This is a genomic window from Rhodococcoides navarretei (assembly GCF_038069675.1).
GTDB classification, from domain to species: domain Bacteria; phylum Actinomycetota; class Actinomycetes; order Mycobacteriales; family Mycobacteriaceae; genus Rhodococcoides; species Rhodococcoides navarretei.
The window spans coordinates 5,165,066-5,221,091 of sequence record NZ_JBBPCN010000001.1; the positions used below are offsets into that span (position 1 = coordinate 5,165,066).

Sequence of the window (56,026 nt, forward strand, 5' to 3'; positions counted from 1 at the left end):
CCACGCCTGCAACCAACCAGAACATCGGCCGGACCGGTTGCCGTTCGCGGACGACAGCGACGACGGCGGTGGCCGCCGGGAGCAATGCGATGACGACGGCGCTGTGTCCCGCCGATGCGGTGGTGAGGGCGTACGAGGTGAGCACCGGAAAACCGATGACGACACCGGCTGCGATCACCGCCAGTCGAATCCATTGCCGCCCTCGGGGAAGCCGTTGCGCCGTCGCGGCCAGCGCAACCGCAGCCAATGCCGCCGCGACCACAGCGCGTCCGGAGCCGACGAAGAGCGGGGACAGGCCCCCGGTGACGGCGACGCGGGTCAGCGGCACCGTGAACGAGAACGCCGTGACGCCGGCGAGGCCCCAGAGCAGACCGGCGCGGGATAGCAGACCCGTTCCAGTTCGAGTAGCGCTACTATGCTGTGTCATGTCCGACGATAGCAGCTCCCGGATCGTGTCTGCACTGAGAAGTTGGATTGCGACTGCGCCTCCGGAAGCCCGGCTGCCGTCCACCCGCGCCCTGGTGGCCGAGCATTCGGCGAGCCCGGTCACGGTGCAGAAAGCCCTGCGCACCCTCATCTCGCAGGGCGTCATCGAAAGCCGTCCTGGCGTCGGCACATTCGTCAGAACGGTGCGCACGGCCCGCCCCAACGACTATGGATGGCAGACCGCAGCGCTGGGGGCACCGGACAACCGTCTGCAATTGCCTGCGGCTCTGCAGTCGACATCCAGTGATGTGATCGCATTGCATTCGGGCTATCCGGCCCGGGAGTTGTTGCCGGAGCGGCTCGTTCACGCTGCCTTCACCCGCGCCTCCCGCACCGACTCGGTGATCGCCCGACCACCCACCGCCGGTCTGCCGGAACTGCGGGCCTGGTTCGCCGCCGAGTTGGGGGCGTCGACCCCGTTGGGTATCACGCCACCGTCGGCCAGTGACGTGGTCATCATCCCCGGCAGCCAGACCGGACTCAGCACTGCCTTTCGAGCGCTGGTCGGTGCCGGCAGGCCGTTGCTCATGGAGTCGCCGACGTATTGGGGTGCGATCCTTGCCGCTACGCAGGCCGGCGTCCGCGTCGTACCGATACCCAGCGGCGTCGACGGTCCGGACCCCGACGCGCTCGCTCGGGCATTCGCGCACACCGGTGCTCGGGCGTTCTATGCCCAACCGACATTCGCCAGCCCCACCGGAGCACAGTGGTCGCCCTCATTGTCCGAGCAGGTTCTCGACACTGTTCGACGCCACGGCGCGTTCCTGATCGAGGACGACTCGGCCCATGATTTCGGCATCACCTCGGAGCCGAATCCGCTGGCCGCACGAGACGACGCCGGGCATGTCGTCTACCTTCGCTCCCTCACCAAGACGGTGTCACCGTCGGTTCGCTTGGCGGGCTTGATCGCTCGCGGACCGGCCCACGAACGCATCCTCGCCGATACGGGAGCCGAATCGATGTACGTCAGCGGGATTCTGCAAGCCGTCGCACTCGATGTGGTGACGCAGCCGGCCTGGCGTACCCACCTGCGGCGGTTGCGCGCGCAGTTGGCCTCGCGTCGAGACTTGTTGGCGAACAGCCTCATCGAATTCGCTCCGCGTGGCCATCTCGACGCAGTGCCGCGTGGTGGGCTCAATCTCTGGATGCGCCTGCGCGACGACTCCGATCTGGAACGTATTGTGCAGGAGTGTAAGTCGGCGGGTGTGATCGTCGGGGCCGGAGACGACTACTTTCCCGCCGAGCCCACCGGAAAGTACCTTCGCCTCAACTACGCCGGCCCCAACCCCGGTGAGTTCGCCGACGCGGCGCGCACGATCGGGTCGATCATCTGAGGCCGTTGGAGGCATCGACGGCGAACGTCGACTTCCGACCCCACACGAACCAGACCAGCGGACCGAGGAACGGGAACGCGAGTACGACGAAGATCCACACTGCCCGGCCGGCGACTGTGTAGTTGGGCGAGCGGATGATGCTGACCAGCGCCGCAACGAACAGTACGACCGCGCCGAGCACCGCCACCAGAACGATGGTTCCCACACCCCAGCCCAGCACCTGCTCGGTGGTGGACGGTTGCTGAGACAGAAGTGTTGCGGCGTGCATGATGGTTCCTCCGATATCGCTGTGTCGTTGACCTGAACAACGTTACGAATCAACATGCCTCGCCACATCGGTCTGCGTGAGTATCTCGTCGTACATCTCGAGATGTACGTGCAGTCGGGGTCAGGGCCGCACATCAGTCGAGTGAACGACACAAACTTCTGGGGCACAGGGTATTTGACGCTGAAGGATCATCCGAACAAGGGATACTCGACGCACGATCGCTGTGTCACCATCGCTGAGACGGACAGCCCGTCGGTGACTTTCGGTGGAGGAATTGTGTCGAGCAAGAGTGGAATTCGCAAGAACCTGATTCGTCGTTCGGTGGCAGTTGCCGTGGCAACCGCGGCATGTGCACTGGCCGTGCCCGCGACAGCCATGGCCCAGCCCGAGATCGGACCGATCATCGACAGTGGCAGCGCCATCATCGACAGCGGGAGCGCGATTCTCGACGGCGGCAACATCATCGACAACGGTGCCCGCATTCTCGGCAGCGGGAGCGCAATCGCCGGAGGCATTCTCGGCATCGACACCGGATCCGCGAACGGAGGCATCGCTACTCAACAGTGCAATGCCTCCACGCTGTCGGGTGAAGAGGGCGTGACGGAGACCCTGCACGACCTGGGTCGAACCGGACCGACGTCGTTCGTTCTCAGTTACGACACCGTCGATGTTCCCGACCAGATCGAGGTGTTCTACCAGGGTGCCCCCATCCACAACACCGGGTACGTGGGTGGCAGCACCGGCGTCGGATCCGTGGTGGTCTCGGTACCTGCGGGAACCGCAACCGCTGTGCTGGTCCGCGTCACCGGTCCGTCGGGAACCGTCTGGACCTATACCGTCAGCTGCCCGAGCTGACGGACTGTTCCCGCCCGGCCCCACCAGCTACGTTGATCCCGTGCAGAAGGTCAAGAACGACTACGCCGCGTGGATCGAGCTGGGGCCGGGCGGTCTCCCCGCCAACATCGGCGGCTGGCTGATCACCACTGCCCTGAGGCCACTCTCCCGACGCGACACGATGAGAGTCGACGGCGCGGCGAGCCCCGGACTGCACTGGCAGATCGAACACCGACCCGGCCCCAGGCCGACAATCGCGCCGTACCCGATACCCCACCGGCAGCTCACCCATCTTGCCACCAGCGCTTTGATCGATCGACTCACTGCCTCAGTGACCGCCGAGGCTCGATCGAACGGGCCGTTCCATCTGGCGCGCAGTCGATTCGAGCGCAGAGGCGATGCGCTCTACGTCTCGGACATCGGAGCTGCCGCGCCGTGGATCTCGCGAACGAAGGGTGAGGTTCTGCACGTGCACGAGAGCGAGGGCTCACTGCACGTGGTGATGCAGCCGGACGATGCCCAGTCCGTCATCTCCGCCGGATGGGGCGAACTGCACCCATTGGCCGGACGCCCCGTCCTCGGACTACCCGAGACGTACGTGTTTCTGTACGCGCCGAGAGACGCCGACGACGCCGACAGAATCGAGCAGATCATCCGACGCGCGATAGCTACCGCAACGACCTGAGCACTGCGTGGGCTGGCCCTGTGACAGGAGCTTCCGACCGTGTGACGATCGATGCATGACACTCGACGACATCGTGAATTTGGTCGGCAGCTTCGACGGCACCGTGGCGCAGCGTCCTCGGGAAGGTGATGACACGCCAGAGCTCGCGTGGGGTGATGTGTTCTTCTACTACTCACCCGACGGGACAATCCCGACGACTCAGCCGTTTGCGACCGTCGTGACCAAGAACTACCCGGGTGACGAGCTGTCCCAGCTGCACAGGCCGGACGCATTTCGCGTCAATGTCGTTGCAGCAAAACAGGAATTCGAGAAGTTCCTGGGGGTGGTGCCTCGCGACGCGGCGCACGCACCCCAGGCCGACACCGACGACGTCATCGCCGCCCACCCTCAGTACGGCACCGCCGGATGGCTGTCGGTGGTCAACCCGTCTTCGCGGACCGAGACACAGATTCGGGCACTGCTCGAGTCCGCGTACGACGTTGCCAAGAGCAGGTACGAGCGCCGCCAGAGCTGATCACCCGAAGAACTCGGTCATCGATCGGGACAGCCCTTCGATGTCCAGCCCATTGACCCGATCGTGTTGGGCCACAGTGCCGTACTTTCGACGCTCTCCTGGTTCGACCCCGACTCCCGACACTCGATGCCGCACATCGGCCAGGGCTCTGTTCACCTGCAGCACCGACGTTCCCGCGAGGTACGGCTCGACGATCATGACGTCGGGCGCGGTCAACGTCGCCCGCAGCGTACGGCTGTCGAACGGCCTGATCGTCGACGCATGCAGCACCGTCACGTCGCGCCCTTCGGCTGCGGCCAGTACCCGGTCCGTCATCGGACCGACGGAGATCACCGTTCCCGAATTGCCCTGCTGCAGAATGGTGAACCTCCCATCGGAGTGCCCGTACGGGCGATGGTTGTTGATGCCGTCGAGCCTGATGTAGACGCGGTCCTCCGATGCCACCGCGCTGCGCAGCATCCAGTCGATGTCGTCGACATGCCCGGGCACGTGAACAGTCCACCCATCCAGGGTGTCGAGCAGTGCGACGTCTCGCTGACCGAAGTGGGTCTCGCCGCCCTGCGGCCATCCGTAGGAACCGCCGGAGCTCACCAGAATGGCACCGACGCCCTGATGTCCCAGGTCGAGCTTCACCTGCTCGAAGGGCCGCTCTATCAGAAACGGCGGGAAAGTGTGCACGATCGGACGCAGGCCTGCGAGCGCCAGACCTCCCGCCACACCGATCATCGCCTGCTCTCGAATCCCGACGTTGACCACCCTCGATCGAATATCGGCGGTCAGGTGCGGTTCGAGATAGCCGACTCCGATCTCCGCCAGCACCAACGCTGTTCGCTCGTCCTGCGCCAACAGGTGGGGGACCAGACGGTAGAAGTACTCACGTTGGTCCAGCGTTGCGCTCATCAGCCCTCCTTCTTTTCGACGTGAGCGACCACCACGTGCGGGCGGTCTGTGTGATCGGTGCGGAACGCCTGGCGGAGAGCACTGTGGTCTCGACCGTCGACGTCGGACGTGTGCCAGCCTTCGACCGCGAAACGCGACGCAATGCCGCCCGGCCAACCCAGACCGGCAGAATCGTTGTCGATCACCACGGCCGTCAAATTGCCCAACTGCGATCGCCCGGCAAATTGAATGGCTTCCATGTTGCTGCCTTCGTCGAGTTCGGCGTCGCCGATCAATACGAAGACGCGGGCACTGCTCTTCCGAATCCGCAGCGCCACAGCAGTTCCGGCGGCCAACGCCAGTCCATGTCCGAGCGATCCCGATCCGATGTCCACACCGCGTACCAACGTTCGATCCGGGTGACTGCCCAGCGGAGAGTCGTAGCCGCCGAAGGACGCGAGTTCTTCCGGCGACAGGAATCCCCGCGCCGCGAGCACTGCGTAGTACGCCATCGGCCCGTGCCCCTTGGACAGGTAGAACCGATCACGTTCGGGGTCATCAGGATTCGCTGGGTCGAGCCGAAGAGTGTCGGAGTACAGCACCCACAGAACGTCCAGTGTCGAAGTGGCACTGGTGCTGTGCTTTTCGTCGCCCGTCATCAACGTCATGAGTTGCGGCAAGTCGTCGTACGTCATCTGCATGACCTCACCATGCAACCTCGAGTGCACTCGAGGTCAAGAGCGCTGCGAGGGAGGTGATGTGAGTGTCCAAGATTCCCACGCGGGAGGGCGATTTCCGCCTCTCGAGCCAAATTGTGGACACTGACAGCACCAACGACCGTAGTCTCCAGACATGCCGCGAAACCACCTCGCTATAGCGGGGACGTCCATCGACTGCGCCGATCCGGTGCAACTCGCACACTTCTATCTGGCGCTTCTCGGCGGCGAGTTGTTGTGGGAGAACTCCGAGAGCGTGGGGATCAGGACGCAGTCGGGCCTGAACATCGTTGCGCAGAAAACTGCGAACTACATTCCGCCTCAATGGCCGTCGACATCCATCGTGCACTTCGACCTGGACGCTGGAGGCGACCTGGCCGATTCTGTCGCCTACGCAGTCGAATGCGGTGCCAGGGAGGCAACAGAACAGCCCGACCCCCGATGGCGAGTTCTACTCGACCCAGCCGGGCATCCCTTCTGCATCACCACAGAGGTGTATGACGGTTGAGGCGATTCTGACTCCGGCCGTCGGGGGAACGAGGTACAGCGTGCTCATGATTCGACTCGATACCGAATTGCGACGCTGAGCCGTTGCCCATATCGGGGTGCGGTGACAGCATGAAAGGCATGAAGGCCGATGAACGCCCCTGGAAGCGGTACGGGCTTGCCGCGTTGTTGGCCGCGCTCGCGTTCCTGACGATCAGCGACCTCGTGTCCGACCCTTCTCTCTGGAACTGGTCGAAGCTGCTAGTGCTTGCAGTAGCCGCCCCAGCGCTCTGGTACCGAGGAGGGCGCCACTCGCCCGCTCCCGAAAAGATCGGTCCCGATGCCGTACCCGCCGAGGATGTCGACGCGGTGGTCGCAGAATCCGGCAGAACTGTCCACGCCATCAAAGCGCTGCGCGAGATGCATCCCGGTCTAGGTCTGCTCGATGCGAAGAATCTCGTTCAACCGGATCACTGACGAAGGAGAAAACGGTGACTTCAGTCAGCGGTACACGTGCCGTCCAGGATCCTGCCGAATTCACCGAGGCAGCAACTCTGTTGATCGATTTCAATCGGGAGTACGACTACCCGGTGCCCGAGATAGACTGGCTTGCAGCACATCTCGACACGTTGGTGAAGTCCGGCGACACCAGCGTCCTGACATTCGGGACTCCCGCCATCGGTGTTGCCGTTCTGCGATTTCGGATCGGTACGCTGAGCGCAGACCCCGAGGCCTACCTCGCCGAGTTCTACGTCCAGCCTGAGCTACGCGGGAAGGGCTACGGCACAACCTTTCTCGACGACGTCATCGAGCACGCGCGCGGCAGGGGTGCCACCTACATGGACCTCAACACCTCCGAGGACGACGAGGCGGCGCGACACGTGTACGAAAAGCGTGGCTTCGACTGCCACGAAGGCCGCGGCGAGGGTCCGAAGGCTCTCTACTACGAACTCGAACTGAACTGATTCAGGCAATGTAACCTGGCCATATGGTTAGCCGAGATAACAGCTCGACGTCGTTCGGGTCCGTCGCCGACATGTACGAATCTGCTCGCCCCGAATACCCGTCGACCGCGGTCGAATGGCTGCTGGAAGCCGTGCTCGAGTCCGACGCGCGTCCCCTTGTCGCCGACGTCGGAGCCGGTACCGGCAAGCTCACCCGCATCATCGTGGCCGCCGGGTGCGACGCCGTAGCCGTCGACCCTGATCCCGCCATGCTCGACGCCCTGCGCGACGCAGTCCCCGGCGTTCCCACCCACGTCGGCACTGCCGAGTCCTTGCCGCTGGAGGACGGGAGCGTCGATGCCGTCCTGCTCGGGCAGGCCTGGCACTGGGTCGAGCCAGTGGCCGCGTCACGCGAGATCGGGCGGGTTCTCCGCCCGGGCGGCACCCTGGGACTGATCTGGAACATTCGTGACGAAACGGAGCCGTGGGTTCGTCGACTGAACTCGGTGGTCTCGCGTGGTGGAGCCCTGAACATGTTCGACGGCGGCCCACCGCCGATCGCAGATCCGTTCCGTCAGCTCGACGAAGAGCGGTGGACGTGGTCACGCACGGTGACTCGGTCCCAGCTGATCGACCTGGTCAAGTCGCGCAGCTTTTACATCACCGCAACCGCCGATGAGCGCAACCGCATCGATCAGGATCTCACCGCACTGTTCGACGAGTTGGGCCTGACAGCATCGGCCACGGTCGAACTTCCTTACGTGACAAAAGCTTTCCGCACCACATACCCGACCCGATGACGCTCGACGACCCCGGGAGTCGCCACAGCCGAACAAAACGAATACGATTCCCAATAAGTGGGTACAGGTTCGACTTCGAGGAGCTACAACATGGCGTTTCCGATCATTGTCGCGAAGGCAGTATCGACGGTCGTGACAGGCGCAGTCGGCGTCGCCGCGTACAACGGTGCCAAGAAACTGTACGAGAAGGCTCCCGTCCGTAAGGCTGCGGTATCGGCAACCGAACTCGGCCTTCGCGCCGCACGGAAGGCTGAGATCCAGGCCGAATCAGCGCGTTTGGCAGTCTCCGATGTGGTCGCGGAGGCACGCGACCGTCTCGGCGAAGAGGTGCCGCCACCCTCGGCCACCGAAGTCGGCCACGGCCACTCGCACTGATCACGGCAGTCGGTCGACTATGACGATGCTCGTCGAACACTCCCTCGATGCGGCTCCCGATCGCGCGGGTGGCATCGAGATCCTGTCCGATGCCGCCGGCCGCATGCGGCTTCGGGTCGATTGGCTGCGGTCGAGTCCGGGTCGCGCAGTCGCCGTCGAAGATCACGTCGACAAAATTCGCGGCGTGCGGGCCGTCCACGCGTACCCCCGTACCGCATCGGTGGTGGTCTGGTATTCCCGCTCGCGAATCGACCGGACCGAGCTGTTCGACGCGGTGAACGCGGGTCGTACGACCGACTGGGCTTTGGTACCCGCCCGTAGCCCACGGTCTGGGGATGTCACCAGCGGAGACGTCCTGCGCATGACCATCGGCGGGGCGGCCTTGGTTCTACTCGGATTCCGTCGCTACGCCTTCCGACGACCACCCATTCTCGGCCCCACCAGCCGTCTCGTTGCGACCGGCGCAACGATCTTCACCGGCTACCCGTTCCTCAAAGGAGCGGTGCGCTCACTGGCCGGCAACAGGACGGCGGGAACCGACGCGCTCGTCAGCGCCGCAACCGTGGCCAGCCTCGTACTGCGCGAGAACGTCGTCGCCCTCACCGTGCTGTGGCTCCTGAACATCGGCGAATACCTGCAGGAGCTGACGCTCAAGCGCACTCGTCGAGCAATCTCCGACCTCCTGACCGGCACACAGGACACCGCATGGATCCGACTTCCCGACGGTTCCGAGATCTCCGTCGACGTCGATCGACTGGAGATCGGCGACGACGTCGTCGTGCACGATCACGTCGGCGTGCCGGTTGACGGCATCGTCGTCGATGGTGATGCAGTGGTGGACCAGTCGGCGATCACCGGTGAGACGTTGCCGGTGTCGATCGTTGCAGGCGACCGGATCCACGCCGGATCCGTTGTGGTCCGTGGACGCATCGTCATCCGCGCGTCTGCGGTCGGCCGCGACACGACGATCGGCCGCATCATCTCCCGCGTCGAGGAGGCACAGGAAGATCGCGCTCCGATTCAGACTGTGGGAGAGAACTTCTCACGACGCTTCGTGCCCGCATCGTTCATCCTGTCGGCGCTCACACTTATTGCCACCCGCGATGTCCGGCGAGCGATGACCATGCTGTTGGTCGCGTGCCCGTGTGCGGTGGGACTGTCTACTCCGACGGCCATCAGCGCTGCCATCGGAAACGGTGCTCGCCGAGGGATTCTCATCAAGGGCGGGTCGCATCTGGAACAGGCAGGCAGGGTCGACGCCTTCGTGTTCGACAAGACCGGCACCCTCACCGTCGGACGCCCGGTCGTCACCAATGTCGTGTCTTTCCAGGATGACTGGGAGCCGGAGCAGGTGCTGGCGTATGCCGCCAGTTCCGAGATCCACTCTCGACACCCGTTGGCCGAGGCCGTGATTCGCAGCACCGAGGAACGCCACATCGTGATTCCTCCGCACGAGGAGTGCGAAGTGCTCGTCGGGCTCGGCATGCGCACCGTCGCGGATGGACGGACTCTGCTGCTCGGCAGTCCTTCGCTCTTGCGCAGCGAGAACGTCGCCGTGTCCGACCATGCAGCCGACTGGGTTTCGCGCCTTCAGCGTCAGGCCGAGACACCGTTGCTGCTCGCAGTCGACGGAGTCTTGGTCGGGTTGATCAGCCTGCGCGACGAGGTACGGGCGAATGCTCTGGAAGTGTTGAATGCGCTCCGCGCCGACGGTGTGGAACGCATCGTCATGCTCACCGGAGATCACCCCGAGACCGCAGCGGCCGTAGCCGCCGAACTGGGCATCGCCGAGTGGCGGGCCGAGGTGATGCCCGATGACAAACTCGAAGCCGTCCGCAAGCTCCAAGAAGAGGGGTACGTCGTCGCGATGGTCGGTGACGGCACCAACGACGCTCCCGCACTAGCCGTCGCGGATATCGGAATCGCAATGGGGTTGGCGGGCACCGATGTTGCCGTCGAAACGGCCGATGTAGCTCTGGCCAGCGACGACCTTTCACGGCTGCTCGACGTCCGTGATCTCGGTCGACATTCGGTGTCCGTCATCCGCCAGAACTACGGAATGTCCATTGCCGTGAATGCACTGGGCCTCGTGGTCAGCGCCGGTGGAGCACTGTCTCCGGTGCTCGCCGCGATTCTGCACAACGCGTCTTCGGTCGCGGTGGTCGGCAACAGCTCGCGACTGATCCGGTACAAAATTTGATCGGTAGCCGCTACTTCGCGTCGCGGAAGTACGGTTCGACAGTGCCCTTGAGCTTGACGAGCATGGGATTGCCGTAGCGGTCCTTCGCGGTCGGGACTTCGACGCGCACCCATCCCTCGGTCACGTTGTATTCGCGAACGCTCGTCTTCTCGACGCCGTTGAAGCGAATGCCGACGTCCCGGCGAAGAACCTCTTCGTTGTAGAAGGGGCTCCGCGGATCGATCGCGAGGTGATTCGGTGGAACGTCTGTGTTCTGATCCTCTGGCATGAATTTCTTTCGTCGAATGCTGCGTCAGGTGCTCGGTTGATTCTCCGAGAGAATACGCGACCCAGCGCTGTCGGCCCTAGCCCCGCGCCATGTCCACGAATCTGGACAGGTGACGTTGACTCGAGAAAGTCGGGCGGTAAGCCTTGCACGTCGCCGACGTGGCAAGTTGAACTGCACCCCTGTGCCCGGTGCTCCTGCGTCTTCACTGCTTGACTATGTCGGCCCCGGCATGGTGTCCTGAACTTGCTAGCTGAGCCGGCCGCATGGCCGAGGTAGGTTAGCCGTCAAGGGGCCTCCGCGAGGAGGCCCCTCTTCATTTCGGCGGAAACAAGTAGATTCCGTCGCCTCGCTGCGAAACCTTGTTGACATGAATCGGCGCAAGTAGGTCCCACATCTCGTCATTGCAGATCTTCGCCGTTCGCCCGTTGCGGGGGAGAACTTTCACGGAAGCAGCGTAGGCAACAAGGTCCGCAAGCTGTATGAAGTAGGACTGCTGCGAATCTCTGGGTACAGAATCCTCGACAATGTGGCGCGCATTGACCCGGTCGCCTACTGCGGACCAAGTAATACGCCGAAACCGGCGAACCAGCTTTCGCACCTCGTCGTTCTGACCGATGTCGTGGACGATCACGATCGGAACGCCGCTCGCATCACTGCGCTTACGCAGTCGTTCCAATAGATACGTCCACGATCTATCGAAGACGTCGAGATCACGCTTCTGCACGAGGTCCTTGCGAATTGATATTGCGAAGACTCCGGATGACACGGTGACCAGGGATTTCAGATGTCGCTGGTACAGGTCGCGCATTTGCCCATCGCCCAGGCCGAGATCGCGGTAGACCTTCTTCACTCCGACAATATGGTTCGCCTTCGCTTCCTGTCTCATCGGAATTCGGTACAGATCGCGCACAGCCCGTCGCATGTCGATGATGTGGTCCAGCCTTGTCGTTTAATGGGTAAGTCCCGTGGGGTGGTGGACATTCGGTGAGGCGGCGTAGCCGCAGCTCGGGCGTGTCGTACCCGTGTTGTGGGTGGGCCATCGCGTAGTGATGAACGAGTTACCTCTCACAGTGACTCGACCAAAGGACCACGCGATGACCCACGACCATTCTGCCCTGATCACCCAGCTCGATGCACTCAAGGGTGCAGACCCGGCGTCGGTGTTCGCCGAGCTGATCCGCGCCGGCCTGCAGGCGCTGATCGACGCCGAAGCGACCGAGGTCCTCGGTGCCGGCCGCTACGAGCGGACGGCCGAGCGCACGAACTACCGGAACGGCACCCGCTCGAAGACGGTGTCGACGACCAGCGGAGACGTCGAGATCCAGATCCCGAAGCTGCGCACAGGGTCGTTCTTCCCCAGCCTGCTCGAGCGTCGCCGACGCATCGATCAGGCGTTGTACGCGGTGATCATGGAGGCCTACGTGCACGGAGTGTCGACCCGCAACGTCGACGACCTCGTCGCAGCGTTGGGTGTTGACTCGGGCGTCTCGAAGTCGACTGTGTCGAGAATTTGCCAAGGGCTCGATACGGAGATCGCGCGGTTTCGTGAGCGAACGTTGACCCACACCACGTTTCCGTACGTCTTCCTCGACGCGACGTATTGCAAGGTGCGGATCGGGGCGCATGTGGTCTCGCATGCGCTCGTCGTCGCGACCGGGGTGTCGATCGACGGCACCCGTGAAGTGTTGGGCACCGCGGTCGGGGACAGTGAGTCGTTCGATTTCTGGCGGGAGTTCCTGATCGGGCTCAAGGCGCGGGGGCTGTCGGGGGTGCATCTGGTGATCTCCGATGCGCATGCCGGTTTGAAAGCTGCTGTGGCGCAGCAGTTCACCGGGGCGTCGTGGCAGCGTTGCCGGGTGCATTTCATGCGGAACGTCACTTCCGCGGTGTCGTCGAAGCAGGTGCCTCCGGTGATGGCGGCGATCAAGACGATCTTCGCGCACACCGAGCCGGATGCTGTTGCAGCGCAGTGGGATCAGGTCGCGCAGACGCTCGCCGGGTCGTTTCCGAAGGTGTCGGCGATGATGGACGGTGCGAAGGAAGATGTGCTCGCGTTCCGTGCGTTCCCGAAGTCGCATTGGCAGAAAATCTGGTCGAACAATCCGATCGAACGACTCAACAAGGAGATCAAACGCCGCGCCGATGTCGTGGAGATCTTCCCCAACCCGGCGGCGTTCCTGCGCCTGGCGACCGCGGTGGTGATCGAAGCGCACGACGAGTGGCAAGTGACCCGCCGCTACGTCTCCGACGTGTCGATGGACGAGCTGAGGGTCGTCATCGCCAGGAAGGAACGCGCTGCAGTATCAACCGACACGACCGCTGAGTCGTTGACACCTCAGCTCGAAAGCGCCTAACATACAACACAACTCGTTGATCATGAACCGGATGGTTCACCGATCCGAATTACACCACCCCATGGGGCACTATCCGTTTAATCATCGGCTGGAATCAAGACACATCCGAGTGTGAACGTCGCCGAACCGCCAGCGCCCATGCCGGTATCACCGGACTCGTCAATGTACGCGAACTCCAAGCGCGGCCCGACAACCTGATCCGGAAGTGGCGTCAAGGCAGTCGAATCGCGGTCGGACAAACCGCAACGACCGGAGTCCACGCATGAGCCCGCTCAGCCCACGGGAACATCGCCCTAGCCTCGCGCCATGTCCACGAATCTGGACAAGTGAAGCTGGTGTGCCACAGTGATTGTCGCGGTCGGGCCGTTACGGTGCTTACCGAGAATCAGGTCGGCCTCACCGCCGCGGGGGTCGTCGCGCTCGATCGCGTCGGGGCGGTGCAACAGAATCACCATGTCGGCGTCCTGCTCCAGTGAGCCGGATTCACGAAGGTCCGAGACCATCGGCTTCTTGTCCGTTCGCTGCTCGGGACCACGGTTGAGCTGGCACACCGCGACCACCGGGCATTCGAGTTCCTTGGCCAACAGCTTGAGCTGACGGGAGAAGTCCGAGACCTCCTGCTGACGAGATTCGACCTTCTTGCCGGACGACATCAGCTGAAGGTAGTCCACCACAATGAGTTTCAACCCGTTGCGCTGCTTGAGGCGCCGGGCCTTGGCTCGAATCTCCATCATCGTCAGGTTCGGGGAGTCGTCGACGAAGAGCGGTGCTTCGCTGATCTCACTCATGCGACGGGCCAGCTTGGTCCAGTCGTCGTCGGTCATCTTTCCCGAACGCATGTCGCCGAGCTTGATCTTCGCCTCAGCGGACAACAGTCGCATGACGATCTCGGTGCGACTCATCTCCAGAGAGAAGATGACACTGGGCATTCCGTGCTTGATGGAGCACGAACGCATGAAATCCATCGACAACGTCGAATTGTGGGTAGGAATCATCGACTCACTGGCGAGATACAGATGATCCGCGTTGTCGACCTCCACACAGCGAACCGGAACGGAGTCGACTCGGCGAACGTCGACGATGAACCGCGAACCCGACCGCACAGTGGATCCCGCAGCGCGACGTTCCTTGTGCAGCATCTGCTTGCGGTGCAGACCGAACACCACATCGTCCGTTGCGAACGTCAATGTGAATGCCGTCGACGACGCTTCGCTCCGACCTCGCACACTCCTGGTCGACATCTGCACGCGATAGCCCAAACTGACGATCAGCTCGCGCACTCCGAGAACGAGCCGCTCGTTGGTGACCGCGAACTGAACCGAGCCGCCCCCGGTGACTGTGCCGTCTGTGTCGAGCAGACCCGCCAACAACGCACGTCGTTGGGCCTCAGAACTACGGAGGTAGTCGAGCGGTACATGCTTGTCGCCCAGTACGCCGATCGTCCGCAGACGCGCCTGCACGGTCCCGATCGAGTTGCGACATGCTTGGCAGCGGTGCAGACCGGTCGTCACCTTTCCGCAGTCGATGCACGTCGGTGCCGCGACCGGAGCGGACATGAAACGCGCTTTGCCGCCGCACGATTGGCCGCAGGTACGGACACTGAGCGGAAACGGAACGAATTGCTTGCCGCAGACGACACAGTCCTTCGCCTCGACGACCTCGGTAGGAAGCTTGATCGAGAATCGGAGTGCGGCTTTCTCGGACGCCACCACGTGCAGGCCTTCGCCCTCTATCCGGGCAATGATCTCGGGGTCGGCGCTGGTGATCTGCGCACAGGCCGACGTTCCGTCTCCCAGCCATGCGCCGAGGGTGTACGGCGGTACCAGTAGCTCACGCTCGGGCAGCTGAACGGCCTCTGCGTTGGTAACCGAGTGATTGATGCGCGCATCCTTCGTCGCGCAGCGCACCGTGTTCGCAATTTCCTCGGTGGTGCGCACTGCAGCGAACGTCTTCTGATTACGAGTCCGGTTGTAGTTGACAGCCGCAGCCTGCGCCGACTTCCGTGACGCCCTGGTATCCGTCAACCACTGATGCTCAGCGTCGGCGACGATGACTGTGCCGTCGGAGAATTCGACTTCGTAGCACGGCCGATCGAGCATGATGTCCGTTGCCGCCACGACGCGGGTCGGCAGCCCGTGGGCGTCGATGAGGTGATCTCCCACAGCCACCTCGCCCATAGTGGTCCAGCCGTCGGGCGTCGGAAGCGGCGTGTCGAGAGCAAGCGCCTTACCAACACCGGGCCTCGCCGCCACGATGATCATCTGACCCGGGTGCAGGCCGTTGGTGATTTCGTCGAGTTCGGCGAATCCTGTTGGTACACCGAGGGATATGCCGCCGCGGCTGGCGATGGAGTCGATTTCGTCCATCGTGGGCTGCAGCAGCTCCTCGAGGGGGAGGAAGTCCTCGGAGGTGCGGCGTTCGGTGACCTCGTACACCTCGGCCTGCGCGCGGTCCACGACCTCGGCGACGTCCTGGCCGTCCGCCCCGGCGTAACCGAACTGCACGATGCGAGTCCCGGCCTGTACGAGCCGGCGCAGAATCGACTTCTCCGCGACGATCTCGGCGTAGTACCCGGCATTGGCTGCCGTCGGCGTCGTCTGGGTGAGGGTGATCAAGTACGGCGGGCCGCCGATGCGCTTGAGCTCCCCGCGGCGATCGAGCTCGGCCGACACGGTCACCGGGTCGGCAGGCTCACCGCGGCTGTAGAGGTCGAGAATCGCGTCGTACACGTTCTGGTGGGCCGGCCGGTAGAAATCGCCGGGACGAAGCACCTCGAGCACGTCGGCGATGGCGTCCTTGCTCAGCAGCATGCCGCCCAGCACCGACTGCTCCGCGGCCATGTCCTGTGGGGGCTGGCGACCGAAGTCCTCGCCGGGCCCCTCGCTGGACGAGGGGCCGGAGTAGTCGGACTGTCCTCGATCGTCCACAACTGCCACGCGAACCGGCCGTCCTCTCCCCATTGTCGTCGGCACCGCCGGGTGTCACCCGGCCGTGCGATGTAGCAAGTTCTACCCCCGGGCACCGACAAGCTTTTTCGGCACCGGATTCGCACTGTCCCGTCGCCGTTGCACGGCATCGAGAGAGACGCTGCACGGACGTTAAGCGCTATCGGCAGGAGTCACAACATGGCTTGGGGATGAAGGTGTGGATGAAATGTGGATGGTGTTGAACAACCGTGTTGACCGTCTGGGGATAACCTGGGTATAACTTTTCGAGTTTTGGCCTTTTCTGCAGGTCACAGCGTGTACATAAAGTTTTCTTCCTGTGCATCGATTCTGGAGCGGCGTGTCGGCCGAATTGACAGCTCGGGCGTGTTGAGTAAATACGAGGTTAACCGGAAGGTGAACCAGGTCACACCGACTGGGATTGCTCACAGAAACAGACCACCCTCCCGTTTCGACGAGAGGGGCCCGATTCCAGCTGTGGAATCGGGCCCCTCGTACGACGCGCTCGGACGTCAGGCGTCGCTCTTCTGTGGGCAGGCCGCAGGGTCCAGAACAGTGACCTCCTGGGTACCTATCTGGAGCACCCGTGCCGTCGGAATGTCGAAGAACAGTCCGGTGATTCGCAGCCGTCCTTCCGCGTTGGCTCGGCCAACGACCCGATGACGCGTGAGCGTCTGCAATTGCAGCGCCACGTTCACCATGGCGAGTTGATCCGCCTCACCGAAGCCGAGTTCCGCCGCCTGGCGACCCACCACGTGACCGCTGCGGTACGCGTCGAGGCTTGCCATCCCGTACCCCAACCACTCCGCAACGGACGCGTCCGCGGCGTTCTCCGGCCCGTTCAGCACCGCCTTCATGGCACCGCAGCCCGAGTGTCCACACACCACCACCGACGAGGTGCCCAGTTGATCGACACCGAACGCCAGTGCCGCCTCCACCGAGCAATCCTGCCCTTGAGCGGGAACGAGGTTGCCCATGTTTCGGACGGTGAACAAATCTCCTGGACCGCTGCTGGTGATCGTGTTCGGCATGACCCGCGAGTCCACACAGCACAGAAAGAGGGTGTCCGGATCTTGGTTGTCGGTCAGACCCTCGAGGTGCGGACGGATGTTGGGGGCATGCGTGCGGTGGTACTCCGCGACACCACTCAATACGGGCCGCAGGGCAGCAGGCGAATCCTCCTGCGCCACATCGCCCTTGAGCTGCCAGGCGCGCCATGGTGCCAACGAGCTGCGTACCGTCGCGGATCCGCGCTTGGGCGGACCCTCGGCGGCAGCCGCCATCGAGGCAGTTCCCACCTCTTCGACCTTCACTGTGCCGCCGCCGAGTTCGTGCTGACGCATCCACTCGTTCAAGGCGTCGTGCACGGCGTGATCGAGGAAGTCCACGCCCAGGTGCACGGTGACGGCGGTACCTGCGGGGACGGTGGACAGCACATGCGTCAGCCGTGGGAGCGCGAGGAAGCTCAACGAACCCTCGGTGGTGACGCGCCAGGTGCCGTCGACCGTTTCTTCCGCACGCACCTTGGCCCACACCACGCGACGCAGCACGAGGATGATCGACAGTGCCAAACCGATCAACACACCCTCGAGCAGGTTGAGCGCCACCACTCCGACGACAGTGACCGCGTATACCGCGATGTCCCCGGTCTTGTTCGCAATCTTGATGTCCGCCAACTTGATCAGCTGAACGCCGATCATCACCAACAACCCGGCAAGTGCCGCGAACGGCACCAGTTCGACGATCGAGATGAACAGCACCGAGAAGATCAGAATCCACACGCCGTGCAGAATCGCCGACGCACGAGACTTGGCACCGACCTTGACGTTGGTCGCACTGCGCACGATGACGCCGGTGATCGGCAGGCCGCCGATGGCACCGGAGGCCATGTTTCCTGCGCCCTGAGCCATCAACTCCCGATCGAAGTTGGTGCGCTCACCGCTGTGCATCTTGTCGACGGCAACCGCGGAGAGCAGACTCTCGACACTGGCGATCAACGCGATCGTGATGACGCCGGTCGCGAAAGCGCTCCACTGCCCGTCGGGCATGATCGGGAAGCTCAGCGATTCGATCAGGTTGCCCGGCAACTCGATTCGTTCGACATCGAGCGAGAAGAAGATCGAGACCGCGGTCGCGGTGACCACTGCGACGAGCGCCGCCGGCACTTTCGTCACCCTCGCCATCATGCCCGACACTCCAGCCAATCGCGGCCAGACGAACATCAGCACGACGACGATTCCGCCGACGACGATCGACGGCCACTGCCCGTTCGCGACGGAGGTGGGGATGGCCAGGAGGTTCCGCACGGCAGAACTCTCGGACTCGCCTCCGAGCAGCACGTGAATCTGCTGCAGCGCAATGGTGATGCCGATTCCGGCAAGCATGGCATGCACCACCACGGGCGAGATGGCCAGTGCGCTGCGCGCGATCCGACTCATACCCAGCAGTACTTGCACCGCTCCGGCCAGAACCGTGATGGCACACGTTACGCCCCAACCGAATTGGTTGACCAGCTCGGCAACCACAACGGTCAGGCCGGCTGCCGGACCGCTCACCTGCAGCGGTGATCCACCGAGTATGCCGGCGAGAATTCCACCGACCACGGCGGCAATGAGGCCCGCCATGATCGGCGCACCGGATGCGACGGCGATTCCGATCGAAAGTGGTACTGCAACAAGGAAAACGACCAGCGAGGCGGGTACGTCGTATTTCAGGATCGACCCGACGCGAGACTGTGGCTCGGGTCGGGTCTCGGGACTGGGTTCGGAATCGGGTTCCACGGTCGTGGTCACGGCAGCGTTCCTCCGGGCGTCTAGGCGTCAGGTCGGGTGGATCCAGGTGGTGATGACTTTCGATGTCGCCCCGCCCAAAGAGTACGCAAAGCTTTGCTCACTAACGTCCGAGGAGAGATGCTTCACAAATCGGAACCCATTGCGGCAGTTGATCTTTGTGAGATGACACGAAAAAGCCCCACGAACCGAGGTTCGTGGGGCTTTGTTCGACCGAAACGGGCCGAAAGCTGAAATCAGCTTCCGACGACCTCCAGCTTGAACTTGGCGGTCACGTCGGGGTGCAGGTTCACGACGATGTCGTGCTTACCCGTGCTCTTGACGTGAGCCTTCGGCAGATCGATGCTGCGCTTGTCGACGACCGGGCCACCGGCAGCCTTGAGAGCAGAAGCGACGTCCGACGCGGTGACCGAGCCGAACAGCTTGCCCGAATCGCCAGCGGTCTTCACGGACAGCGTGACGGACTCGAGGCCTTCGATGGCCTGCTTGAGCTCGTTGGCGTGCTCGAGGCCGCGGACGGCACGAGCTTCCTGAGCGCGGCGGATGCCGTCGACCTGCTTCTGAGCTCCACGGGTGGCCTGAATGGCCAGTCCGCGGGGCAGCAGGAAGTTACGGCCGTAGCCGTCCTTGACCTCTACGGTGTCGCCAGGCGCACCGAGGTTGTCCACATCAGCGGTGAGGATCAGTTTCATACCAATCGCCCCTTTCTATCGAGCCGTCGCGGCGTAAGGCAGCAGGGCTACCTCACGCGAGTTCTTCACGGCAACGGCCACGTCACGCTGATGCTGGACGCAGTTGCCGGTGACACGGCGAGCGCGGATCTTTCCGCGATCGCTGACGTACTTACGCAGCAACGTCGTGTCCTTGTAATCGATCGCCGTGTTCTTTTCCTTGCAGAAGGAACACGCCTTCTTCTTGAGCACCTTGTCGCGCAATGGCGGTTTGGGCATGGGTCTTTCTCCGTTACATCTGGTTGTTCTCGATCGAAGGATCTAGAACGGTGGCTCTTCGTCTCCGCCACGTCCGCCGAAGGAGCCCGACGCCGCCGGGGCACTGCCCCAGGGATCGTCTCCACCGGAACCGGAGTTGGACGAGGAGTTCGAGCGGCCGCCGCCCGATCCGCCGGAGGAACCGGAGCCGGAGCCGGAGTTGAAGCCGCCTCCGCCGCCACCTCCACCGCGGTTGGCCTTGTTGACCTTTGCGGTGGCGTAGCGAAGTGAAGGTCCGATCTCGTCGACTTCGAGCTCGACGACTGTCCGCTTCTCACCTTCACGCGTCTCGTACGAGCGCTGCCGCAGCCGTCCACTCACGATCACTCGCGAGCCTCGGGTCAAGCTCTCGGCAACGTTCTCTGCTGCCTCGCGCCAGATGTTGCAGCGCATGAAGAGCGCGTCGCCGTCTTTCCATTCGTTCGTCTGACGATCGAATGTGCGCGGGGTGGATGCAACCGTGAAGTTGGCAACCGCCGCACCGGCGGGGGTGAATCGAAGTTCTGGATCAGCCGTCAAGTTTCCGATGACGGTGATGACGGTCTCGCCTGCCATGGTTCCTCTTTCAGTAGTAAGCGTTGTAGATGCCAGCCTAGAGGCGGGCAACGACAATTACTTGCCCTGTCGCAGGACCTTCGTGCGCAGAACGGACTCGTTGAGTCCGAGCTGACGATCCAGCTCGCTGACGGTGGCAGGCTCGGCGTTGAGATTCACAACGGCGTAGATGCCCTCGGCGTGCTTGAGGATTTCGTAGGCCAGACGACGCTTGCCCCACACATCGACCTTGTCGACGGTGCCGCCATCCTTGCGAACGACGTTGAGGAACGTATCGAGCGACGGAGCGACAGTGCGCTCGTCCAGATTGGGGTCGAGAATGACCATCAATTCGTAATGACGCATAAGACCTCATCACCTCCTGTGGACTAGTGAAAACGGCCACGGACTATCCGTGGCAGGAGGGTCGTTGCGTCAGCAACCCCTCGAAGATACACGACAGGGCCCTGACCTGCTAATTCGCGTCGGGCACACGGTCCGGCGTTCGCGCGTCATAGTCTTGCACCATGCGATCCGGGGTCCGCACCAATCCGATGACGGTCGTCGTGGTCGTCGCGATGGCTGCGGTGGGATTGATTCTGGGGTACCTGAACAAGGCCCGATGCGCCGTCGCACCGTTCGACGAGTCCGGTCGCAGCACGGTGTTCGACGCCATCAAGGATTCCTCGGTCTGCTACTCCGACATCCAATTCCTGTGGCTCGGTCGAGACATCGACAACCACATCTTTCCGTACATCCACGGAGCCATCAACAGCGACGGAATCCTCACAGGCGGGACGGTGGAGTACCCCGTCCTCAGTGGATTGCTGATGTGGCTCGGTGCCATTCCCGCGCACACCGACGCGCAATTCCTGTTGACCTCGGCGTTGATCCTCGCGCCTTTCGGGCTTCTCACCGCCTGGATGCTCGGTCGGATGGCCGGCTGGTCCGCGCTGCTGTGGTCGATCGGCCCGCCCTTGGTGATGTACGCCTTCCACAATTGGGAGCTACCCGTCGTGGCCGCGGCCGTCGGCGCTATCTTCGTCATGACGCTGCCGATGTCGTTGCGACGCAGAGCAATTCTCGCGTCGGTGCTGCTGGCGATCGGCTTCTGTCTCAAGCTCTATCCCGGTGCATTCGTGTTGCCGTTGATCGCGTACGTGGTCACCGGCGGCGTCGACGGGCGCGAATCGGCCGACACCGTTCGGGGTCGCTGGGACATCCGCGGCGGCCTGATGGTCGCGGGTGCCGCGATCGGCACGGTCGTGGCGGTGAATCTGCCGTTCGCAGTGCTCGGTTACGAGGGGTGGCGTGCGTCGTTCACGTTCCAGTCGCTGCGGCAGGCAGACCTGACGACCAACTCCATCTGGTACTGGGGACTGCGCCACTTCTACATCAGCGACCAGATGACTCCCGATGCATACGCCGAGGCCGAGGCCTCCTTCCAGAATGTGGTCGACGTCGCGTCGCCGCTGCTGGTGTTCGCCGCGTTCGCTCTTGCGCTGTGGCTCGGATGGCGTCGGGCAAAGCTCGTCGGCACGTACCCGTGGGTCGCGGTGAGCGGATCGATGCTGTGCGGGTTCATGCTGCTGCACAAGGTGCACTCACCGCAGTACACGCTGTGGCTGCTGCCCTTCCTGGTGCTGCTTCGGGTCCCGTGGGGACTCGTCGCGGCCTATCTTCTCGTCGATCTGTCCATGGGAATCGGCGTCTTCAAGTACTTCGCCGCGTTGGCCTCGGGTGCCGATGCCAACGACGAGGAGTTCTTCGTTCTCGTCGGAGTGTGGGGACGAGCGCTACTGCTGGTCGTGTTGTTCGTGTTGTTCATCCGAACGGGCCTGCGGGTTCCTTCGATCGGCGAAACCGACCACAGGTCCGTAACATCTCGCCGACCGACAGCGACATCGCTGACAACATCATCGGGGCAGTAGGGCGCAGAGCGGGGCGAGGACATGACGCAGGTGTCGCAATCGCAGGGCAACGACGAGCATCCGACCACCGCGGTACGACGCGTCGGCCTGGTCGAGGACCACGAATCGGTCGCGCTCGGACTCAAGGCCATGCTCGCGGACGAGCCGGACCTCGACCTGGTGTCGATCGCCGCCACCGTGGCGGAGTTGCTCGCCCAGCAGCAGGCACTCGATCTGGTGGTCCTCGATCTTCGTCTGGGTGACGGGTCGTCGCCCCGCTCGAATGTCGAGCATTTGCACGCCGCCGGTGCGCGCGTACTGGTCTACACCGGTGCCGAGAACGCATTTCTGGTTCGCTCGGCAGCCCGTGCGGGCGTACTGGGCGTGGTGCGAAAGTCCGCACCTGCGGCCGCGATCGTGTCCGCCATCAGGCGCGCAGCGAGTGGAGGGCAAGTCGTCACGACGGACTGGGCTGCCGCGATCGACGGGGATCCGCAACTTCCCGACGTCGGCCTGAGCCCCCGCCAACGCGAGGTACTCGCCCTCTACGCGTCGGGTGAGAAAGCCGGACGCGTCGCCCGCCTGGCCGGCCTGTCCGAGCAGACGGTCAACGATTACCTGGTGCGTATCCGAAACAAGTACGCCGAGGCCGGGCGTCCGGCACCGACGAAGACCGATCTGTACAAGCGAGCTGTCGAGGACGGGTGGCTCCCGATGCCCGAACTACCTCCGCAGGACTGATGCACGGTCCGAGCGCCGAGGAACGCCTCGCGCGCTACATGGCCCGCTTCGCCAGTGCCGGTGCATTCGCCTACCTGGCCTTGCTTGCGCCGCAGATTCTGTCGCAGTTCGGTCGGCTGCAGCCTTGGTACACACCGCTGTTCGTGTGTGCGATCTTCGGCCCCGCGCTCGGGCTGTCGTTCGCGTCGTTTCGATGGAGCATGCGACGCATCCGGACACTCGTCACCTCGATGGCAGTCGCATACCTGATCGGTCAGGTGCTGTGGCTTCCCGCCTTCGATGGACCGCTGCTCGAACTGACCGAATCTGCCTGGATCGCAGTTTTTCCCGGCCTCATCTCGGTCACCACGGCAATCGCATGGTCGAATCGCGCAATCTTCACGTACCTGGTTCTCGTCGCGTCGTTCGGACAGGTCGTCAACTACTACAGCCGAGTCGACCATGGCAACGTTCCACTGTTCTCGGACATCGTCTTCGGCGTCATGTTCTGCGGGCTCTTCACTGTCACAGTCACTTTGGTGGTGCGCACCGGTCGCCTGCTGGACACGACGCGAGTTGCCGCCGAGTACCAGGCCGCAACTGCGGCGGCGAGTGCCGCGAGATCGGTGGAGCGAGAACGGTTCGACGCCCTGATCCACGACGACGTCATGTCGACGCTGCTCTCGGCCGCGCGCGCGGGAAACAGTCCGGCGCTGACCGCGCAATCGAGTACGGCATTGGCCCGGCTGGACCGATTGCGGTCCGGCATCGCCTCGACCGAACGCGTCGGACCCGAGAGCTTCCTCGCCTACCTCCGCTCGGCGCTGTCCGAAGTCGACGACCACGTCGTCATAGATGCCGGCACCGCCGCTGTATCCGTGGACACGACGGTGCCGATGGACGCGGTGCGCGCTCTGTCGGCGAGCGCCGCCGAGGCCCTGCGCAACAGCGTGCGCCACGCGGGTGACCGTGCCGAGCGCGAGGTGCACGTTCGCGTCGCCACCGATTCGGTGCGCATCGATGTCCGCGACGACGGATGCGGCTTCGATCCCGGGTCCGTCGCACCGCACCGGCTCGGGCTTGCTGTCAGCATCCGCGGGCGCATGCGTCAAGTGCCGGGCGGATCGGCCGAGGTGACGTCCGAGCCGGGGAGCGGTACCACGGTCACGCTGACCTACCGAGACCCGGGAGATACGACATGACCGACTCCTCCGACGGCGATCGCGACGTCCGGGCGTTTCTCGGGATGAACACCACCAGCGCATACGGCGTGGCCGCGACCTTCCTCGGAACTTACTCGCTGATGAACTTCACGGCGTCGGACGGCGTACACAGCGTCTGGGTGGTGCAGGCGGCGGTAATCCTGGTGTCGTTCGCAGCGTTCGCGCTGGTGGCCGTGCCGGGCGATCCACTCGGTGCAGGGTGGGCGGCGGCCATCAGCGCGGCGGCTCCGGTGGCCACCGCCGTCGTGCTGTCGCAGGTTCCGGTTCCGGTGGCGAACGGACTGCAGACGTGGCCGCTCAGTGCCGCGGTCGCCCTGTGCGGGTTCGTCACTGTGCGAGGACGAACCGCCCTCGGGTGGGCGGCGATGGTGGCCGTGGTCGCAGTGTGTGCCGTCTGGGCAGCGGCCACCGAACAGGGCGCGATGGCAGGCGTTGCCATGTCCGTCATCAGCTTCGCGCCTCTGGTGATGGCAACGTTCTTCGCGTTGACCTTTCGATCCACGGCCGCGGCGGTCTTCGAGCTCCGTGCCCAGTCTCGTCGCCGCGCCGCAGAGGATGCTGCGACGTCGGCCGGCCTCGAAGAGCGAGATCGCCAACTGGAGCAGTTGGACGTTCTCGCCCGGCCCCTGCTGGAGAAGATCGCGAGGGGGTCCGTCCTCGATACCGCGGAGCGTCAGGCCTGCGGACTGCTCGAGGCCACTCTGCGAGATCGGCTGCGTGCACCCGGACTGATGACCGACGACGTCGCCGCGCAAGCGCGGGCCGCTCGGGCGCGGGGAGTACAGGTGGTTTTGCTCGACGACGGCGGGCTCGCTGTGGTTCATCCCACAATTTCGGAGCGGGTGAGCGCTGCCGTGTCCGATGCCCTGAGAGGTGCGGTTGGCGGAGTGGTAACCGCTCGGATACTGCCACCCGGGCGAGCGAAGGTCGCATCCATACTGGTCAGCGACTCGAGCGAGGACGTACGAATCGAGGTCGATGCCGACGGTCGACAGTCTGTCGTAGCCCCGTGACACGCTCACGAAACGGTTGACGTTTCAATGCCCCTGAAAATCAGGGCAGAAAAGCCGTGCTTTACCTGTGAGAATCGCTCATGTTGGTTTAGTTGGCCTCAACTCACTTCGGCGTTCGGGAGATTCGATGTCTGCTCTGCTCGACCCCATGCCCTCCGAGAACGGCTCATCGGTCCAGGTACCACCTCGCTCACGCGGGCCGATAAGCCTGGTTCCGCCCCCCGTGCAGATCCACCCCGTTCCCGCCCCAGCGAGCCCTTTTCCGCCTCGACCGGATCTGACGAGCCGGGAGATCGAGGTACTGCTCTGCTGGATCAGGCACGACTCCAAGACCGAGGTGGCGAAAACACTGTTTCTCTCGCTCGGCACCGTCAATACCCATCTCACCCGAATTCGGGCCAAGTACACCTCGGTCGGGCGACCGGCACCCACCAAAGCCGGGCTGGTCGCGCGAGCTCTGCAGGACGGGCTCGTCGACATCTCGGAGTTGTGAGCCCGCCGAGCCCGTCCGTCAGACGCTGACTGCGGTCTCCACGCCTTCGTTCTCCAGACGCTTGTTGCGTCGGATGCTGCTCAGCAGGGCGGCTCCGATGAACAGGATTCCCACGAAGCCGGTGATCAGCTCGTTGATGTGCACGCCGATCGAAACCAGAAGGATGATGGACAACGCACCGATCGCCCAGTGCGCGCCGTGCTCGAGGTACACGTAGTCGGACAACGTTCCCTTGCGAACCAGGAACACCGTGATCGAACGGACGAACATCGCACCGATGAAGCCGAGGCCGAGCGCGATGATGATGGGGTCCGCGGTGATGGCGAAGGCACCGATGACACCGTCGAACGAGAAGGATGCGTCGAGCACCTCGAGGTAGAGGAACAGGAAGAATCCGGCCTTGCCCGTCGCCTTCGCCAGTTCGCTCGGTCCGTGCGAGGACTCCTCGCCCTCTTCTTCGACATGGAAGAGCTCACCGAGTCCGTTCACCGCGATGTAGGTGATCATGCCCAGCACGCCGGAGACCATGACGGTGGAGATCTTGTCGTCGTCGGCGAGGAATTCGGCGCTCAGGACCAGCAGCAGGCCTGCGACGACCACGGAGAGCTGGTCGAGGCGGCCGATGCGGGCCAGGGGCTTCTCGAGCCAGCTCAGCCAGGTGATCTCGCGGTCCTCGAAGATGAAGCCGAGGAAGAGCATCAGCAGGAACATGCCGCCGAATGCAGCGATCTGCGGGTGCGCGTCGGTGAGGAGCGTCTCGTAGCTGGGTGACCCGTCCGGGAAGGTCGCGGCACCGTCGGCGGGCGGGTTGAGCGCCAGATCGATGGCGGCGACCGGACCGAGACCCGACGCAGCCCAGACGATGACCAGTGGGAACAGCAGCCGCATGCCGAACACGGCGATGATGATGCCGATGGTGAGGAAGATCTTCTGCCAGAACTCGCTCATGCGTCGCAGCACGGTGGCATTGATGACGGCATTGTCGAAGGACAGCGACACCTCGAGTACACCGAGGATGAGGACGAGGATCATCGCCTCGATCCCGCCGTACAGGAAAGCCACGATGACGGACACGATGGTGACCGCGATCGACCATCCGAAGATCTTGACAACCACTGGCGTGGCCTTTCTCGAGACTGAAGACGGAAAAACCCCCGCCCATCATGAATGACGAGGCGGGGGTACTCCCAATCTTGAGAGGGCCTTTACTACACGTTTACTCCGAAATCGCGAGCGATTCCTGCGAGTCCGGAGGCGTAGCCCTGACCGACCGCGCGGAACTTCCACTCCGCGCCGTTGCGGTACAGCTCACCGAAGACCATAGCGGTCTCGGTGGAGGCATCCTCGCTGAGGTCGTAGCGAGCGAGCTCGGAATTGTCGGCCTGGTTCACCACGCGGATGAAGGCGTTGCGCACCTGTCCGAACGACTGCGAGCGTGCGTCCGCGTCGTAGATCGAGACGGGGAAGACGATGGTCTCGATCTCCGGCGGCACCGCGGCGAGATCGACCTTGATCTGTTCGTCGTCGCCTTCGCCCTCACCCGTGGTGTTGTCTCCGGTGTGCTCGATCGAGCCGTCGGGAGACTTCAGGTTGTTGAAGAACACGAAATGCCCGTCGCTCAGGGCCTTCTTCGTCGAGTTCAGAGCGATGGCGCTGGCGTCGAGGTCGAAGTCGGTGCCGGTCGTCGTGCGGATGTCCCATCCGAGTCCGACCACGACCGCGGTCAGGTTCGGAGCTGCCTTGGTGAGCGAGACATTGCCACCCTTGCTGAGGCTGACGCCCATGGAGAGGTCCTTTCGCAATTGGTTTCCCGTTACGGGTTCAACCGTAGTGGGAATGTCCGGTTCTTGGACGTACTCTGCCAACGAGTCCGACATCGCCAGGGTTCCCGTCAGTACTATCGAGCAGGTGACAAGTCGCTGGCCTGGGGTGTTCCGCCGAGGTGCCGAATCCGACGCCGCCGCGCGTCGTTCCCAGGACAACGCTGTCGCCGCTTTCCTCGATATGGACAAGCGCCAGTCCATCGCCTCGGCAGGCGTCGAGGCCACCACCGCTCTGCGGCCGCAGGATCGACTCGCCGGCCGATGGGCCGACACCGAGAAGCAATGTTTCGACGCCGGAGCCGCCTACCTCGCCGCCGTCGATCAGTTCGACGGAATCACCACGGCCGCTGCCAGATCGGCATTCGACCGCGCGACCGCACTGCTGTACGACGCGAGCGCGGCCGTGGATCGGTTCTACGACGCCCATCGAGCCACCCTCGAGCAAGCGTCCGCTCAGTTCGCAGCTACCCCGCGGCTGGTCCAGGACGCACTGGCCGAGGCCGACGCAGCTCGATCCACAGTCGACGAACAGTTTGTCGCGTATCCATCGCTTCGCCAGGCATGGCGCGAACTCGATTCGGCAACAACGCAATTGCAGGCCGATCAGCGTGACCCTCTGCGCGCCCGAGAGCACGCGGCCCTCGTCCGCGACCGGGCTGCCGAACTGCGTGCGGCCGTCGAGTCTGCACCGGGGCGTCTCCAGGAAGCCCGAACGGCGCTGGCGTCGGTGCGCACCCGAATGGAAGCCGTACGAACGAGATCCGAGGGCATCGCTCCCGCTTTCTCGAGCTTGCTCCGCGAGTTCAACGCCAAGAGCTCGGCAGACCTGTCACGAAACGAACGGTCGAGTGCGCGCCACATCGAGCAGGCGGACGAGGATCTGCGCGCGGCGAGGTCTGCACTCGACGCAGGCAATCCGGAGCAGTCGCTGGATCTGGTCACTCAGGCTCGCCAACACCTGAGCGATGCCGAACAACTCGTCGACGCGGTCACCGACCGCGTGCATCTCCTGCGAGCGGTCAAGGCGGATCCGAAGGAGACCGAGAACAAAGTACGGTTCAAACTTCGTGACGCTCAACAACTCGCGATCAACCGCGGTCTGGTTGCCGAATGGGGCTCGGTGTTGGATGCTCAGCTTGCCCGGATCGACAGGGCGAGCACCGCGCTGACGGGTACCCACCCCGACTACTGGTCATACCTGCAGGATCTGGATACCATTTCGGACTTCATCGCAGGCGTGATCGACCGCATGCGTAACTCGCACTGATCACATTCACACGAAGGACAGTGGTGCAACACTTTCGCCATCTCGACGCAGACACCCGTGAACGAGTGTTCTTCATCCAGCCAGAAGACATCGAGACGAGCGACGGAAACAGCCTCGTGGCAACAGCTCTCGGGGCAACTCTGTACATTCCGGCGACACGCCCCGACCTGACTGCGACGGTGAACAAACGCACCGAAGAGGGCGTGCGGTCCATCGTCATCGATCTCGAAGACGCTGTAGCGGACCATGATCTGGAAGAAGCACTGGCCAACACCGTGCGAACTCTGAACGAACTCTCGGGTTCGAGATCACTGGTGTTCGTCCGGGCTCGCACCGCCGCGCACATCCGGAGCATCTGCGCCTCCCTCGACCACGGTGCCGCCGGACTCGCCGGATTCGTCGTACCGAAGTTCACGGCCGCACGCGGAGCCGAGTTCCTCGACGAGATCGTCGCCGCGTCGCACGCACACGGCACGCGCCTGTTCGCCATGCCCGTCCTCGAATCACCGGAGGTTGTGCACCGGGAGACACGCGACTCGGAACTGGTCGCCATTCGTGAACTCCTCGGCCGCTACCGCGAGATCGTGCTGGCCGTGCGCATCGGGGCCACCGACATGTGCGGCACATTCGGCATCCGCCGCGACCGCGACCTGACGATCTACGACGTCCGCGTCGTCGCCGACGTCATCAGCGCCATCGTCAACCACCTGGGCCGGTACGACGGATCCGGATTCGTCATCACCGGACCCGTGTGGGAGTACTTCGCAGACCACGAGCGCATGTTCCGTCCCCTGCTGCGACAGACGCCGTTCGCCGACCAAGAGGCTGTGCGCTTCCGCCAGCAGCTGGTCAGCAGCGACCTCGACGCCCTGCTGCGCGAGGTGGCCCTCGACCGAGCCAACGGCATCCAGGGAAAGACCGTCATTCATCCCTCGCACGTGCCTGCTGTGCATGCGCTGTCCGCGGTGACGCACGAGGAGTATCACGACGCACTCGACATTCTCTCCTCGGACCAGGGTGGCGTGCAGGCGTCCGGCTACCGCAACAAGATGAACGAGCTGGGTCCGCACCGCAATTGGGCGAAGCAGACGGTGTTGCGATCCAAGGCATTCGGCGTCACCAACGAAGGAATCACGTTCGTGGACCTACTGACCGCATTGGCACAGCGATGAACGCGAACCCGGCGGACGGGATTGCTCTGACCGACACCGGTTCGTCGTCGTCGTGGACGGCGACACAGTTGGTGCGGCCCGGTCTGCGGCGCAACCCCCGCCGCGCCCACCTGTTGGTCTCGACCGTGCTCGGCAAACACATACCCGTGGATCCGGACGTCGTCATCGCGGCCGGCAGCGAACTGGCCGCCCTGGTGCGCACCGCGGTCGAGGGTGCCGATGTCGACGTTCTCGGATTCGCCGAAACGGCAACGGGATTGGGCCACACGGTCGCGACTGCTCTGGGCGCGCACTGCTACCTGCACTCGACGCGTCGCTCCGTTCCCGGCATGACCGTGCACGGGGAGTTCGAGGAGGGCCATTCGCACGCCACCGACCACCTGCTGATGCCCACCTCGGCCGATCTCCTCGCCGGCGACCTGCCGTTGATTCTCGTCGACGACGAGATCTCGACCGGAGCGACCGCACTGGACGCGCTGCGGCAGATTCACTCCTCGGCCGAGCGCACGCACTACGTCATCGCGTCGCTGGTCGACATGCGCACCGACGACCATCTGGCGGCGGCTGCCGCGGTGGCAACAGAACTCGGCGTTCGGATCGACAACGTGAGCCTGGCCCAGGGGTCGGTGGAACTGGAGCCGGGTCTGGTGGAGACGGTGCTCGCCCTGCCCGACCCGGTATTCAATCCCATTGCTACACAGTCCGGTACGGTTCGACGCGTCGACGCCCAATGGCCGTCGACCCTGCCCGACGGCGGACGCCACGGATTCCTCCGGTCCGACGCGGCAGGCTTCGACTCTGCGATCGATGTTCTCGCAGGCAGCGTCGATGCCTCGCTCCCCGAAGCGGGATCGGTGGTCGTCATCGGCCACGAAGAGCTCATGTACCTCCCGCTCCGACTGGCGGCGGCGCTGCAGAAGCGGGGGCACCGTGCGCTGTTCCAGACCACGACACGATCGCCCGCATACGTACTCGACGTGGAGGGTTATCCGCTGCGCCGTGGCTTCGAATTCGCTGCGCCCGAGGACGAATCGGGACTGCGCTATCTCTACAACGCGTCCGCCCCACACGACGCCACGCTGGTGCTCGTGGCCGACGCCCCCGCAGACACCGAGAACCTCACGGCGGCAGCCCGGACCCTTGCTGCGTCGGGCATCGACGTACTCCTGGTGGTCGTGACGGGGGCCGATCCGGTGGCGCTCGAGATGGCTCGGCGGGCACGTCCGCTCCGCGGACCCGAATTCGGTTCGTACGCAGCGGAAGAAGTCACCTGGTTGCTCAAGGACCTCTCGTCGGTCTCACTCGAAGCAGGAATCGAGGAGCGGGAGAAGCGTATCCAGGCCGGTGAGGCACATTACGCAGAGACGCTCCCGGTCGAATATCAACCCGACCTCGCCTACCGCGAACTGTTCGAGAAGGTACTGCAGGAGAGCGCGTCTCGGCTGGCGGTCGCCGTGGGAACCGTCACCGAGGTCGTGCTGGCCGAGCGCGGACGCGGGATCGTCCTCGCGTCCCTGGCTCGAGCAGGCACACCCGTCGGCATACTGATGCGCCGCTGGGCATTCGCGGCGCACGGCATCGAGATTCCGCACTATGCGGTGTCGATCGTGCGCGATCGGGGCATCGACGCCGTGGCACTGCGCTACCTCGCAGAGCACCACGACTCGCGCTCGGTGGTGTTCGTCGACGGCTGGACCGGCAAGGGTGCGATCGCCCGCGAACTCACCGCCGCACTACGGGATTTTCCCGGGGCCGAGTTCGACGACGATCTGGCCGTGCTCGCCGATCCGGGCAACTGCGCTCGCACCTACGGGACCAGAGACGACTTCCTCATCGCGTCGGCCTGCCTCAATTCGACCGTATCGGGATTGGTATCGCGAACAGTGCTCAACGACAGCCTGATTCGTCCCGGAGACTTCCACGGTGCCAAGTACTACGCGGATCTCGCACCCGACGACGTCTCGCGTCACCTGCTCGACACCGTCGCTGCGCGATTCGACGATGTCCGCGACGAGGTCGCCGCCTCGGTGACCGCCGTGCTCGCCTCCGACCGCACCCCCACCTGGTCGGGATGGGCGTCGGTCGAGAAGGTCCGCGCGGAGTACGGAATCTCGCACGTCAATTTCGTCAAACCCGGCGTCGGCGAGACCACGCGGGTGCTGCTGCGCCGAGTCCCGTGGCGGGTGCTGGTGCGAGACGCCGAAGCGCCCGAGCACGAACACATTCGGATGCTCGCCGCGGCCAGGGGAGTGCCGGTGGACGTGGTTCCCGATCTCGCGTACTCGTGCATGGGGCTGATCAAGAACGTCTCGAGCGGAGAGGCGTCGTGAGCGCCCTCGTCGCTGTGGATCTCGATCGCACGATGATCTTCTCCGAGGGCGCACTCGGTGTACCCCTGGACGATACGTTCGAGTGCGTGGAGATGTACGAGGGAAAACCACTGTCGTACATGAGCTCTCGCTCGATGTCTTTGCTTCGGGAGTTGAGCGAGACCATGGTCGTGGTACCGACCACCACGCGAACCATCGAACAGTTTCAGCGGATCACGCTGCCCGGTGCACCCTGGCGGTACGCCATCACCAGCAACGGCGGCAACATCCTGGTCGACGGTACGCCCGACTCGAGCTGGCGCAACGGGTTCGAGTTGGATCTGGCGGGCATCGGGGCAGAGTTGAGATCGAGGGTCTCCGAGGACTGGGTACTCAAGTACCGCGAGGCCGACGGCCTCTTCTGCTACCTGGTGGTGAACACGGCCGCCGTGCCCGACGGGTTCGTCGCAGAGTGGTCGCAGTGGTGCGCCGCTCGCGACTGGAACGTCTCACAGCAGGGTCGCAAGATCTACACGATGCCGAACGCGGTGTGCAAGAGCTCCGCGGTGGCCGAGGTTCGTTCCAGGCTCGTTCAGGACGGCACGCTCGACGCCGATGCCCGAGTCTTCGCCGCAGGTGACGGCGCACTCGACGCCGAGATGCTCATCGCTGCCGACGCCGCGATCCGTCCGCGGCACGGCGAACTCGAGTTGCTGGGTTTCGCCCGCCCCGGGCTCACGGTCACCAACTCCTCCGGCGTCCGGGCCAGCGAGGAAATTCTCGAGTGGCTACGGAACCGAACTGCCGTGCGCCGCGTCTAACTGGTCGTCGGGGAGACAGACGCAGGGCAAGGGGTGGGCATGACGGATCCGTACGAGGAACTCGCAGCAACGATCGACAACATCGTCAGCAGTACGTTCGTGACGCCGGTGGGTCCCGAATTTCTCGACTCCGTTCTGGACGCGGCATTCGAGAAGGCGAACGTGGCCCTCGACTACCGCGGCGAGTTCGAGCCGACCGAAGTGGTCATCACCGAGGCGTTCGAGGTGATGCCGCACGAGGAGATCGTGGCCGTGGTCGGATCGCTGGGCACAACCACCATCGTGAACTCGTCCAAGAACTGGAACGACTTGTCCGCTGCCGCAACCACCGGATCCGACGGCTTTCGTTCCGGCATCGAGGCGGCCATGACGTCGGGCTGGTCGGGGCCGACGGCCGATGCCGTCCGCGGCGGTGTGGGCAACTACGTTTCGTCCGCGACCGCGCTGTCCACCTCGATGAGCTTGATCAGCAACAAATTGCTCGAGGCGCACTCCGGTTTCACGCAGACACAGTCGAGGATGCCACCGGTGGTTGCGGCCGGAAGCAGCATCATGATCGATGCCCTTCTCCCCGTTCCCTTCGCCGCCAAGGAAGCCGTGTCGGCCCGAGAGGAGCAGCAGGAAGAAGCACGCCGAATCATGCGCTCGGTCTACGTACCAGGGGTGCTGCAGTCCGATTCCCAGGTCCCGGTGCTGCCTGCCGCACACAATCCCGTCGCCGACGGTGGCGTGTCCACCGGCAGCTGGGGACTCGGCAATTCCGCCGGGGGCGGAGGTGGGGGCATCGGGTCGACCTCGCCCGGCGGCTCCGGTACCGAGGGCGGGGCTGATTCGGTAGCGCAGACGCAGGCCGGTGGCGCGGAGGCTGCCGGGGCGGGTCGTACCGATTCTGCTGCATCGGAGCAGCCCGGGTCCGGTGGTTCGGGTTCGCTGCCTCCGGCCGACAACTCCGGTGAAACGCGTGCCGCATCTGCCGCGCCCGGATCTGCGGGCGGCGGTGTGAGTTCCGGAGCAGGGTCCGGCGGCTACGGCGGAACAGGGCACGGTGGCAGCGGCTTCGGAGGGTCCACTGGTTCGGGCTACGGCGGCGGTGCGGGATACGGAGGCGGTTCCGGCGGAGGTTCCGGTGCCGGGTCGGGTTACGGCGGCTCGGTTCTCGGCTCTCCGATCGGCGGCGGGACGGGCGGCGGCGGTGCGGGCAGCAACGGGGCGGGCGGTCCGGGCGGCGCAGCTGCGGCGTCGGCCGGCCGCGCGGGAGCGCACGGCATGCCGGGAATGGGTGCCATGGGCGGAGCGGGCGCGCGCGGAGCCGGCGACAACGACGGCGAGCACGCCACTCCCGGTTACCTCGTCGACGTGAGCAACGGCAGCGAACTGATCGGTGACCTGCCCCTGGTCGCACCGCCGGTACTGGGCGGCTGACAATGACGAGTTGGACCTTGCAAGGCATCGACTTCATGATGCTCTGTAGCCGCTACGGACGAGACCGACTGCCGTACCCTCTGGCGGTGACCATGGACGTCGACACCGTGGACGAACTGCGACAACTGCGACAAGAGGCGTCGGCGAGGATCGACGCGCTGATGAACGACGAGCTCAGCACAGCCGTACGGACCATCGTGGACCCGATCGTCCGAGTCGAATGCCGTAGTGACACAACCGATTCCCCGCACACCGGCCTACGCGCGCACGCAGCGATACGGCACGATGTGGCCGCTGTGCTCACTCAGCAACCGGGGCCCGACGCCTCCTGCGGCGGTTCCGTCACGATCGAGTTGACGAGCCCTACCCGCGCACCGGCCCGAGTCCTCGGATCGCTACCGGCCGACGTCGCTGGGCGCCGACCGGCTGCCAGACTCGAACACGTCAGGGGCGCAACCACGTCGGGTGGGTCCCACCTGTCCACCGCAACACGAGGGGCGACCGCGGACGAGCAATTCCGATCGTTCTTCGACCGACCGCGGTCGGCAGTGGGCGAAATCATCGTCGCGCGCGGGACGACCTACGACAACCGACGCGATACGGACGCCGTCTCGTTCTTCTGGATGGACTTCGAGCAGGACGGCCGCTACCTCGTCCGCTCCGCAGAGTCGATCGACATCGTGCCTGCCGATACCGCTGGGCTGGCATCGGAGATCGGACGGCATGTGGCGATCGCGCTGAGGCGGTGATGGCGGCCGGCCCTTGACACCGTATCGATTTTCGATAGGTTATCGATATTCGTTATTATCGACTATCGATATGGAGGCGGCGGAATGGCATACGGACTGGGCTCGGCACGAGCCAACACATGGGCAATGGCGTTCTACGCGGCTGCAGCAATGGTGTGGTCGGGGAGGAGGTTGTGGGAATACCACTCCTCGGACTACGTCAGCGCCGCCGTCACGCCTCGGGAGGGCTCTCCAACGCTCGACCTGTACGGCGGACAGTTGCAGCCGGGCAACGCCATCGAGCTCAGTGTCGCCAAAAGCGACGTCCAGCGACTCATCGGCATGATCGACTTCATGAGGTACGGCGAGATCGTGGCCGGCGGAATCCTCATCCTGGTGGGGATATTCTTCGCGTACCGATTCTTCGACAATGTCATCAAGGAAACCCCGTTCAGCACCCGTGCCAGCATCGACCTGGCCGTGGTTGCCGCCTGCCTGGTGCTGTACCCGGTCATCACCGGAGCTCTTCGAGTGATGAGTACGAATGCTGTTCAGGGCGCGCTCGAGACGACCGAGCTCACCGATACTGCACGGAGCCTCGGCGCGTTCTGGCTGGCCGTGATCGTCGCGATCGTCCTGCAGTTCGTCTACGCGGTTCTCCGGCAGGGCACCAAGCTCGCTCGCGATGCCGAGGGCCTGGTCTGATGGCCGAAGAGTTCGTCGACCACCTTGTCGTCTGCCATCTGGGCGAGATTCTCGACGCCCGCGGCATGACGCTCGCCGAACTCTCCCGTCTCGCGGGAGTCAGCGTCGTCAATCTGTCGGTGCTCAAGAACGACCGCGCCAAGGCCATCCGATTCTCGACGCTCACCGCCGTCTGCCGCGTTCTCGGCTGCACACCCGGCGACCTGTTCACCCTGCGCCCGATCTGACGTCCGCTCGGCCACACCAGTCGGACAAATCGAACAAGTACATTGGATGACGGTAACCAGCACTACGAGAGAGAGTCCATCACATTGTCTGCTCCGGCCGGTCAACCGTTGTCCAAGGGTCAGAACGGCCCCCTCACCGTCGGTGACGTCGTCATCTCCATCTCGCTGGCCGTACCCGCGGACCTGTCCGCGCTGATGGTCACCGACGCCGGAAAGGTGCGCACGGACGCCGATTTCGTGTTCTTCAACCAGCCCACCGGCCCTGGCGTCCGCCTCGAGCCCGGCCAGGGCGGACCGGCTCGGCTCGCCGTATCGCTCGCGTCGATTCCCACCGATATCGAGCAGATCCGCGCGGTCATCACCCTCGACGACGCGTCGAGCAACTTCGGTCGATCCGCCGCGCCCGTTGCACGCGTGAGCGACACGGCTGGAAATGTGTTGTACGAGTACACGATCGACGGCTTGAGCTCGGAGTCGATCGTGATCGCACTGGAGATCTACCGTCGTCATGGTAGTTGGAAGGTCCGAGCCGTCGGGCAGGGCTACGCCGGCGGGTTCGCCGCGCTGGTCACCGACCACGGTGTGTCCGTGGACGACGCACCCGCTGCCGCGCCGACACCTCCTCCCGCTCCCGCCACTCCACCGCCGCCGGCCACTCCACCGCCACCCGCTACGCCGCCGGCACCACCGGCCGCCCCGGTCCGCACCGAGGCTCCGGAAGTCAGCCTCACCAAGTCCAAGCCCGTCAGCCTCACCAAGGGTCAGAAGGTCACCCTCCGCAAGGACGGCGGGGTGGCTCTCACGGTCATCCGCATGGGCCTCGGGTGGGACCCGGTGACCACTCCGAAGAAGGGCGGATTCTTCGGTGGCGGCGGCCGAGCCGCGAACATCGACCTGGACGCGTCGGCGATCATGCTCGCCGACCGCAACGTCAACGATGTCGTCTACTACGGGCAGCTCAAGGCCAAGGACGGCTCGATCGTGCACCAGGGCGACAACCTCACCGGTGAGGGCGAGGGCGACGACGAGGTGATCGTGGTCGACCTGACGAGGGTGCCCAAGCACGTGACCGGCATCATCTTCACGGTCACGTCCTACCGCGGTCAGACGTTCGAGCAGGTCGCGAACGCATTCTGCCGTCTGGTGGACAACACCACCAACACCGAACTGGCCCGGTTCACCCTGCAGGGCGGCATGCCGTTCACCGGCCTGGTGATGGCGAAGGTGTACCGCCAGGGCAGTGAGTGGAAGCTTCAGGCCATCGGCGACGGCATCCAGGCCAAGCACGCCGGTGAAGCCGTCAAACAGCTCGGCCGCTATATGTGACCTTGCGGGCAGTTGTCGTCCGATCTGCAGCGCCGTCGAGCACGCCACCGAGCGGGTCGACGGCGCTGCCGTTTCGAATCAGATCCTCGGCCGGACGGTAGATCTGCCGAACGATCAACGCGCACAACCCGATCACGGCGACGTCGCGCACCACGACGGTCGCAGTGAACCACTGTTCGGGTAGACCCTTGTTCTCCACTCCCAGGTAGTAGTACATCCGCGGGAACCAGACGAACGCGTCGATCGCCATCCACGCCAACAGAATTCGGCGATGCGGCAGGGCAAGTACCGCCAGCGGAACCAGCCACAGCGAATACTGCGGGCTCCACACCTTGTTGGTGAGCAGGAACCCGGCCACCACCAGGAACACCAGTTGCGCGAGCCGTGGCCGTGTCGGTGCCGTCGTGCCGATGTACGCGATCAGCGCACACACGATGGCGAACAACACGAGCGTCACGGCATTGAGAACCAAGGGCTTGTCGCCGGGGTAGAGGGGCCCGTCGAAACCGGTCCACCCGGTGAACGAAGTGACGACGTTGTACAGCGAATCAGGGTCGGCTCCGCGTTCGGAATTGAGCCGGAAGAACTCGTACCATCCCGCCGGATACAGCAGTGCGAGAGGCAGATTGACCGCCAGCCAGGCCCCGATCGCGGAACATGCGGTGATGCCCCACTCGCGCATTTTTCCGGTGCGCCAGCACAGCACCAGCAGCGGACCGAGGAACAGCAGGGGATAGAGCTTGGTGGCACCGCCGAGACCGATCAGAATTCCGGCCAGAACCGGCCGCTTCTTTGCCCACGCCAGAAGCCCGGTGAGCGCGAAAGCCGTTGCGAGAGCGTCGAAATTTGTGAAGCCATGCACGATCACCAACGGTGAGGCCGCCACGAGGGCCGCATCCCAGATGCGGCGTCCGGCAGCTATCGCGGTGGCCCAGACGGTGACCAACCAGGCCACGGCCAGCCCGAGGGCGACCACGTTGAAATACACGACGACCGGCAGCGCCTGCGGCAGGAAACTCAGTGAGTTCCACACCTTTCCGACGACCATCGAGCCGTACTGGTACAGCCCCGCAAGCACCGGGTACTCCATGTACCGAATCTGGCTGGACCCGTCGGCCTTGGTTTCCTCCCAGGACTTCTTGTACGGGAACGCGCCTTGGTCGAGTCGCTCCGCGCCGTAGAGCGGCACGGTGTCGGAATAACACATCGCCACGTACTGCCGACTGCCGCTCCAGTCGAGTCCCAATTCACCGCCCGGCCCCACCGGGGCCTGCTGAATACACGCAGCCTTGGCGAACCAACCGAAGCAGAGGAAGACCACCGCCAGCAGCAGAACGACGCGTAGTGCGGTGAACCAGCGCTGCCGACCGATCAGCGCGTGCTTCCCGACCGGACCACCGATGACCGAGGACAGTTCCCCGGTCATCGGATCGGTGCGACTGGGCAGATCGCGGTCTGCGGCGTTCGCCGAGTCGAGGCGACCGGGGCTGGCCACGGCTCGACCCTTGCGGTCGGGTTCGGTCGTCACCGCTGGAGTCGTTACTGCCCGGGCGCCACTGGTTCGGGCGCTGCCGGTTCGGGTGCCGCCGGTTCAGGTTCCGCGGGCTGCGCCGGTGCCAGCCCGGGTAGTGGAATGGTCACGCCGGGCAGAATCTCGACCTGCCGCGGAGTGATGACCACCGGCGGCGAGATCTCCGTCGGAATCGGCAGAGTCACCTGCGGCGGAGCTGTCGACGGTGCCACCGTGGTCGTCGGGGCCGGTGCGGAGTACTGCGGCACCCCGGCCTGACCCGCGATGGCCTCGGGCGTCGGAAAGGTCTCGTTCGAGGTGCCGTCCAACGTGCCGTCCATCGTGTCTTTCCAGATGTCCGACGGTAGACCCGAACCATAGATCGGCCCGCCGTAACTGTTCTCGAGCGGCAGACCCTGCTCGGTGCCGACCCACACCGCCGTGGACAGCGACGGCGTGTAGCCGACCATCCAAGCGTCCTTGTTCTGTCCGGTGTCTCCGAGCTGAGCGGTACCGGTCTTGGCTGCCGACTGACGTCCGCCGGCCAGATTGTGACCGTTGGAGTAGCCAGCGATCGGACGCATCGCCGAGGTCACGTTGTCCGCGACTGCGGCCGAGACGACCTGCTGGCCCGCCTCGGGAGCACGATCGAGCAGCACAGTGCCGTCGGCCGTGACGACCTTCTGCACGAAGTGCGGAGTGTGATAAACGCCGGACGCCGCCAGTGTTGCGTAGGCCGAGGCCATGTCGATGACGCGCGACTGGTACTGGCCGAGCACGACGCCGTAGTTCGGGCCTGCGTTGTCGGGCTCGGTCAACGTGGGGCCGACGCCGTCGATCTCCTGCGGGATGCCGAGCGTGTGAGCCATGTCCGCGATGGCCTGCGGACCGTTGTCCATGCTGAGCATCATGCGGTAGAAGCTCGTGTTCAGCGACCGCTTGAGCGCCTCGGCGATGGTGCAGGTTCCGCAGGATGCGCCCTCGACGTTGCTGATCTCGATGCCGTTGACGTCGAGCGGAGAACTGTCGTACATCTTGGACAGCGGAATGCCCTGGTCCAGCGCGGCGGCCAGACCGAACACCTTGAACGACGATCCGGTCTGCAACCCGGACTGCGCGAAGTCGAACCCTCGTCCGTCCGCGCCGCCATAGTACGAGCGGACCGCACCGGTGCGGGGATCGATCGACACCGACGCCGTTCGCAGCTCCGACGGCTCGCCCTCGAGATTGCTGTTCACGGCCTCGACCGCAGCCGCTTGAGCCTTCGGATCGATGGTCGTGGTGATCTGCAGCCCCTCGGTATTGAGGTCCTGATCGCTGACCCCGACTGCGGACAACTCCCGCAGCACCTGAGCCTTGATGAGGCCGTTGGGGCCGGCATCGTCGGCGTCACCGGAGTCGACCTGTGAAGTGGGGACCACCGCCGGAAACATCATCGCGGCCCGCTGGGTCGCGTCGAGCTGACCCTGCGAGACCATTCCGTCGAGCACGTAATCCCAACGAGCTTGCGCTCCCGTGGGATTGACCTCGGGATCGAGATTCGAGGGCTGCTGAATGACAGCCGCAAGGACCGCACCCTCTTCGACGGACAGCTGATCGACGGACTTGCCGAAATACGCCGTCGACGCCGCTGCGATGCCATACGCACCGCGGCCGAAGTAGATCGTGTTCAGGTACGCAGCGAGAATGTCGTCCTTTGACCACTGACGCGCCATCTTCGAGGCGATGACGAGCTCACGCATCTTTCGGGTCAGCGTTCGATCGTTACCGACCAACGCGTTCTTCACGTACTGCTGGGTGATGGTGGAGCCACCACCGGCACTGTCGCGTCCGAGCACGTTGTCGCGGAGGGCTCGGCCGAAGCCCGTCACCGAGAATCCGGGATTGGAGTAGAAATCGCGGTCCTCGGCCGAGAGCACGGCATTACGCACATGCTCCGGGATCTGGTCGATCGTCACGTCGGTGCGGTTGCCCTCCGGTGGCACCACCTTGCCGAGGACGCTCGAGCCGTCGGAGGCGAAGATCGTGGCGACCTGATTGGTCCTGATGTCGCCCGGACGCGGCACGTCCTCGACGGTGTACGCCACCATGAACGCCAGGATCGGCACGATCAGACCCACGGCAATCAACGCATACAACGTGCGCCGAGCTACCCGCCACTTGGACTTCTTCTTCGTATTCGCGGCGGAACCTCTTTCGGGCGGCTCGGGCGGTTCGCTGCCCGAGGAGAGAACTGATGGATCGTTCGGTTCGTGGGGTGGTGGCACAGCACCGGACCGGGTGACGCCCGTCGGGGCGCCGGATCGAACCGGAGGCGCGACGGGCGGCTCCCCGTAACGGCGTTCACCGTAGGGGCGGTCGCCCGCGGGACGGCCGCTCACCGGATCGACCGGCGGCCTCCCCTGCGGAGGACGCCCCTGTGGCGGCATCGGACGCTGCCCGGGGGGCGGTTCGGGGCGCTGACCGGGAGGAGGCCCTGGTCGCTGCCCTGGAGGCGGCATCGGAGGACGACCCTGTGGCGGCATCGGACGCTGCCCAGGGGGAGGTCCGGGTCGCTGTCCGGGAGGAGGCCCGGGGCGCTGACCGGGAGGAGGCCCTGGTCGCTGCCCGGCAGGCGGCATCGGAGGACGACCCTGCGGCGGCACCGGACGCTGCCCGGGAGGGGGTACCGGACGACGCCCGGGTGGATCGGAATGTCGACTGCCGCGCGGCGACCCGGGCACGTCGGGACGCCGTCCGGAGTCGCTACGGCCCGGTTCGTTGCTACCCGGGTTGTTGTCGTAGGGGGAACTCACGTACGAATCTCCAGTAATTTCGGCGGCCGCGTCGAATTCTCGGTGGATGGGATCAGCGAAGCGATTGTGTCATTCACTCGCTGTTCGACGGTTCGGTTGACGGGAACCCGATCGCGGACGACGGGGTTGCTTGGGCGCAGGGACGGCCCCGAGGACGTAGGACTGGACGAGGTGGTTCCAACTGCACGACCGACACACCTCGACCACGTGAACCGAGAACTCCTCCTGGGTCGCCGCGAGGCGGACGAGTTCGTCCGCCGTTCTCGCCGACCCGGACAGTGTCCCCAGCTTCTCGCCGAACACCCAGGACACCAGCGTGAGCTGCTCCTTGCGGCAGATGGGACAGACCACGTCGCTGCCACGACCGTGGAACTTGGCAGCGCGCAGCAGGTACGGATCTGCGTCGCAGACCGCTGCCACACCCGTCCTACCGGAGTAGACCTCGGCCAGCAGCGACCGACGCTGAAGGGCGTAGTCCACCACCTGTCGCTGAAGTCGCACGAGGACCAGAGTACGTGCGGGCCCTCCGATGCGGACCTGCGAACCCCGCCTCGGCAACGAGAAGGTGCCGTTCGAACCGCCGGAAACAACGCGTCACCTGTGCCGACACGGTCGGCCCCTCGGATCCGGCAAGAGACGGAGATCGCACGAAGATGGCCTCTTCGATGAGCGTCACCCTGCCCGGGCGGCATGGACCGACTCGGGCTGCCGACCCTGGTCGTGCCGTCGATCGGTGCGACCAATCATCTTGGGGGTGTGCCTACGCGCAGTTCCGATCACGAGATCGAAGCGAGGATCTGATCCCTACACTTGTTCGCATGTTCGCCACATCGGGAATCCACGTGCGCCCCCGACGACACAGCGACCTGACCACCCTTCTGCCCATCCTGCAACGTGCCCACGAAACACACCGGTACCCCGTGCGCGCAGCAGCGGTGCGAGCAGACTGGCTTTCCCCACCACACGAACTCGCAGCGTGGGTCGCCGAGTACGACGACGCCGTCGTCGGCCATGTCGCGCTGCACCCGACGGCAGCACCGGAAGCCGATCCCGGCGCGGACGACGCGAGTGCGCAGTGGCAGCGAGCAACGGGGGTTGCTGCCGATCGGCTCGCTGTGGTGTCGCGATTCGTCACCGACGGTTCCGTACCGGGCAGCGGAACCACCTTGCTTGCACACGCAATCGATGCAGCGCGCGATGCAGGCCGCGTGGCGGTACTGCTCGTCGACCCGAGTAGCGCCGCCCTCGGCTTCTACCGCAGGCGAGGTTGGCGACAGATCGGGACGTCTGCGCAGCAGTGGGGTGAGTATCGAGTCGACGCAGCGCTGATGGTGGCACCGGCTCGCTGAACCGACAGGCCACTCCACGTCACACCGCTCGATCACGCCACCAGAGCGAAAAGGGCACACGTCACAGCACCGCAAAAACGTACGCGGTCCGCTGATCGCAGCCGACTCATCAGGTGTCCGTTGCGTCCTGCACGCCCCAGTTCGCCATGGGTGGGGGCAGCCACGAAGGCAGTCGCCGCCGCGGAGACCACCGCACCCCCAACGCTTGCCAAGACGGCCGCGTGGATGGGCCCGGACACCAACACCCAGAGACACGCAGCAGCGAGCAGTCCGTAGACCGGCCCGACGACGAGGGTCATCCGCCGCGAATGCGCGTCGTGGGCACGCGACCAGTCGTCGTCCGGAACCTCCGCCAGCGCCGGGTAGACGACGCCGGTCACCACCATCTGAAAGCCCAGGTGGAGGGCAGCGGCGGCGAGAAGCGCGTCGACCGGGGTCATGTGCCGCACGATACGTCCAGGGACTCGTCCGCCGTTGATCGGTGACGTCCAGCGATACACGCCACCAAGTTGTCAGAATATGTATCGGCGCGATACATTCTCCGATAGTGCAGTCAATCGCATCGTCGTGTTGTGATCGCAAGAAATAGAGAAGGGGGAGTTGCATGCTCGAGCTGGCAATTCTCGGTTTGCTTCTCCAATCACCCATGCACGGCTACGAGCTCCGCAAACGGCTGACCGGCCTACTCGGAGCTTTTCGAGCGTTTTCGTACGGATCGCTGTACCCGGCACTCCGTCGACTACAAGCCGACGGTCTCATTGCCGAGGACGCCGGTCCCGACTTGCTCGTGAAGAGACGAGCGAAACGGGTGTACGTGCTCACCCCGCTCGGCAGGGAACGATTTGCCGAATTGGTGGCCGACACCGGACCGCAGAACTACACCGACGACGGATTCGGCGTGCATCTTGCCTTCTTCAGTCGGACTCCAGCGGAAGCTCGAGTTCGCATCCTCGAAGGCAGACGTCGCCAGGTCGAGGAACGCCGAGAAGGCCTCCGCGACGCTGTGGCCAAGGCGAACGGGACACTCGACCGCTACACCAGGCAGCTACACCAGCTCGGACTCGAATCGAGCGAACGCGAGGTGCGCTGGCTCAACGAAGTCATCGCAGCCGAGCAGGCCGAACCCAACACAGCACCGTCCCACACAGCACCGAACATGACAGTCAAGACAGAAGGAGAACCCGACCATGGGTGAGAACAACAACGCAATCCGCGTGGCCATTGTGGGTGTGGGCAACTGCGCCTCATCCCTGGTCCAGGGTGTCGAGTACTACAAGGACGCGGACGAGAACGCCAGCGTTCCCGGCCTCATGCACGTCATGTTCGGCAAGTACCACGTCCGCGACGTCGAGTTCGTCGCCGCGTTCGACGTGGACGCCAAGAAGGTCGGCTTCGATCTCTCCGAGGCCATCTTCTCCAGCGAGAACAACACCATCAAGATCGCCGACGTACCCCCGAAGGACGTCCACGTCCTGCGCGGACCGACCCTCGACGGCCTCGGCAAGTACTACCGCGAGACCATCACCGAGGCCGACGGCGACGCCGTCGACGTGGCGCAGGCCCTGCGTGACGCCAAGGTGGACGTTCTCGTGTCCTACCTCCCCGTCGGATCCGAAGAAGCCGACAAGTTCTACGCACAAGCCTCCATCGACGCAGGCGTCGCCTTCGTCAACGCACTCCCCGTCTTCATCGCCAGCGATCCCGTCTGGGCCAAGAAGTTCGAGGACGCAGGCGTCCCCATCGTCGGCGACGACATCAAGAGCCAGGTCGGTGCCACCATCACCCACCGCGTCATGGCCAAGCTGTTCGAGGACCGTGGCGTGCAGCTCGACCGCACCATGCAGCTCAACGTCGGCGGCAACATGGACTTCCTCAACATGCTCGAGCGCACCCGCCTCGAGTCGAAGAAGATCTCCAAGACCCAAGCCGTGACGTCGAACCTCCAGCGTGAGTTCAACGCAAAGGACGTCCACATCGGACCGTCGGATCACGTCGGCTGGCTCGACGACCGCAAGTGGGCCTACGTCCGCCTGGAAGGCCGCGCCTTCGGTGACGTTCCCCTCAACCTCGAGTACAAGCTCGAAGTATGGGACTCGCCCAACTCCGCAGGCGTCATCATCGATGCAGTCCGCGCCGCGAAAATCGCCAAGGACCGCGGCATCGGTGGACCGGTCATCCCGGCTTCGGCCTACCTGATGAAGAGCCCGCCGAAGCAACTGGCCGACGACGTCGCTCGCGAACAGCTGGAAGCGTTCATCATCGACGCATAAGTGCCTGCGGCAGTGGTGTGACTGAGTGCCCCCGGCGGCACCCGTCCGCACCACTGCCCACCGCCCGCCGGTCCACTCAACGTGACATTGACCCCCGAAAGGGGCTGTCGCATTTTGAGTGAGCGGCAGTTCGACGTTGCGAAGGGGTGGCTCGGGTTCGATGCCCGGGTCACCTCTTTTTCGGCGTTGGGGTGCTCTGTTCCGCTGGGTCAGGCCAGCGCTGCGTTGGGTGCGGCGGTCAGGTGGGTGAGAATTTTGCCGATGTTGTGCACCGCGGCATGGAAGGACCATTCACTCGTCGCTCGGTCGAGGCCGCAGCTGGTGAATCGCCGGAATCCGAGGTTGTGTTTGGCCTGTCCGAACGGTGTCTCGGCGATGTGAGACCGTTTGCGGTACGTTGCGATTCCCTCCGGGGTGGATAATCGTTCGGCCATCCGGGTAATCGAATTACCCTGCGCTGGTGCAGGATCCGACACCGGCGTAGCTACGGCCGCGGCAGCGGCGGCTTCGAGTGTCCGCGATTTTCCGGTGGCGATCAACCGGTCCGGGCCCGGTGCGTCGAGGTTGTCGATCGAGCAATAGCCGGCGTCGAAGAGCATGATTCCGATCGACGGCTGCTCGGCCTGCGGTGGTGCGTTGTCGGCGATCACTACCGCCGCAGCGACCGCTTTGTCGACCATCTTCTCGTAGTAAGTGACATCGGAGGGGCTGGTGCCCACGCCGGTGGCGATGATGATGCCGTCCTCGGCGGTGAATGCTTGGCAGTTGTAGCCCTGCACCCAGCCACCACCTCGCAGCGGCTGCATCCGAGAATCCGGATCGGTGATGTTGCGCCGCAATACCGTTGGCGTCGTGCGCTCCAGAGCACTGTGCTTGGCGACCGCCTTCGACACCGAGGTGCGTGCAGCGATCACGCGGTAGTGATCCTCGACTGGAACCGGAACCTTGCCTTTCGGTTTCCCGCCGCGCCGCGCAGCAGCATCGGCTCGCTGCCGGTACCGTGCCTCGGTGGCCTCGTGTCGTGCGATTTCCCGTGCCAGACGCCGGTGAGCAGCGGCTACCTGCGCGGCGAGCGGCACCCGACCCGCCGGGGACTTCCCGGCATCGAGACGCTCGAGATGACCCTCGGCAGCGGTCCTGGCGGCCTTCTCGCGGGCATCGTATTCGGCTTCGATCTGCGCCAACGCCTCCGCGATCCGCTTCGATCGCGACGTCGGGTCGGCCAACTCGGCAGGAACCCTGCCTGGTCCGGGATCGTCCTCGCCGTAGAGTTCGTCCTCGGAAGCATCGACGTCGGCGTGCGCTGCGGCCGCTGCGGCAGCGATCTCGCGTGCCCGGGTCTGAGCAGCCTTCGCCGACTGGCTTCGGCGGCGGCCTTCAATCCTTCCGCGCTGCGATTGGCTCCGATGGAGGCGTTCGAGGCGATCTTGACCCCATCGAGAGCGATGGTCCCCAACGACCCCAAACCGACCCGCGCCGCCAACGTCAACACCTGTGCGAACAGCGACTCGCAGGCCGCGTGGTTGTCTTTACGGAACCGAGAGATCGTGGCGTGATCGGGGGCATCGCCGGCGCAGATGACCCGGTAGGACACCACATCGGTGCACGCAGATTCGATCTGGCGTGAAGACCGCATCCCTTTCGACCAGCCCCAGATCAGCAGCGTGAGCAGCATGTCCGGGTCGTATCCGGCGCGCCCGACCCCACCGAGTCGACGCCCGGTATGAAACGCCGAGGTGTCGAGATGAGTATCGACGATGTCGATGAGCGTCCACACCGGATGCTCCGCCGGTAACCATTCGCGCATGTCCGGTGGAATCAGAAACTGTTGATCACGATCGACCGGTCGATAGCCCTTCGCCACCAACACATTGTCCCGCACCACCGACAATGGGGCGCCTCGACACTCGAGACGCCCCACCATCAAAATGCGACAGCCCCAAAGGGCCACCAAATGTCACATTGAGTACCGGCGGGCGTTCGCTTATCCGGCCGCGAGGATGGCCCGGGGATCGAAGGTCACCGTGATCTCCCGGATTCTTCCGGCCTCGATTCGCTGCCAGTTGGCGGTAGTGGCCGGCGACGCGATCGACGTGTGCAGGTCGAACCACGTCAGTACGTTCGGACCGTCGACGAAGACGTGTGCGATATCGATGTCGGTGACGATCTCCGACATTCCTTTCAATCCGGCCACGCATTCGGCACCGTTGACCGCTGTGCCGAGTGGCCCTCGGAACGTCGCGTCCTCGTGCAGGATCGACGCCAGAGTGTCGAAGTCCTTTTCTATCCAGGCCTCGAAGTAGGTCGCTGCAACTTGTTTCGGTGTCTGTGTCATGACATCGAGTCTCGAAAGCCCCGGGGCCAGAAGTCCAACAGTTGATTCAGCTGATTGCCAGAACATTTACTCATAGCCGCAGCTAGACAACACACGCTATCGTTCTGGCGTGGCCATCGATCCCACCTCGAAGCATCCGGTCCTCGAACGCGTCCGCGCGCTGGCGTTCGCCTATCCCGAGGTGTCCGAGAAAATCTCACACGGTCGGCCGACCTTCCGCACGGCCTCGGTGTTCGTCTACTTCGGTGGTGGCGTCAAGGGCGGCGACCAATACGACCTCTCGATCCTGGTCAAGTGCGAGAGCGTCGAGGAACAGCGCGCCTGCGAGCTCGAACCCCGGTACTTCCACCCCGCCTATCTCGGACCGGCCGGCTGGGTGGGATTCGACCTGAGCGATGCCGACGACGACGTCTGGGCCGAGGCCGCCGAATTGATCGACTGCAGCTACCGCGTGACTGCCCCGAAGCGCAACATCGCCAGACTGAATTCCGGTGAGGGCCCGAATCTGGGGACTCAGCAATGGAATTGAGACAGCTGGAGTACTTCGTCGCGGTGGCCGAGGAAGCGAACTTCACTCGCGCAGCAGCCCGGGTGCACATCAGCCAATCCGGCGTCAGCGCCCAGATCCGAGCGCTCGAACGCGAACTCGGAGCCGAGTTGATCGACAGATCAGGCGGCACAGCAACATTGACCACCGCCGGTCAGGCCGCGCTGACGCAAGCCCGTGCGACGCTGGCCGCTGCCGGCTCGGTCAGGCAATCCGTCGACGACGTTGCCGGACTCCTGCGCGGCTCGCTTCGCGTCGGGATGGTCACCGCCTGCACCGTCCCACCACTGTTCGACGCGTTGGCCCGCTTCCATTCGGCGCATCCTGGCGTCGAACTGACTCTCCAGGAGGACAATTCGGATCGGTTGGTCGCCGATGTGCGCGCCGGAGAATTGGACATCGCACTCGTCGGCGTCGCGGCTCAGGCCCCGGACGGATTGGCATCGATGGTGGTGATCGACGAGCGAATCGTCGCGGCCGTTCCACCGCAGCACCCTCTGGCAGCACAGGACGAGGCGACGTTGGCGCAGGTGTGCGAGCACCCGATCGTGGCCCTTCCGCCCGGCACCGGCATCCGTGCGGTATTCGACCGGGACTGTGCCGGAGTGGGATTGTCGCCGTCGATCACGTTGCAGGCCAGCGCCCCCGACGCCGTGGCCGACCTCGCTGCCCGCGGCTTGGGGGTGGCGATTCTCAGCGCATCGATGATGGACACCTACGCCGATCGATTGACCGCGGTGGAACTGACGGACTCGACCACCGCAGCACTGTTGGCGCTCGTCTGGGCACCGCAGCCGAACGCCGCGTCCGCGAAGTTGGTCTCGATGGCCGAAGACGCCTTCGGTGCCGCTGCACTCTGATCGCATCCGGAACAAAGGTCGTTCGGCGCGGCTGACGGGACCTCGTACCCCAGCGCCGGGTGCACCTGCGAACCTACCGTCGAAGACATGAAAACTCCCACCTTCCGTCAGCGAGTTCGCTACGACGTCGGCGGCGTTCTCCCGGACGACTTGCAGGACTGGGTTCTGCACGACCTGACCGGACGTGGATCCACACCGCGCTATCTGGCCCGATTCCTCGTTCCACTCGTCGCCGTGCTCTTGCTCTTCCTCCTGTTCCCAGGGCCGAACTGGATTGCAGGTCTGATGATGCTGCTGATCTTCGTCCCGGTCGTCTACTTCGCCTCCGCACTGCATCTGATCTACAGGGCGTTCCGGCTCGGGCAGCACGGGATCGATGCAGCCTCGATCCCACGCGCAACGCCCAGCGCGGAACGCGACCGCAAGACCTACGAGGCCAACTACAGGCACCCGTGACCGCCACACCCGTTACGCGCACATCCACAACACAGGGCGAGGCCGACATGACCAGCACACAAGCAGCACCCGCAAGCGACGTCGTAATGCCTCGAATCGGTGACCGCGCTCCGTCGTTCACAGCGGTGACCACTCAGGGGCCTATCGACTTTCCCGCTGACTACCGCGGAAGATGGGTCATATTCTTTTCGCACCCCGCAGATTTCACACCCGTCTGCACCAGTGAGTTCATCACATTCGCTGCCATGTCCGACGAATTGCGCGAATACAACACCGAATTGGTCGGTCTGTCGATCGATGGGCTGTACAGCCATATCGCGTGGTTACGTACGATCAAGGACAAGATCAGCTTCAACGGTATGTCCGGTGTCGAGGTGAAGTTCCCTCTGGTCGAGGACATCTCGATGGACATCGCACGCGCGTACGGCATGATCATGCCCGGTGAGAGCTCGTCGAAGGCAGTGCGGGCGGTGTTCGTCGTAGACCCGATCGGTGTGGTGCGCGCAGTGATCTACTACCCGCTGAGCACCGGCCGGAACTTCGACGAAATCCTGCGTCTGATCAAAGCCCTGCAGACCGCCGACGCATTCGATGTTGCAACTCCGGCAGATTGGCGTCCGGGTGATCCGGTCATCGTGCCACCGGCCGGTTCGTGCGGCTCGGCTGCAGACCGAATGGACGGCACCGACTCCGACGTCGACTGCCAGGATTGGTTCTTCTGCACACGAGAGATCAGTGCCGAAGACATCGAAGGTGCGATCCGCGCCCGCTGACAGTCAGCGAATCTTCTTGACCGTGAACCACAGTGCTATCAGCAAGCCCAGCAGCGCCACCGACGGCAGTACGCCGGGATCACCTCCGATGATCCCGGCTACGGCGAAACCGAGAGCTACCAGCGCGAAGAACCCGAGAATGCCTGCCAACAACTGCAGATGATCCTGAGCCGTCACGACTTGACGCCACCTGCGGTCAGTCCGGAGATGATGCGGCGCTGGAACAGCAGCACCATGATCACCAGTGGAATCGCCACGATGGTGCCCGCGGCCATGATCGCGGCGTAGGGCACCACGAGCGGATCGTTGCCGGTGAATCGCGCGATGGCCACGGTCACCGGTTCGGTCTTGTCACTCGAGAGCTGACTGGCCAGCAAGTACTCGTTCACTGCTGCGATGAACGCGAGGATCGCGGTGGTGAACAAGGCAGGGGCGGCAAGTGGGAGCATCACCAGGCGGAATGCCTGGAATCGTCCGGCACCGTCGATCCGTGCGGCTTCTTCGAGTTCCCAGGGCAATTCGGCGAAGAACGCCGCCAGCGTATAGATCGTCAGCGGCAGAACGAACGAGATGTTGGGGATCACCATGGCCTGGTAGCTGCCGATCCACCCGATGTTGGTGAAGAACTGGAACAGCGGGGTCACCAATGCGACGACGGGGAACATCGACGCACCCAGGATGATGCCCGTCACCACGTATTTGAAGCGAAAGTCGATGCGCGAGAGAGCGTATGCCGTGAAGATGCCGATGACCAACGCGATCAGGGTGGTCGCGCCGCCCACGATCAGGCTATTGGCCACCGCACGCAGGAAGTTGTTTCCGTTCGCCGTCGACAGGGCGGTCTCGAAATTTTGCCAGGTGACGTGCGTCGGCCAGGGCGTCGTATCGAACGTGTAGCGCGGGTCGCGGAATGCGGTGACGACCATCCAGTAGAACGGCGCCAACCCCCACACCAGGATGATGACGACACCGAGATAGATGCGGGCCTGCTTCATCGACCGGCCCCCTTGCGCTGAGTCTCCTGTGTAGCAACGGCATTGGCTCCGAGGAACTTCACCAGAATGAAGGCCACCATGAAGATCATGATGAACGAGATGGTCGACAGCGACGCAGCGCTGTTGAATCCCTGCCGGATCTGCTCCACCACCAGGATGGAGATTGTTCGAGTGGCGGGGTTGCCCTCGGTGAGGATGGCGGGCAGGTCGTACATGCGCAGTGCGTCCATGGTGCGGAACAGAATTGCCACCATCAGCGCTGGCTTGACCAGCGGCAGTGTGATCTTGGTGAAACGCTGCCACGCCGATGCCCCGTCGACGCGGGCGGCTTCGTAGACGTCGGCGGGAATCATCTGCAGCCCGGCGAGAATCAGCAGCGCCATGAACGGCGTCGTCTTCCACACGTCGGCGATGATGACGGCGAAACGAGCGGGCCACGCGTCACCGGTCCACAGGATGTTCGTTCCCAGAATGCGATTGGCGATGCCGTCGTACGCGAAGATGAAGTACCAGAGCTTGGCCGTGACCGCCGTCGGGATCGCCCAGGGGATCAGGATCGCCGCGCGCAGCAGAGCGCGTCCGGCAAAGGTCTTGCCCATGATCACTGCCATCGCGAAGCCGATGACCACCTCGATGGATACCGTCACGACCGTGAAGAACGCGGTGTTGCCGACCGCGCCCCAGAATTGCGAACCGAGAGTTCCCGGCGGGCAGGGCACCGATGTGCCCGACGCCGAGGTGCACTGCTGCAGAATCCAATGCGTGTAGTTGTCGAAGCCGGCAGAACCACCGGTGACGAACATGCCGGTGTCGGGACCGAGGCCGGGATCCTTGGAGAAGGACATGACGAGGGCTCGGATCACCGGGTAGACGATGACGATCGCGAGGATCACCAGCGTCGGTGCGATCAACAGCCAGGCCCGACCCGGCGTCAGGCCGAAGCGCTTGTTCTTGGACCGCACATGCCGACCGCGGCCGGGGGACGAGCCCCCGGCCGCGGTGGTTGCGCCGGCCCCACTGGTCACACCAGCAGGTACAGCCATTGGTTCTCCCGAAATCAGTTGGCGCCGGCGGTTTCGATACCGGCCTGCATGTCCGTGATCGCCTGGTCGACGCTCTTCTCACCCTTGATGGCGGCAGACACGTTGTCCTGCACAGCCTTCGAGACGGCCGGGTAGAACGGGGTGACGGGACGCGGGACGGCGTTCTCGATGGATGCCTTCAATGCGGGAAGGTACGGCATCGCGGCGATCAGTGCGGGGTCGTCGTACAGCGACGAGAGCACGGGCGGCAAAGCGCCCTCGGCGATGATGCGCTGAGCCTGCTCGCCCTGCATGAATCGCAGGAAGTCGGCGGCAGTGGCCTTGTTCTCGGAGTACGCGCTGATCGCGGCGTTGTATCCGCCGAGCGTCGAGGTGCCGACTCCGGTGACTCCGGGAAGCGGTGCGACCGAGTACTTGCCGGCCACAGCCGAACCTTCCTCCGCCGCGGTGCCGTAGACATACGGCCAGTTGCGCAGGAACAACGTCTGACCGTCCTGGAACGCCTGCTGGCTCTCGGACTCCTTGAACGTGGTGTCCTGGGCCGGGATGACGCCGGTCTCGAACGCGGTGACCAGAGTCTGCAGTCCGGCCTTGGCTTCCGGGCTGTCGACGGTGGGGGTCTTGCCGTCTTCGGCGACGATCGATCCGCCGTGCGCGTTGATGATTTCCGACGCGTTGGCCGTCAGACCCTCGTAGGGCGCGAATTGCCCTGCGTAGCAGTCGATGTTGTTGTCCCTGGCAACCTGGCAATCCTCGGTGAGCTCGGCCCAGGTGGTGGGTGCCTCGGGGAGCAGATCACTGCGGTAGTAGAGCAGTCCGCCGTTGGTGTTCTTCGGCGCGGCGTACTGCGTGCCGTTGTAGGTCGCACTGGCGACGGTCGCGGGCAGAACGCCTGCGTTGTCGAGTGCGAATTCGCCCTCGAGCGGCACGAGCCAGCCCTTGGCCGCGAACTCGGCGGTCCAGACGACGTCGAGTGCCATCACGTCGTAGTCGCTCTGCTGTGCCTGGAGCTGCTGGACGAAGTCGTCGTGGGCCTGATCGGCGTCGGCGGACTGTTCCTTGAAGGTGACCTGCTCGTCGGGGTGGCTGGAGTTCCACTCCGAGATGATCTGCTGGACGACACCGGTCTCGGTGGTGTCCTGGCCCTCTACATAGGTGATAGGTCCACGGCCGTCGGCATTTTCGGCTGCAGCACCCGAATCGCCGCTCGAACCGCTGTCGCTCGAACATCCGGTGAGCGTCAGCAGCGTGGCTGCCGTTGCAACCACCGCCACCTTCGTGATCAAAGACGCCATTGTTCTCTCCACTTACTTCTACGCGGTGGTATGTGCCCGGAGATGGGCACGCAGAATCTCGCTGTGATGCTCCCCCCGACACATATGTCGATGGGTACTGTGGCACACATCGCACCGTGCAGGGGTCATTTCCGAGTTCCTGAATCGGTCAACCCGGACGTGTCGGGGGTGCCCGGTACCCTTTCGCTCATGAGTTCGGACAAGATGCTGACGCGGATCGGCGGGTTGCTGCGCCAGGCCGAGTCCACCGACAACCCCCACGAGGCCGAGGCCTTCATGGAGGCCGCTCAGCGTTTGGCGACGTCGGCATCGGTCGATCTCGCGGTGGCGCGTTCGCACAGCGCGTCCAGGGAACGGCAGGCGACGCCTACCCAGAAGGTGATCCCCATCGGAGAGCCGGGCAAGCGTGGACTCAAGACCTACGTTCAGCTGTTCGTCGCCATCGCGCATGCGAACGATGTCCAGTGCGATGTGTCCCGATCGTCGACGCAGGTGTTCGCCTACGGCTTCGACTCCGACATCGAGACCACCGAGGCCCTGTACTCCTCGTTGCTGATCCAGATGGTGCGAGCTTCGGACGCGTACATCAAATCCGGTGCCTACAAGTCCGAGACGGCCATTCGTACCGTCACCGAGATCAAGAATCGGCGACGCTACACCCGGCGCGAGGTAGTGCCCGTCGCTGCCGTGACGGCCCGGTTGAACTTCCAGACGGCATTCGCGTCGCGCATCGGCCAACGGCTGAGCGAAGTGAAGAAGGATACCGAGGCCAAAGCCATCGAACAGGAGCAACAGGGCGCAGGCACGGCACTGGTGTTGCGCGACAAAGAGATCGAGCTACGCGACTACTACCGGCAGACCTCGACCGCGCGCGGACACTGGCGGGGCCAGAGCGCGAATGCCGGGTACTCCGAGGGCGCACGGAAAGCCGGGGATCGAGCGGGGCGAAATGCGAAAATCGGTGCGCACGCCGAACTCGACGGAGCAAGCAGGCAGTTGGGTCGCTGACTAGTGCATTCGTGTCGAGGCCGCGAATACCGGCCATCCGATTTCGGTGCGCCACCGCGACGAATCCTCGGTATCGCGCGGCCCGACGGCGTAGACCTCACGAACCGGTCCCGCGATGGCCAGGCCGTTGGCCTCCACGTACACGCCGAGTGCCCCGTAGGTGACGTCGATATCGTCGTGAGGACCCTGATGGACCGTCACCGCCAGTTCGGTGGGATGCAACGTCATCGGTCGAATTCTGTTGGCGGACAGCGCAGTTGCGGTAGGCACGTACACCGTCATGACTCCACGCCCTTCGGTGAACAGCTCGTTGTCGTACAGCCCGCCCGGTGGTCCGGTGGTGTCGGAAACGACCGAGTCGATCTCGGCCATCGCGTCGGAGTACCAACTCAGCACCTCGGACGCGTCGACCACCTCGGATACTGCTGCGACCGAACACTGTTCGGTGAGTACGCGGTCGACCTCGATGGTGGGCGGAGACGGATCCAACAACCGGCGCAGGGCAGCCACCGCTGATCGGGTGTCGTCCAACTGCCGCTCGAGCCGAGTGAGGTGTTCGGTGATCAGTCGGGCTCGGGCGTCGGGATCAGGTGTGGTGACGATCGTCCGCACCTCACGCTCGGGCATCTGCATGCTGCGGAACCGACTGATGATCTGTGCCGTAGCGACCTGATCCGTGGCGTAGTACCGGTAGCCGGAATGCTCGTCCACTGTCGCCGGCTCGAGCAGCCCCGACTCGTGATATCGACGCAGCGTCTTGACCGACAGGTGCGTGATCCGGGAGAACTCGCCGATCGTCAGCAATCCGTTCATGTCGATATTCTGGCCCCTCCCCCTGGGGGAGAGTGGACTCTCCCTCTGGGGGAGGGGCGAGGCTCGGTTCATGAACGAATCACAGATCATCGACCGCTACTTCGAGCTCGCCACCCGAGCCGACTCGGAGCCCTACTTCGCCCTGTTCGCCCCCGACGCCGTGGTGGAGGACGAGGGCCGTGAACACCACGGCATCGACGCGATCCGCCGCTGGCGAACCGAGGTGCCGCAGGTGCGCTACGACGTGCTGTCCACCGTCGAGTCGGGGCCGGGCCGCACGACAACCGCACAGATCTCGGGTGATTTCCCGGGTAGCCCGGTGAACCTGTCGTACTGGTTCGAGTTCACCCAGGACGGGAGAATCGCGGTGTTGCGGATTCGGGTGTAGTCCCCGGGCCGCCGCAAACGCGCGCGCATT

At 64.3% G+C, this 56,026-nt stretch carries 58 protein-coding genes and 1 pseudogene (1 of these 59 only partly in view); 34 read left to right on the plus strand and 25 right to left on the minus strand.

Annotated features, from left to right (window positions below; genetic code table 11):
- Positions 1-427: the beginning of a DMT family transporter gene (locus tag AABD04_RS24440; RefSeq protein ID WP_243595593.1), read on the minus strand. It extends 515 nt beyond the left edge of the window; 427 of the gene's 942 nt are visible here — the first part of the coding sequence; it begins with the start codon at positions 425-427; the stop codon falls past the left edge of the window.
- On the opposite strand from AABD04_RS24440, the gene AABD04_RS24445 reads away from it, so the two are divergent.
- Complete coding sequence (locus AABD04_RS24445; RefSeq protein ID WP_335741176.1) at positions 426-1,820, plus strand: aminotransferase-like domain-containing protein; 1,395 nt, start codon at positions 426-428, stop codon at positions 1,818-1,820. The genes AABD04_RS24440 and AABD04_RS24445 overlap by 2 nt on opposite strands.
- Here AABD04_RS24445 and AABD04_RS24450 read toward each other — a convergent pair.
- Complete coding sequence (locus AABD04_RS24450; protein ID WP_243609410.1) at positions 1,813-2,088, minus strand: PLD nuclease N-terminal domain-containing protein; 276 nt, start codon at positions 2,086-2,088, stop codon at positions 1,813-1,815. The two genes, AABD04_RS24445 and AABD04_RS24450, sit on opposite strands and share 8 nt — an antisense overlap.
- Positions 2,089-2,142: 54 nt before the next feature.
- Between AABD04_RS24450 and AABD04_RS24455 the strand changes: the two genes are divergently transcribed.
- The 3 genes from AABD04_RS24455 to AABD04_RS24465 are packed head-to-tail and all read left to right on the plus strand — an operon-like array spanning position 2,143 to position 4,121.
- Complete coding sequence (locus AABD04_RS24455) at positions 2,143-2,943, plus strand: hypothetical protein (protein WP_341442831.1); 801 nt, start codon at positions 2,143-2,145, stop codon at positions 2,941-2,943.
- A 40-nt stretch (positions 2,944-2,983) separates the two neighbouring features.
- Positions 2,984-3,607, plus strand: coding sequence for a luciferase domain-containing protein (locus AABD04_RS24460; protein WP_341442832.1), 624 nt, complete (start codon positions 2,984-2,986; stop codon positions 3,605-3,607).
- Positions 3,608-3,662: 55 nt separating this feature from the next.
- Positions 3,663-4,121 (plus strand): DUF6194 family protein, encoded by a 459-nt coding sequence (locus tag AABD04_RS24465; protein WP_341442833.1) that lies wholly within the window; start codon positions 3,663-3,665, stop codon positions 4,119-4,121.
- On the opposite strand, the gene AABD04_RS24470 is transcribed toward AABD04_RS24465, so the two are convergent.
- A complete protein-coding gene (locus tag AABD04_RS24470) occupies positions 4,122-5,021 on the minus strand; it encodes a transketolase family protein (RefSeq protein ID WP_341442834.1) in 900 nt (299 codons plus the stop codon).
- Complete coding sequence (locus AABD04_RS24475; RefSeq protein WP_341442835.1) at positions 5,021-5,695, minus strand: transketolase; 675 nt, start codon at positions 5,693-5,695, stop codon at positions 5,021-5,023. The genes AABD04_RS24470 and AABD04_RS24475 overlap by 1 nt, the downstream gene beginning before the upstream one ends.
- A 157-nt stretch (positions 5,696-5,852) precedes the next feature.
- Between AABD04_RS24475 and AABD04_RS24480 the strand changes: the two genes are divergently transcribed.
- The 6 genes from AABD04_RS24480 to AABD04_RS24505 all read left to right on the plus strand — a co-directional run bounded on the left by AABD04_RS24480 (position 5,853) and on the right by AABD04_RS24505 (position 10,521).
- On the plus strand, positions 5,853-6,224 hold the full coding sequence (locus tag AABD04_RS24480) for a VOC family protein (RefSeq protein WP_341442836.1): 372 nt from the start codon (positions 5,853-5,855) through the stop codon (positions 6,222-6,224).
- Positions 6,225-6,334: 110 nt separating this feature from the next.
- Positions 6,335-6,679, plus strand: coding sequence for a hypothetical protein (locus tag AABD04_RS24485; RefSeq protein WP_341442837.1), 345 nt, complete (start codon positions 6,335-6,337; stop codon positions 6,677-6,679).
- A gap of 14 nt (positions 6,680-6,693) precedes the next feature.
- Positions 6,694-7,167, plus strand: coding sequence for a GNAT family N-acetyltransferase (locus AABD04_RS24490; protein WP_341442838.1), 474 nt, complete (start codon positions 6,694-6,696; stop codon positions 7,165-7,167).
- Between the two features lie 23 nt (positions 7,168-7,190).
- Positions 7,191-7,946 carry a class I SAM-dependent methyltransferase gene (locus AABD04_RS24495; RefSeq protein ID WP_341442839.1) on the plus strand — a complete coding sequence of 252 codons (756 nt, stop codon included), beginning with the start codon at positions 7,191-7,193 and terminating at the stop codon, positions 7,944-7,946.
- A 90-nt stretch (positions 7,947-8,036) separates the two neighbouring features.
- Positions 8,037-8,321: a DUF1490 family protein gene (locus AABD04_RS24500; protein ID WP_243609420.1), complete on the plus strand. Its 285-nt coding sequence runs from the start codon at positions 8,037-8,039 to the stop codon at positions 8,319-8,321.
- A gap of 19 nt (positions 8,322-8,340) precedes the next feature.
- Entirely contained in the window at positions 8,341-10,521 is a 2,181-nt protein-coding gene (locus AABD04_RS24505) for a heavy metal translocating P-type ATPase (RefSeq protein WP_423228190.1), read from the plus strand.
- Between the two features lie 10 nt (positions 10,522-10,531).
- Here the strand turns inward: AABD04_RS24505 and AABD04_RS24510 are convergent, their stop codons facing one another.
- Both AABD04_RS24510 and AABD04_RS24515 read right to left on the minus strand, forming a co-directional pair.
- Complete coding sequence (locus AABD04_RS24510; protein ID WP_094611446.1) at positions 10,532-10,789, minus strand: DUF3297 family protein; 258 nt, start codon at positions 10,787-10,789, stop codon at positions 10,532-10,534.
- 313 nt (positions 10,790-11,102) lie between these two features.
- A complete protein-coding gene (locus AABD04_RS24515; protein ID WP_341442841.1) occupies positions 11,103-11,699 on the minus strand; it encodes a DUF3800 domain-containing protein in 597 nt (198 codons plus the stop codon).
- Between the two features lie 184 nt (positions 11,700-11,883).
- On the opposite strand from AABD04_RS24515, the gene AABD04_RS24520 reads away from it, so the two are divergent.
- Positions 11,884-13,143, plus strand: coding sequence for an IS256 family transposase (locus AABD04_RS24520; protein WP_068052702.1), 1,260 nt, complete (start codon positions 11,884-11,886; stop codon positions 13,141-13,143).
- Positions 13,144-13,436: 293 nt separating this feature from the next.
- Here AABD04_RS24520 and dnaB read toward each other — a convergent pair whose 3' ends face one another.
- The 6 genes from dnaB to rpsF form a co-directional block, all read right to left on the minus strand.
- Positions 13,437-15,983, minus strand: a complete 2,547-nt coding sequence (gene dnaB / locus AABD04_RS24525) for a replicative DNA helicase (protein WP_423228251.1) — start codon at positions 15,981-15,983, stop codon at positions 13,437-13,439.
- Between the two features lie 617 nt (positions 15,984-16,600).
- Positions 16,601-18,880 (minus strand): bifunctional SulP family inorganic anion transporter/carbonic anhydrase, encoded by a 2,280-nt coding sequence (locus AABD04_RS24530; RefSeq protein ID WP_341442843.1) that lies wholly within the window; start codon positions 18,878-18,880, stop codon positions 16,601-16,603.
- Positions 18,881-19,113: 233 nt separating this feature from the next.
- Positions 19,114-19,569 (minus strand): 50S ribosomal protein L9, encoded by a 456-nt coding sequence (gene rplI, locus AABD04_RS24535; protein WP_027495081.1) that lies wholly within the window; start codon positions 19,567-19,569, stop codon positions 19,114-19,116.
- A gap of 15 nt (positions 19,570-19,584) precedes the next feature.
- Positions 19,585-19,827: a 30S ribosomal protein S18 gene (rpsR, locus tag AABD04_RS24540; protein ID WP_027495080.1), complete on the minus strand. Its 243-nt coding sequence runs from the start codon at positions 19,825-19,827 to the stop codon at positions 19,585-19,587.
- Between the two features lie 42 nt (positions 19,828-19,869).
- Positions 19,870-20,421: a single-stranded DNA-binding protein gene (locus AABD04_RS24545; protein ID WP_037195207.1), complete on the minus strand. Its 552-nt coding sequence runs from the start codon at positions 20,419-20,421 to the stop codon at positions 19,870-19,872.
- Between the two features lie 57 nt (positions 20,422-20,478).
- The gene (gene rpsF / locus AABD04_RS24550) at positions 20,479-20,766 is read right to left on the minus strand and encodes a 30S ribosomal protein S6 (protein WP_008711385.1); all 288 of its coding nucleotides are present in this window, start codon (positions 20,764-20,766) and stop codon (positions 20,479-20,481) included.
- 161 nt (positions 20,767-20,927) lie between these two features.
- On the opposite strand from rpsF, the gene AABD04_RS24555 reads away from it, so the two are divergent.
- The 5 genes from AABD04_RS24555 to AABD04_RS24575 all read left to right on the plus strand — a co-directional run bounded on the left by AABD04_RS24555 (position 20,928) and on the right by AABD04_RS24575 (position 25,759).
- Positions 20,928-22,331 carry a glycosyltransferase family 87 protein gene (locus AABD04_RS24555; protein ID WP_341442844.1) on the plus strand — a complete coding sequence of 468 codons (1,404 nt, stop codon included), beginning with the start codon at positions 20,928-20,930 and terminating at the stop codon, positions 22,329-22,331.
- 21 nt (positions 22,332-22,352) lie between these two features.
- Positions 22,353-23,051, plus strand: a complete 699-nt coding sequence (locus AABD04_RS24560) for a response regulator transcription factor (RefSeq protein ID WP_341442845.1) — start codon at positions 22,353-22,355, stop codon at positions 23,049-23,051.
- The gene (locus AABD04_RS24565; protein ID WP_341442847.1) at positions 23,051-24,232 is read left to right on the plus strand and encodes a sensor histidine kinase; all 1,182 of its coding nucleotides are present in this window, start codon (positions 23,051-23,053) and stop codon (positions 24,230-24,232) included. Before AABD04_RS24560 ends, AABD04_RS24565 begins: the two co-directional genes overlap by 1 nt.
- The gene (locus tag AABD04_RS24570; RefSeq protein ID WP_341442848.1) at positions 24,229-25,266 is read left to right on the plus strand and encodes a hypothetical protein; all 1,038 of its coding nucleotides are present in this window, start codon (positions 24,229-24,231) and stop codon (positions 25,264-25,266) included. The genes AABD04_RS24565 and AABD04_RS24570 overlap by 4 nt, the downstream gene beginning before the upstream one ends.
- A gap of 127 nt (positions 25,267-25,393) precedes the next feature.
- Positions 25,394-25,759, plus strand: a complete 366-nt coding sequence (locus AABD04_RS24575; RefSeq protein ID WP_243609425.1) for a helix-turn-helix transcriptional regulator — start codon at positions 25,394-25,396, stop codon at positions 25,757-25,759.
- 18 nt (positions 25,760-25,777) lie between these two features.
- On the opposite strand, the gene AABD04_RS24580 is transcribed toward AABD04_RS24575, so the two are convergent.
- Complete coding sequence (locus tag AABD04_RS24580) at positions 25,778-26,875, minus strand: DUF475 domain-containing protein (protein ID WP_243595618.1); 1,098 nt, start codon at positions 26,873-26,875, stop codon at positions 25,778-25,780.
- A gap of 92 nt (positions 26,876-26,967) precedes the next feature.
- A complete protein-coding gene (locus AABD04_RS24585; RefSeq protein ID WP_243595619.1) occupies positions 26,968-27,543 on the minus strand; it encodes a TerD family protein in 576 nt (191 codons plus the stop codon).
- A 220-nt stretch (positions 27,544-27,763) separates the two neighbouring features.
- On the opposite strand from AABD04_RS24585, the gene AABD04_RS24590 reads away from it, so the two are divergent.
- The 9 genes from AABD04_RS24590 (at position 27,764) to AABD04_RS24630 (ending at position 37,559) form a co-directional block, all read left to right on the plus strand.
- Positions 27,764-28,849: a hypothetical protein gene (locus tag AABD04_RS24590; protein WP_243595732.1), complete on the plus strand. Its 1,086-nt coding sequence runs from the start codon at positions 27,764-27,766 to the stop codon at positions 28,847-28,849.
- Between the two features lie 23 nt (positions 28,850-28,872).
- Positions 28,873-30,021: an HpcH/HpaI aldolase/citrate lyase family protein gene (locus tag AABD04_RS24595; protein ID WP_341442849.1), complete on the plus strand. Its 1,149-nt coding sequence runs from the start codon at positions 28,873-28,875 to the stop codon at positions 30,019-30,021.
- Positions 30,018-32,351, plus strand: coding sequence for a phosphoribosyltransferase (locus tag AABD04_RS24600; RefSeq protein ID WP_341442850.1), 2,334 nt, complete (start codon positions 30,018-30,020; stop codon positions 32,349-32,351). The genes AABD04_RS24595 and AABD04_RS24600 overlap by 4 nt, the downstream gene beginning before the upstream one ends.
- On the plus strand, positions 32,348-33,151 hold the full coding sequence (locus AABD04_RS24605) for an HAD family hydrolase (RefSeq protein ID WP_341442851.1): 804 nt from the start codon (positions 32,348-32,350) through the stop codon (positions 33,149-33,151). Before AABD04_RS24600 ends, AABD04_RS24605 begins: the two co-directional genes overlap by 4 nt.
- A gap of 39 nt (positions 33,152-33,190) precedes the next feature.
- Complete coding sequence (locus AABD04_RS24610; RefSeq protein ID WP_341442852.1) at positions 33,191-34,573, plus strand: PPE domain-containing protein; 1,383 nt, start codon at positions 33,191-33,193, stop codon at positions 34,571-34,573.
- Between the two features lie 38 nt (positions 34,574-34,611).
- Entirely contained in the window at positions 34,612-35,322 is a 711-nt protein-coding gene (locus AABD04_RS24615) for an ESX secretion-associated protein EspG (RefSeq protein ID WP_341443138.1), read from the plus strand.
- Between the two features lie 84 nt (positions 35,323-35,406).
- On the plus strand, positions 35,407-36,006 hold the full coding sequence (locus tag AABD04_RS24620; RefSeq protein WP_243595623.1) for a DUF2975 domain-containing protein: 600 nt from the start codon (positions 35,407-35,409) through the stop codon (positions 36,004-36,006).
- On the plus strand, positions 36,006-36,233 hold the full coding sequence (locus tag AABD04_RS24625) for a helix-turn-helix domain-containing protein (protein WP_243595624.1): 228 nt from the start codon (positions 36,006-36,008) through the stop codon (positions 36,231-36,233). Before AABD04_RS24620 ends, AABD04_RS24625 begins: the two co-directional genes overlap by 1 nt.
- Positions 36,234-36,317: 84 nt before the next feature.
- Entirely contained in the window at positions 36,318-37,559 is a 1,242-nt protein-coding gene (locus AABD04_RS24630; RefSeq protein ID WP_341442853.1) for a TerD family protein, read from the plus strand.
- Here AABD04_RS24630 and AABD04_RS24635 read toward each other — a convergent pair.
- From AABD04_RS24635 to AABD04_RS24645, 3 genes are all read right to left on the minus strand, one after another.
- Positions 37,534-39,087 carry a glycosyltransferase family 87 protein gene (locus tag AABD04_RS24635; RefSeq protein WP_423228191.1) on the minus strand — a complete coding sequence of 518 codons (1,554 nt, stop codon included), beginning with the start codon at positions 39,085-39,087 and terminating at the stop codon, positions 37,534-37,536. The two genes, AABD04_RS24630 and AABD04_RS24635, sit on opposite strands and share 26 nt — an antisense overlap.
- A gap of 11 nt (positions 39,088-39,098) precedes the next feature.
- On the minus strand, positions 39,099-41,594 hold the full coding sequence (locus AABD04_RS24640) for a transglycosylase domain-containing protein (protein ID WP_423228192.1): 2,496 nt from the start codon (positions 41,592-41,594) through the stop codon (positions 39,099-39,101).
- Between the two features lie 339 nt (positions 41,595-41,933).
- Positions 41,934-42,365 (minus strand): DUF5318 domain-containing protein, encoded by a 432-nt coding sequence (locus AABD04_RS24645; protein ID WP_283273679.1) that lies wholly within the window; start codon positions 42,363-42,365, stop codon positions 41,934-41,936.
- A 317-nt stretch (positions 42,366-42,682) separates the two neighbouring features.
- Between AABD04_RS24645 and AABD04_RS24650 the strand changes: the two genes are divergently transcribed.
- On the plus strand, positions 42,683-43,213 hold the full coding sequence (locus AABD04_RS24650) for a GNAT family N-acetyltransferase (protein WP_341442855.1): 531 nt from the start codon (positions 42,683-42,685) through the stop codon (positions 43,211-43,213).
- A 32-nt stretch (positions 43,214-43,245) separates the two neighbouring features.
- Here the strand turns inward: AABD04_RS24650 and AABD04_RS24655 are convergent, their stop codons facing one another.
- On the minus strand, positions 43,246-43,653 hold the full coding sequence (locus AABD04_RS24655; protein WP_341442856.1) for a hypothetical protein: 408 nt from the start codon (positions 43,651-43,653) through the stop codon (positions 43,246-43,248).
- A gap of 164 nt (positions 43,654-43,817) precedes the next feature.
- On the opposite strand from AABD04_RS24655, the gene AABD04_RS24660 reads away from it, so the two are divergent.
- Together AABD04_RS24660 and AABD04_RS24665 are read left to right on the plus strand one after the other, a co-directional pair.
- Positions 43,818-44,408 (plus strand): PadR family transcriptional regulator, encoded by a 591-nt coding sequence (locus AABD04_RS24660; RefSeq protein ID WP_243595629.1) that lies wholly within the window; start codon positions 43,818-43,820, stop codon positions 44,406-44,408.
- The gene (locus AABD04_RS24665; RefSeq protein WP_341442857.1) at positions 44,401-45,483 is read left to right on the plus strand and encodes an inositol-3-phosphate synthase; all 1,083 of its coding nucleotides are present in this window, start codon (positions 44,401-44,403) and stop codon (positions 45,481-45,483) included. The genes AABD04_RS24660 and AABD04_RS24665 overlap by 8 nt, the downstream gene beginning before the upstream one ends.
- A gap of 209 nt (positions 45,484-45,692) precedes the next feature.
- Here the strand turns inward: AABD04_RS24665 and AABD04_RS24670 are convergent.
- Together AABD04_RS24670 and AABD04_RS24675 are read right to left on the minus strand one after the other, a co-directional pair.
- Positions 45,693-47,353 (minus strand): annotated as a pseudogene (locus tag AABD04_RS24670) (transposase).
- Between the two features lie 114 nt (positions 47,354-47,467).
- Positions 47,468-47,818 carry a nuclear transport factor 2 family protein gene (locus AABD04_RS24675; RefSeq protein WP_341442858.1) on the minus strand — a complete coding sequence of 117 codons (351 nt, stop codon included), beginning with the start codon at positions 47,816-47,818 and terminating at the stop codon, positions 47,468-47,470.
- Positions 47,819-47,927: 109 nt separating this feature from the next.
- On the opposite strand from AABD04_RS24675, the gene AABD04_RS24680 reads away from it, so the two are divergent.
- From AABD04_RS24680 to AABD04_RS24695, 4 genes are all read left to right on the plus strand, one after another.
- Complete coding sequence (locus tag AABD04_RS24680) at positions 47,928-48,347, plus strand: MmcQ/YjbR family DNA-binding protein (protein WP_243609438.1); 420 nt, start codon at positions 47,928-47,930, stop codon at positions 48,345-48,347.
- Entirely contained in the window at positions 48,338-49,225 is an 888-nt protein-coding gene (locus tag AABD04_RS24685) for a LysR family transcriptional regulator (RefSeq protein WP_341442859.1), read from the plus strand. The genes AABD04_RS24680 and AABD04_RS24685 overlap by 10 nt, the downstream gene beginning before the upstream one ends.
- 87 nt (positions 49,226-49,312) lie before the next feature.
- Positions 49,313-49,681, plus strand: coding sequence for a DUF5313 family protein (locus AABD04_RS24690; protein WP_243595634.1), 369 nt, complete (start codon positions 49,313-49,315; stop codon positions 49,679-49,681).
- Between the two features lie 47 nt (positions 49,682-49,728).
- Positions 49,729-50,454, plus strand: coding sequence for a peroxiredoxin (locus tag AABD04_RS24695; protein ID WP_423228193.1), 726 nt, complete (start codon positions 49,729-49,731; stop codon positions 50,452-50,454).
- 3 nt (positions 50,455-50,457) lie between these two features.
- Here the strand turns inward: AABD04_RS24695 and AABD04_RS24700 are convergent, their stop codons facing one another.
- The 4 genes from AABD04_RS24700 to AABD04_RS24715 are packed head-to-tail and all read right to left on the minus strand — an operon-like array spanning position 50,458 to position 53,787.
- Entirely contained in the window at positions 50,458-50,631 is a 174-nt protein-coding gene (locus tag AABD04_RS24700; protein WP_243609441.1) for a hypothetical protein, read from the minus strand.
- Complete coding sequence (locus AABD04_RS24705) at positions 50,628-51,449, minus strand: carbohydrate ABC transporter permease (protein ID WP_243595637.1); 822 nt, start codon at positions 51,447-51,449, stop codon at positions 50,628-50,630. Before AABD04_RS24705 ends, AABD04_RS24700 begins: the two co-directional genes overlap by 4 nt.
- Positions 51,446-52,492, minus strand: a complete 1,047-nt coding sequence (locus tag AABD04_RS24710; RefSeq protein WP_341442860.1) for a carbohydrate ABC transporter permease — start codon at positions 52,490-52,492, stop codon at positions 51,446-51,448. Before AABD04_RS24710 ends, AABD04_RS24705 begins: the two co-directional genes overlap by 4 nt.
- A gap of 14 nt (positions 52,493-52,506) precedes the next feature.
- Positions 52,507-53,787 (minus strand): ABC transporter substrate-binding protein, encoded by a 1,281-nt coding sequence (locus AABD04_RS24715; RefSeq protein ID WP_341442861.1) that lies wholly within the window; start codon positions 53,785-53,787, stop codon positions 52,507-52,509.
- Between the two features lie 189 nt (positions 53,788-53,976).
- Here AABD04_RS24715 and AABD04_RS24720 point away from each other — a divergent pair, with 189 nt between their 5' ends.
- A complete protein-coding gene (locus AABD04_RS24720; RefSeq protein ID WP_341442862.1) occupies positions 53,977-54,795 on the plus strand; it encodes a DUF2786 domain-containing protein in 819 nt (272 codons plus the stop codon).
- Here the strand turns inward: AABD04_RS24720 and AABD04_RS24725 are convergent, their stop codons facing one another.
- Positions 54,796-55,608 (minus strand): MerR family transcriptional regulator, encoded by an 813-nt coding sequence (locus tag AABD04_RS24725; protein WP_341442863.1) that lies wholly within the window; start codon positions 55,606-55,608, stop codon positions 54,796-54,798.
- A 70-nt stretch (positions 55,609-55,678) separates the two neighbouring features.
- Here AABD04_RS24725 and AABD04_RS24730 point away from each other — a divergent pair, with 70 nt between their 5' ends.
- Positions 55,679-55,996, plus strand: coding sequence for a nuclear transport factor 2 family protein (locus tag AABD04_RS24730; protein WP_341442864.1), 318 nt, complete (start codon positions 55,679-55,681; stop codon positions 55,994-55,996).
- The last annotated feature ends 30 nt before the right edge of the window (positions 55,997-56,026 follow it).

Bases quoted from the DNA above. Each gene is read 5' to 3' on its own strand.
- AABD04_RS24445 (WP_335741176.1), top strand. From the start codon at position 426: ATGTCCGACGATAGCAGCTCCCGGATCGTGTCTGCACTGAGAAGTTGG.
- AABD04_RS24450 (WP_243609410.1), bottom strand. From the start codon at position 2,088: ATGCACGCCGCAACACTTCTGTCTCAGCAACCGTCCACCACCGAGCAG.
- AABD04_RS24455 (WP_341442831.1), top strand. From the start codon at position 2,143: ATGCCTCGCCACATCGGTCTGCGTGAGTATCTCGTCGTACATCTCGAG.
- AABD04_RS24465 (WP_341442833.1), top strand. From the start codon at position 3,663: ATGACACTCGACGACATCGTGAATTTGGTCGGCAGCTTCGACGGCACC.
- AABD04_RS24470 (WP_341442834.1), bottom strand. From the start codon at position 5,021: ATGAGCGCAACGCTGGACCAACGTGAGTACTTCTACCGTCTGGTCCCC.
- AABD04_RS24475 (WP_341442835.1), bottom strand. From the start codon at position 5,695: ATGACGTACGACGACTTGCCGCAACTCATGACGTTGATGACGGGCGAC.
- AABD04_RS24480 (WP_341442836.1), top strand. From the start codon at position 5,853: ATGCCGCGAAACCACCTCGCTATAGCGGGGACGTCCATCGACTGCGCC.
- AABD04_RS24485 (WP_341442837.1), top strand. From the start codon at position 6,335: ATGAAAGGCATGAAGGCCGATGAACGCCCCTGGAAGCGGTACGGGCTT.
- AABD04_RS24495 (WP_341442839.1), top strand. From the start codon at position 7,191: ATGGTTAGCCGAGATAACAGCTCGACGTCGTTCGGGTCCGTCGCCGAC.
- AABD04_RS24500 (WP_243609420.1), top strand. From the start codon at position 8,037: ATGGCGTTTCCGATCATTGTCGCGAAGGCAGTATCGACGGTCGTGACA.
- AABD04_RS24505 (WP_423228190.1), top strand. From the start codon at position 8,341: ATGACGATGCTCGTCGAACACTCCCTCGATGCGGCTCCCGATCGCGCG.
- AABD04_RS24510 (WP_094611446.1), bottom strand. From the start codon at position 10,789: ATGCCAGAGGATCAGAACACAGACGTTCCACCGAATCACCTCGCGATC.
- AABD04_RS24520 (WP_068052702.1), top strand. From the start codon at position 11,884: ATGACCCACGACCATTCTGCCCTGATCACCCAGCTCGATGCACTCAAG.
- dnaB (WP_423228251.1), bottom strand. From the start codon at position 15,983: ATGGCCGCGGAGCAGTCGGTGCTGGGCGGCATGCTGCTGAGCAAGGAC.
- rplI (WP_027495081.1), bottom strand. From the start codon at position 19,569: ATGAAACTGATCCTCACCGCTGATGTGGACAACCTCGGTGCGCCTGGC.
- rpsR (WP_027495080.1), bottom strand. From the start codon at position 19,827: ATGCCCAAACCGCCATTGCGCGACAAGGTGCTCAAGAAGAAGGCGTGT.
- AABD04_RS24545 (WP_037195207.1), bottom strand. From the start codon at position 20,421: ATGGCAGGCGAGACCGTCATCACCGTCATCGGAAACTTGACGGCTGAT.
- rpsF (WP_008711385.1), bottom strand. From the start codon at position 20,766: ATGCGTCATTACGAATTGATGGTCATTCTCGACCCCAATCTGGACGAG.
- AABD04_RS24555 (WP_341442844.1), top strand. From the start codon at position 20,928: ATGCGATCCGGGGTCCGCACCAATCCGATGACGGTCGTCGTGGTCGTC.
- AABD04_RS24560 (WP_341442845.1), top strand. From the start codon at position 22,353: ATGACGCAGGTGTCGCAATCGCAGGGCAACGACGAGCATCCGACCACC.
- AABD04_RS24565 (WP_341442847.1), top strand. From the start codon at position 23,051: ATGCACGGTCCGAGCGCCGAGGAACGCCTCGCGCGCTACATGGCCCGC.
- AABD04_RS24570 (WP_341442848.1), top strand. From the start codon at position 24,229: ATGACCGACTCCTCCGACGGCGATCGCGACGTCCGGGCGTTTCTCGGG.
- AABD04_RS24575 (WP_243609425.1), top strand. From the start codon at position 25,394: ATGTCTGCTCTGCTCGACCCCATGCCCTCCGAGAACGGCTCATCGGTC.
- AABD04_RS24585 (WP_243595619.1), bottom strand. From the start codon at position 27,543: ATGGGCGTCAGCCTCAGCAAGGGTGGCAATGTCTCGCTCACCAAGGCA.
- AABD04_RS24590 (WP_243595732.1), top strand. From the start codon at position 27,764: ATGGACAAGCGCCAGTCCATCGCCTCGGCAGGCGTCGAGGCCACCACC.
- AABD04_RS24600 (WP_341442850.1), top strand. From the start codon at position 30,018: ATGAACGCGAACCCGGCGGACGGGATTGCTCTGACCGACACCGGTTCG.
- AABD04_RS24610 (WP_341442852.1), top strand. From the start codon at position 33,191: ATGACGGATCCGTACGAGGAACTCGCAGCAACGATCGACAACATCGTC.
- AABD04_RS24615 (WP_341443138.1), top strand. From the start codon at position 34,612: ATGCTCTGTAGCCGCTACGGACGAGACCGACTGCCGTACCCTCTGGCG.
- AABD04_RS24620 (WP_243595623.1), top strand. From the start codon at position 35,407: ATGGCATACGGACTGGGCTCGGCACGAGCCAACACATGGGCAATGGCG.
- AABD04_RS24625 (WP_243595624.1), top strand. From the start codon at position 36,006: ATGGCCGAAGAGTTCGTCGACCACCTTGTCGTCTGCCATCTGGGCGAG.
- AABD04_RS24640 (WP_423228192.1), bottom strand. From the start codon at position 41,594: ATGCCGCCACAGGGTCGTCCTCCGATGCCGCCTCCAGGGCAGCGACCA.
- AABD04_RS24650 (WP_341442855.1), top strand. From the start codon at position 42,683: ATGTTCGCCACATCGGGAATCCACGTGCGCCCCCGACGACACAGCGAC.
- AABD04_RS24655 (WP_341442856.1), bottom strand. From the start codon at position 43,653: ATGACCCCGGTCGACGCGCTTCTCGCCGCCGCTGCCCTCCACCTGGGC.
- AABD04_RS24660 (WP_243595629.1), top strand. From the start codon at position 43,818: ATGCTCGAGCTGGCAATTCTCGGTTTGCTTCTCCAATCACCCATGCAC.
- AABD04_RS24665 (WP_341442857.1), top strand. From the start codon at position 44,401: ATGGGTGAGAACAACAACGCAATCCGCGTGGCCATTGTGGGTGTGGGC.
- AABD04_RS24675 (WP_341442858.1), bottom strand. From the start codon at position 47,818: ATGACACAGACACCGAAACAAGTTGCAGCGACCTACTTCGAGGCCTGG.
- AABD04_RS24685 (WP_341442859.1), top strand. From the start codon at position 48,338: ATGGAATTGAGACAGCTGGAGTACTTCGTCGCGGTGGCCGAGGAAGCG.
- AABD04_RS24690 (WP_243595634.1), top strand. From the start codon at position 49,313: ATGAAAACTCCCACCTTCCGTCAGCGAGTTCGCTACGACGTCGGCGGC.
- AABD04_RS24695 (WP_423228193.1), top strand. From the start codon at position 49,729: ATGACCAGCACACAAGCAGCACCCGCAAGCGACGTCGTAATGCCTCGA.
- AABD04_RS24705 (WP_243595637.1), bottom strand. From the start codon at position 51,449: ATGAAGCAGGCCCGCATCTATCTCGGTGTCGTCATCATCCTGGTGTGG.
- AABD04_RS24710 (WP_341442860.1), bottom strand. From the start codon at position 52,492: ATGGCTGTACCTGCTGGTGTGACCAGTGGGGCCGGCGCAACCACCGCG.
- AABD04_RS24715 (WP_341442861.1), bottom strand. From the start codon at position 53,787: ATGGCGTCTTTGATCACGAAGGTGGCGGTGGTTGCAACGGCAGCCACG.
- AABD04_RS24720 (WP_341442862.1), top strand. From the start codon at position 53,977: ATGAGTTCGGACAAGATGCTGACGCGGATCGGCGGGTTGCTGCGCCAG.
- AABD04_RS24725 (WP_341442863.1), bottom strand. From the start codon at position 55,608: ATGAACGGATTGCTGACGATCGGCGAGTTCTCCCGGATCACGCACCTG.
- AABD04_RS24730 (WP_341442864.1), top strand. From the start codon at position 55,679: ATGAACGAATCACAGATCATCGACCGCTACTTCGAGCTCGCCACCCGA.